This window comes from Microbispora hainanensis, from assembly GCF_006874475.1.
GTDB classification, from domain to species: Bacteria; Actinomycetota; Actinomycetes; order Streptosporangiales; family Streptosporangiaceae; genus Microbispora; species Microbispora hainanensis.
In genome coordinates, this window is the sequence record NZ_VIRM01000014.1 from 55,735 (window position 1) to 113,405 (window position 57,671).

Here is a 57,671-nt window from a genome sequence, read left to right on the forward strand (position 1 = left end):
AGCTCGAACGGCTCGCCAGCCGGGGCGGCTCCCACCATCCGGCGGTCGAGGTGGAGATATCGGGTGACCTGGACGGCCTGTCGCCGTCGGTCGAGTCCGCCGTCTACCGCATCGCGCAGGAGGCGGTGACCAACGCCGTACGGCACGCGCGCCGCGCCACCCGGGTCGAGGTGCGCGTCGCCGTGGATGAGACGGCGGTGCGCCTGTGCGTGCGCGACGACGGCGACGGGGGCACCGCGCGCCCGGCCGCGCCGCCGGGATACGGGATCATCGGCATGAGCGAGCGCGCGAACCTGCTCGGCGGCACGTGCGTGGCCGGCCCGGACCGCGATCGGGGGTGGACGGTGACCGCGGTGCTTCCCCGGGCCGGCGTCACGACATGAGCGAGCGAAGCGAGCGAGCTGATGGGCGCAGCGTCCGGGTGCTGATCGCCGACGACCAGGAGATCGTCCGCACCGGGCTCTCGATGATCCTCGACGCCCAGCAGGACATCGAGGTCGTCGGCACCGCCGCCGATGGTCGGCGGGCCGTCGAGCTGGCCCGGCGCCTGCGGCCCGACGTGTGCCTGTTCGACATCCGCATGCCCGGCACCGACGGCATCGAGGCGACCCGGTCCCTGGCCGGTCCTGACGTCGCCGATCCCCTCGCGGTCGTCGTGATCACCACGTTCGACCTCGACGAGTACGTCTACGCCGCGCTGCGGGCGGGGGCCCGGGGGTTCCTGCTGAAGAACGCCGGCGCCGACATGCTCGCGCAGGCCGTGCACGCCGCCGCCGGCGGCGACGCGCTCATCGCCCCCAGCGTCACCGCGCGGCTGCTCGGGACCTTCGCCCGCACCGGTCCCGCCGCGTCGCCCGCGCAGCCCATCGAGGCGCTCACCTACCGGGAGGAGCAGATCCTCGCCGCCGTGGCGCGCGGCCGGACCAACGGCGAGATCTCCGCCGAGCTGCACATCTCGCTCAGCACGGTGAAGACGCACGTCGCCAGCCTGATGGCGAAGCTGGGCGCCCGCAACCGGGTGGAGATCGCCATCTGGGCGTACGAGACCGGCCGCGTCGGAAGCTGACCGGACCCTGGCTGTGGGGGGCCTTCAGCGGGGGATCGCCCAGTGGGGTGTCCAGGTCCCGGCCGCGTCCTGCCCGGTCCCGGCGGCGGCGAGGTGGGCGCGGAGGGTCGCCAGCGCGGGGTGAGGGTTGTCGCGGCGCCACAGAAGCGCGTGCGGATAGACGGGCGCGGGGTCGGTCACCGGGATGCGGCGCAGGCCGTGGCCGGCGGGCCAGACGAGGCGGGTGTGCCCGCCCATGAAGGTGGCCAGGGCCGGGGTGTCGGCGATGGTGTCGAGGAGCGCGTCGGAGCCGAAGTTGGGGCCGGTCGCCTCGATCGTGAGGCCGAACTCGGCGACGAGGTCGTCGTAGTAGGCGGCCCACTCGGTGCCGGGGACGATGCCGGGCATCCAGATCCGGTGCCCGGCGAGCTGGGCGACCGTCACCGACCGGGCGCCCGCCAGCGCGTGGGCGGGGCCGGTGAGGAGCTGCAGCGGCTCGTCGATCACCCGGACGGCCTCGATGTCCTCGGGCAGGGGGCGGCCGGGCATGGCGACGGCGCGGAAGGACGCGTCGATCGCGCCGGACCGGATGGCGGCGACGGCCTTCTCGATATCGAACAGCATCACCACGTCGAGGTCGATCTCGGGGTGCGCGCGGTGGAAGCCGCGCAGCAGGGCCGAGGCCGCGCTGCGCGAGGCGATCATGTCGACGCGCAGCGGACGGCGGCCGGCGCGCACGGACGTGACCGCGCGTTCGGCGGCGCGCAGCAGCCCGCGGGCGTGAGGCAGGAACGCCTGCCCGTCGATGGTGAGCTCGGCGCCGCGCGGCGTGCGGAGGAACAGCCGCACGCCGAGGTGGCGCTCCAGGGCGGCGATGCGCTTGGAGACGGCCTGCTGGGTGACCGCCAGGTCGGCGGCGGCCTCCTGGAACTGCCCCGCTTCGGCGGCGGCCACGAAGGTCCGGACGGCGTCGAGGTCCATTCGGACACCTTAGGTCGTTGCCGACAGCGTGGCCTCACCCATGCTCACGACGGGCGGCATTCGTCCGGCACTCCCTGGGCGTACAACCGGTGGTTGTCATGGGAGGGCCTAGCGGTTGTTTGATCCCTGGTCATCGGGCTCGCTTTGATGCTTCGGGTCGCGGATCGGTTGTGCGGCATCGGTTGTGCGGGCGAGTGACGAGAGGCGTCGGACATGCGGAACGGGCACGGGCTGGGGCGGCGGTTCGGATGGCTCTGGGCGGCGTACGGCACCAGCGCGCTCGGCACGTGGCTCGCCTTCGGCGCGTTCCCGCTGATCGCGATCCAGGTGCTGCACGCCGGCCCGGTGGAGGTCGCGGCGTTGTCCGCCGTGGGGGCCGCGGTGGGCGCGGCCGTGGCGGTGCCGCTGGGCCCGTGGGTGGAGTTCCGCCGCAAGCGGCCGGTGCTGATCGGGACGGACCTGGTGCGGTGTGCGGCTCTGCTGACGATCCCCGCCGCGTTCGCGCTCGGCGTGCTCTCCTTCGTCCAGCTCCTGCTGGTGTCGGTCGTCGTCGCCGCGGCCGACATCACCTTCCGCGCGGCCTCCGGCGCGTACCTGAAGACGCTGGTGCCCGCCGGGGACCTGCTCGTCGCCAACGCCCGGTTCGAGTCCACGGCCTGGACGACCACGATCGTCGGACCGCCGCTTGGCGGCGCCCTGATCGGGCTCCTCGGCCCGGTGGCGACGGTGGTGGCCGACGCGGTCAGCTACCTGCTCTCGGCTCTGGGCATCCGTGCGATCGGCGGCGGGGAGCCGCGCCCCGAGCGCAGGGAGGCCGCTCGCATGCGCATCGGGGACCTGCTCGACGGCTGGCGCTACATCCTCGCCGACGCGACGCTGCGTCCGCTGTTCTTCAACGCCGCCGTGTTCAACGGCCTGGTGATGGCCGCCGACGCGCTGCTGGCCGTCCTGATGCTCGGCCCGCTCGGGTTCGCGCCCTGGCAGTACGGCCTCGCCTTCGCCGCGCCCTCGATCGGCGGGCTGCTCGGCTCGCGGCTGGCCCGGCCGCTCGTCACCCGGTTCGGGCAGCACCGGGTGCTGGTCGCGAGCGGGGCGCTGCGCGCGCTCTGGCTCGTGGGCCTGGCCTTCGTGGGGCCGGGCACCGGAGGGCTGCTGCTGGTGATGGGCCTCGAACTCGGGCTCATCTTCTGCTGCGGGGTCTTCAACCCCGTCTGCGCGACCTACCGGCTCGAACGCACCGCACCCGGCCGGATCGCCCGCATGCTGTCGGCCTGGACGGTGACCACCAAGGCGTCGACCGCGCTGCTGACGGCCGTCTGGGGCGTGCTGGGCGGCCTGCTCGGCCCGCGCACGGCCATCGGCCTGGCCGGCGTGCTCCTGCTGGCGACCCCGCTGCTGCTTCCCCGCCGCGCCGAGACGAGCCCCACCAAGCCCCCTGCTGATCCCCCTGCCGAACCGCCTGCCGAACCGCCTGCCGAACCGCCCGCCGGGCCGCCCGCCGGGCCGGAGCCCGCGCCGAGCCGCGCCTGACGGACCGCCATGGCGGGCACGGCCTCCACCGCGACCTCATTACACGGCAGCGCCTCCTGCACCACGCGGACCCCGCGACAGACATCCACCATCGGCTCGCTCCCGAGCCCGGCGACATCGTCGTACGCAAGACCCGCTACGGCGCGCTGTCCACGACGGACCTGGACCGGCGGCTGCGGGATCGCGGAATCACCACCCTGGTCATCGCCGGCATCACCACCAGCGGCGTCGTGCTGTCCACCCTCACCGACGCCGCCGACCGCGACTACCGGCTCTACGTCCTGTCCGACGGCGTCGCCGACCTGGACCCGCACGCCCACCAGGCCCTGATGACGGGCATCTTCCCGAGGCTGGCCCACATCGTCGACACCGCCGAACTGCGCTCGCTCCTGCGGGAGAGCCGGCCCGATCGGGCATGAGCCGCCTACCTCGCCCTTCGGGACGGGAGCCGGGAGCCTCTGCGTACGGCCCACTCCGCGACGGCGAGGTTGATCACCCATCCCGCGCCCATCAGCAGCGCCCGGGGGAGCGGGCCGGGCTCGCCGGCCAGCGCCATCCAGGGACCGACGGTCAGCAGTTGGGTGCCCGCGCCCATGCCGATCGCGTAGCCCCGCGTCATCCAGGCGCGGTGGCGGGTGACGTCCCGCCGCCGGATCGCCGCGAAGCCGAGGACGAGGGACACGATCATGAGGGTGCCGAACGCCAGCCGCAGGCCGACGAGGAGGGCGCTGTCGTTCTGCAACGGGGGATAGAACAACGTCATCCACAGCCCCGAGACCGCGCTGACGAGCCCGGACGGCACCACGAGCCGCCCGGCGGCGCGGTGCCAGGCGGGCCTGCGGCGGCGCAGTCCGTGGGCGAACTGGAGCGCTCCCAGGATGCTGAAGACCGTGACGGAGACGATGTGCGCGACGACGGGCGCGGGCGTCGCGAAATAGCGGACGCTGTCGTGGGTGATCGGCCCGCCGCCGGCCAGTTGCCCCAGCCGGGTGGAGCCGGCGATCACCGGGACGGCGCTGAGCGCGATCAGCGCGGCGGGCACGAGCCATCCCGTCCTGCGATTCCTGCCTGCTGAGGTGCCCCGGGCGAGTGCGGGCCGTTCCATCGATTCGGTCATGCGCCGATCGTCGTCCCCGCGAGGGTGCCGTTTCATCGGCGGAACGGCCGGATTCGCACCACCCGATCGGCTGCCGATCGGGCGTACTTTCGGCCGATACGCCCCGCGTGTGGCGCTTCTTACGCTGGCACTCCCCACCGCCGAGGTGATGAGGAGAATCCCATGAAGGCCTACGTCCTGCGCTCGTACGGTCCGCCCGACGTCCTGGAGCTCATCGACGTGGACACACCCGTGCCCGGCCCCGGTGAGGTGCTGGTGCGGGTGCGAGCCACCTCCGTCCAGCCGTACGACTGGCACCACATGCGAGGCGAGCCGTACGCCGCGCGGCTGATGGGCGGCACGCTCGGCCCGCGCGGGCCGCGCATCGGCATCCTGGGCGCCGACGTGGCAGGACACGTCGAGGCGGTCGGGGCCGGCGTCACGGGGTTCGCCCCAGGCGACGAGGTGTTCGCGCTGCTCACCCAGGGCGGCTTCGCCGAGTACGTGTGCGTGCCGGAGAGCGCACTGGCCCGCAAGCCGGAGACCCTGTCGTTCGAGCAGGCGGCCGCGGTGCCGCTGGCGGCCGTCACCGCGCTGATGGCACTCGACCAGGGAGGGGTCCAGGCGGGTCACGCCGTTCTCGTGAACGGGGCCTCGGGCGGCGTCGGGACGTTCGCCGTGCAGCTCGCCAAGGCGTTCGGGGCCGAGGTCACCGGTGTGTGCAGCGGGCGGAACGCCGACCTGGTGCGTTCGATCGGCGCGGACGAGGTGGTCGACTACACGAAGGAGGACTTCACCCGGCGCGGGCCGCGCCACGACGTGCTGCTCGACATCGCGGGCACCCGCTCGCTGCGGGCCTGCGCGCGGGTGCTGAAGCCCCGGGGGACGCACGTCGTCGTCGGCGGGCCGGCCGGACGGTGGCTGCAACCCGTCGGCCACACTCTCGCGACGCTCGCGGTGTCGCCGTTCGTGTCCCAGCGCGTGGTCATGACCCAGGTGATCGGCGCCGGGAACATCCGGGGCGACCTGATGCGGCTGACCGACCTCATCGAGGACGGCAAAGTCACCCCCGTCATCGGCCGCACCTACGCGTTCGGCGAGATCCCCACGGCCGTCGCCTACGTGGAGCAGGGCCACGCCGCCGGCAAGGTCGTCGTCACGATCTGACCTCTCCGGAGTCCGCCACAGCCGCCTGCAGCCGGTCGGACAGATCGCGCAGCACCGGGATCAGCTCGGGGGGGTCCAGCACCCGGAACGGAAACCCCTTGGCCGCGACGTGCAGGGCCAGCGTCTCCAGGGAGTCGGAGCCCGTGTGGAACAAACAGGCGTCGGCGCCGTGCGCCTCCAGCCGGCCGGCGGTGGGGGAGGAGCGCCGGGCCACCGCCTCGATCGGGGCCCCGAACAGGATCCGGGCGCGATAGCGGTAGGGTGCCGACGAGATCGCGTCGGAGACGTACGCCGCCACGTCGCCGGAGGGAGGCGTACGCGGGGTGAATCGGGCGCCGGGCGGTTCCACCGGCCCCTGGATCCGGTCGGCCCGGAAGGTCCGCCAGTCGTCGCGGTCCACGTCCCACGCCAGCAGATACCACCGCCGGTGCGTGTGGGCCAGCCGGTGGGGCTCGACGGTGCGGACCGGCACTCCGTTCCGTCCCGGATAGCGCAGCCGCAGCCGCCGGTGGTCGCGGCAGGCCGCCGCGAGCGCGGTCAGCAAACCCGGGTCGACCGCCTCGGCGGCCGGCGCCGGCCCGGTCAGCGGTACGGCCGCCGCGCGGAACGCGGTCACCCGGTGCCGGAGACGGGCCGGGAGCATCTGTTCCAGCTTGGCCAGCGCCCGCACCGAGCTCTCCTCCAGCCCGGCGACACTGCCGGTCGCCGCCGTGTGCAGCCCGATCGCGACCGCCACCGCCTCCTCGTCGTCGAGCAGCAGCGGCGGCAGCGCCGTGCCGGCTCCGAGCCGATAACCGCCCGCGACTCCCGGCGTCGCGTCCACCGGATAACCGAGGTCGCGCAGCCGATCGATGTCGCGCCGCACCGTACGCAGGCCCACGCCGAGCCGTTCGGCCAGGTCGGCGCCCCGCCAGTCGCCGCGCGACTGGAGCAGGGACAGCAGCCGGAGCAGTCGCGCCGAGGTTTCCAGCATGAGGGAAATTGTGCCCGCTATTGGTGACCGAACCTGACACCGATTGTTCCTACGGTGATCCGCATGACGAACACCGAAATCCGTCCGTTCCGCATCCAGGTCCCCCAGGCCGGCATCGACGACCTGCGCGACCGGCTCGCCCGCACCCGCTGGGCTCCCCAGTTGCCGGACACCGGCTGGGAGCGCGGCGTGCCGACCGGCTACCTGCGCGATCTGGCGGCGTACTGGGCGGAGAAGTACGACTGGCGGGCGCACGAGGCCGCGATCAACGCCCATCCGCAGTTCACGACCACGATCGACGGCATCGACCTGCACTTCCTGCACGTCCGCTCGGCGGAGGCGGGCGCCACACCGTTGCTGCTGCTCCACGGCTGGCCCGGTTCGATCGTGGAGTTCCTCGACGTGATCGGCCCGCTCACCGACCCTGCGGCGTACGGCGGGGACCCCGCCGACGCCTTCCACGTGGTGATCCCGTCGCTTCCCGGGTATGGCTTCTCCGGCCCGCTGCCCGCCGCCGGCTGGACCGACGGACGTGCCGCCGCTGCGCTGGCGGAGCTGATGGACCGGCTCGGCTACGACCGGTACGGCGTGCAGGGCGGCGACGTGGGCGCCTTCGTCGCCCCGCTGGTCGGCCGGGCGGCGCCCGACCGGGTCATCGGGGTCCACCTCAACGCGCTGGTCACCTTCCCGACGGGGGACCCGGCCGACATGGCCGCGCTCACCGAGGCCGAACGGGAGCGGCTGAACCGGATGAAGGACTGGCAGGACCGGTCGAGCGCGTACATGCAGATCCAGGGCACCAAGCCGCAGACGATCGGGCACGCCCTGCATGACTCCCCGGCCGGCCAGCTCGCCTGGATCGTGGAGAAGTTCCAGGAGTGGACCGACCCGGCCGCCGCTCTGCCCGAAGACGCCGTGGACCGCGACCGGATCCTCACCGACGTCAGCCTCTACTGGCACACCGGCACCGCGGGCTCGGCCGCGCACACTTACTTCGAGCGGTTCAACGACCCGTCCATGTGGGCACCGCGCGAGCGGTCGGGCGTGCCCACGGCCGTGGCGGTCTTCCCCACGGACTTCGCCGTCCGCGGGTTCGCCGAGAAGGTGCACACCATCGCGCGCTGGACCGAGTTCGACCGGGGTGGCCACTTCCCCGCCCTGGAGGCGCCCGGTCTGCTCGTGGAGGACCTGCGGGAGTTCTTCGGCGGGCGCGCCTGACCTGCTCCGCCCGGTTTTCCGGGGTCCGTGCAGCGATCCCCGGCCGGCGGGGCTCAGGACTCGGCGACCAGGCCCTCGGGCTCGGTGTCCGTCTCCTCTGCGACCGTCTCGGCGCGCTCGTCCATCTCCGGGCTCACGGCCGTCGGGCTCTCCACCGGGCGCAGCCACACGACGCCGAGCGGCGGCACGCGCAGCCGGGTCGAGCAGGGCAGCCCGTGCCGCGGCGTCTCCACCGACTCGACCGAGCCCATGTTGCCGACGCCGCTCCCGGCGTACTCGTACGCGTCGGTGTTGAGGACCTCCTCCCACCGCCCGGGAGTGGGCAGGCCGAGGTGGTAGTCCTCGTGCGGGGCGCCGGAGAAGTTGGCGACGCAGGCCAGCACCGAGCCGTCCGCGCCGTAGCGCAGGAACGACAGCACGTTGCCCGAGGCGTCGTCGGCGTCGATCCAGCGGAAGCCCTCGTGGGTGTGGTCGCGCGTGTACAGCGCGGGCGACTCCCGGTAGAGGCGGTTGAGGTCTTTCACCAGGCGGCGTACGCCCTGGTGGTAGTCGAAGTCGAGCACCCACCAGTCGAGGCCGTTGGCCTCCGACCACTCGGCCCCCTGGCCGAACTCGCCGCCCATGAACAGCAGCTGCTTGCCGGGGTGGGCCCACATGAAGCCGTACAGCGCGCGGAGGTTGGCGAAGCGCTGCCACTCGTCGCCCGGCATCTTGCCCAGCAGCGACCCCTTGAGGTGGACGACCTCGTCGTGCGACAGCGGCAGCACGAAGTTCTCGGAGAAGGCGTACATCAGGGAGAACGTCATCTGGTGGTGGTGATACTGCCGATAGATCGGCTCGCGGGACATGTAGCTGAGCGAGTCGTGCATCCAGCCCATGTTCCACTTGAAGCCGAAGCCGAGCCCGCCGAGGTGGACGGGCCGCGATACACCGGGCCAGGCGGTCGACTCCTCCGCGATCGTCACGATTCCCGGCTCTTCGCGGTAGACGACGGAGTTCATCTCCTTGAGGAACTCGATCGCGTCGAGGTTCTCCCTGCCTCCGTACACGTTGGGCGTCCACTCGCCCTCGCGCCGGGAGTAGTCGAGGTAGAGCATCGAGGCCACGGCGTCCACCCGCAGGCCGTCGACGTGAAACTCCTTGAGCCAGTAGAGCGCGTTGGCCACGAGGAAGTTGCGCACCTCGTTGCGGCCGAAGTCGAAGACGTACGTGCCCCAGTCGGGGTGGGTGCCGCGGCCGGGGTCGGCGTGCTCGTAGAGCGGCGTGCCGTCGAAGCGGGCCAGCGCCCACTCGTCCATGGGGAAGTGCGCGGGCACCCAGTCGACGATCACGCCGACGCCGGCCCGGTGCAGCTCGTCCACGAGGTGGCGGAAGTCGTCGGGGGAGCCGAACCGTGAGGTGGGGGCGTAGTAGGAGGTCACCTGGTATCCCCACGAGCCGCCGAACGGATGCTCGGCGACCGGCAGGAACTCCACGTGGGTGAATCCCATGTCCGTGACATACTCGACCAGCTCGCGGGCGAGGTCGCGGTAGGACAGGCCGGGCCGCCAGGAGCCCAGGTGCACTTCGTAGACGCTCATCGGCTCGGCGAGGGCGTCGCGCGACGACCGCGCGGCCATCCACTCCTCGTCGCGCCACTCATAGTCGGAACTCTCGACGATGCTGGCCGTCGCCGGGGGCACCTCGGTGCGGCGGGCCATCGGGTCGGCCTTCTCCCGCCAGATCCCGTCGAGGCCGAGGATCTGGAACTTGTACCGCGTGCCCTCGCCGATCTCCGGGAGGAACAGCTCCCACACGCCGGAACGGCCGAGGGAGCGCATGGGGTGGGCGGCGCCGTTCCAGTGGTTGAAGTCGCCGATCACCCGCACACCCTGCGCGTTGGGCGCCCAGACCGAGAAGGCCGTCCCGTCCACGTCCTCGTGACGCATCACGCGCGCCCCGAGCACCTCCCACAGCCGCTCGTGCCGGCCCTCGCCGATCAGGTGGAGGTCCAGTTCGCCCAGCGTCGGCCAGTGCCGATAGGGATCGTCCGTCTCGTACGGCGGAGCGTCGGGATAGGTGATGCGCAGGCGATAGTCGGGGACCTTGTCGACGCCGGGCAGCGTCACCTCGAACACCCCGAACGCGCGATGGCTCATCTCGTGCGCCGACCCGTCGGCCAGCACCTCGACCTTCTCCGCGAAGGGGCGCAGGGCCCTGATCGTGACGCCTTCGGGCCCGGGATGGGCCCCCAAGATCGAGTGGGGGTCGTGATGCGCGCCCCCGGCCAGCCGGTCCAAGTCCATGTCGCCCAACCTGCCCTAGATATGCCCCTCCGAACACCCCGATCTTGTCAGCGAAAGGCCGCGAGCGGGATGGGCAGCCACGAGGGCCGGTTGCGCGCCTCGTAGACGACCTCGTAGACCGCCTTGCTCAGTTCGAGCGCGCGCAGCAGCACCGCGTCGTCGCCGCGGATGCGCCCGCCGCCCTCGGAGTAGCCGGCCAGGAAGGCGGCCCGGTTGCGCTCGGACCACTCCCTGGCCCGGCACTCCAGCGCCTCGGCGTTGGGATGCCCGGCCAGCAGGTGCCGCGCGGCGTATTCGAAGGAGCGCAGCATGCCCGCCACGTCGCGCAGCGGCGAGTCGAGCGCCCGCCGCTCGGCCAGCGGCTGGCCCGGCTCGCCCTCGAAGTCGAGCACCACCCAGTCGGTCATCGTGCGCATGACCTGGCCGAGGTGATAGTCGCCGTGCACGCGCTGCACCGTGATCTCGTGACCGAGGTCGGCCAGCCGGTCGAACGCCTCGGCGGCCACGGCGGCGTGCTCGCCGAGGGGCGGCACCTCGGCCACCGCCTTGTCGAGGCGGCGGCGGAACCGCTCGGTCATCCGCTTGATCTCGGTCGGCTCGATCGTTCCCGTGGGGAAGGCGCGCGCGAGCTCGCGGTGCACCTGCGCGGTGGCCACCCCGAGCCGCCGCGCCTCGGCGGCGAAGTCGCCTCCGGCGTCCTCCGCCGGCATGCCCTCGGGGCACGCGTAGAAGTCGCGCACGCTGGTCAGCGCCATCGACCAGCCCTCGTTGGCGTTCTGCAGATACTCCTGCATGATCGCCAGGGTGGTGGGCTCGCCCTGGAGCTCGGTCTCGATCCAGCCGTACGGCTTGGCCACGTGGGCCGAGCCCGCGTCCGCGAGCGCCGTGATGATCTCCAGCTCGGGGTTGACTCCCGGGTTGAGCTGGCGGAACAGCTTGAGGATGTACGTGTCGCCGTACACCAGCGAGGTGTTCGACTGCTCGGCGGTCAGCACGAGGCTGCGCTGCGAGGTGTCGATCTCCACTCCGTGCGCCGGGTGGAAGCCGAGGCCGTCGAACCGGCGGTCGCCGGCCATCCCCTCCAGCAGGTGCCCCATCAGGGCGGAGTCGTGCAGCGCGTCGTACACCTCGACCTCGCGGCCGTCGCCCCGGCGGCAGGTGCCGATCCGGACGTGACCGAGCCGGTCGGGCAGGTGCTCGCGCAGCCCGACCGGGATCTGGTAGCGCGTGCGGCGCTCCCCCTGCCGCACGCACACGATCAGGTGGACCAGCGCCGGGTCGCCGGAGGCGATCTCGATCTCGGAGTCGATGGACAGGTCGTCGATGGCGCGCCCCTTGCCGGCGAACCACCGTTGTCCGGTGATCCAGCCGGCCAGGAGTCCCTGAAGTGAAGTCGTCACTCCTCCTTCGTGCCGGCCGCCCTGTTCGTGACGGGCAGTGTGAACCAATAGAACCCATGCCCAGGGAGCGTCAAAAGATACGGAAGCTCGCCGATCGGGGGAAACGGAACTCCGCCCATGCACTCGACCGGCGTGGACCCCTCGAACCTGCGCAGGTCGAGCTCGACCGGCTGGGGGAAGCGCGACAGGTTGTTGACGCACAGCACCCGGTCGTCGCCCAGCTCCCGCACGAACGCGAGCACGCTGGGGTTGGACGAGTTCAGCTCGGTGAACTCACCGAGGCCGAACACCGGGTGACGCTTGCGGATCTCGATCATCCGCTTGGTGAAGTGGAGCAGCGAGCTGGCGCTCTTCTGCTGCGCCTCGACGTTGATCGCCTGATATCCGTAGATCGGATCCATGATCACCGGCAGGTAGAGCCGGCCGGGGTCGCAGCTGGAGAATCCCGCGTTGCGGTCGGGCGTCCACTGCATGGGCGTGCGGACGCCGTCCCGGTCGCCGAGCCAGATGTTGTCGCCCATGCCGATCTCGTCGCCGTAGTACATGACCGGCGAGCCGGGCAGGCTGAGCAGCAGCGCGGTGAACAGCTCGATCTGGTTGCGGTCGTTGTCCAGCAGCGTCGCCAGCCGGCGGCGGATGCCGACGTTGGCCCGCATGCGGGGGTCCTTGGCGTACTCGGAGTACATGTAGTCGCGCTCTTCGTCGGTGACCATCTCGAGCGTGAGCTCGTCGTGGTTGCGCAGGAAGATGCCCCACTGGCAGTTCTCGGGGATCTTCGGCGTCTGAGCCAGGATCTCCGAGATGGGGTAGCGCGACTCCCGCCGCACCGCCATGAAGATGCGCGGCATCAGCGGGAAGTGGAAGGCCATGTGGCACTCGTCGCCGCCGGTGACCGGGTCGCCGAAATACTCCACCACGTCGGCAGGCCACTGGTTGGCCTCGGCCAGCAGCACCCGGTCGGGGTAGAGGCGGTCGACCTCGGCCCGCACGCGCTTGAGGTACGCGTGGGTCGCCGGCAGGTTCTCGCAGTTGGTGTCCTCCTGCTCGAACAGGTAGGGGATCGCGTCGAGCCGGAACCCGTCGATGCCGAGGTCGAGCCAGAAGCGGATGACCTCCAGCATCGCGTCCTGCACGTCCGGGTTCTCGAAGTTGAGGTCCGGCTGGTGGTGGAAGAACCGGTGCCAGTAGTACTGCCCGCGGACCGGGTCGTAGGTCCAGTTGGACGCCTCGGAGTCGATGAAGATGATCCGGGCGTCCTTGTACTTCTCGTCCGTGTCGCTCCAGACGTAGAAGTCGCCGTACGGACCCTCGGGGTCGGTGCGGGACGCCTGGAACCAGGGGTGCTGGTCGCTGGTGTGGTTCATGACCAGGTCGGCGATGACCCGGATGCCGCGCTTGTGCGCCTCGTCCACGAGCCTGACGAAGTCCCCCAGATCGCCGAAGTCCGGGAGGATCTTCATGTAGTCCGAGATGTCATACCCGCCGTCCTTGAGGGGGGACTCGTACAGCGGGAGCAGCCAGAGACAGTCGATGCCGAGCCACTGGAGATAGTCCAGCTTCTCGATGAGGCCACGGATGTCGCCGGTGCCGTCGCCGTTCGAGTCGGCGAAGCCCCGGATCAGCACCTCGTAGAAGACAGCCCGCTTGTACCAGTACTTGTCCCGCGGCTCCTCCTCGGTGAAGGTGTTGGGGACCGGCTGCGTGTGGCTGGGCTGGGTGTGACTGGGCTGAGGTGTCGTCGAGCTCACCTTTTGACTCCCCGGATGTGCCGAGCTGCGCTCACGGGCGGTGCGCTGACCCGTGGCGGAGCGTGAGAATGTGTGCGGGATGGACGTGCGGGTCGAGGCGCACGTAGTTCGCCTGCCCCCAGCGGTACGACTCGCCCGACAGTTGGTCGTCCACGACGAACTCGGCATGCCAGTCGAGACCGAGGGCCGGCATGTCGAGCCAGACCGTCGCCTCGTGTGTGTTGTGTGGATCCAGATTGACGACGGCCAGCACGACATCGCCTAGTCCGTGCCGTCGTGAGGCCGTGTCATAGGCGCCGGGCAGCCGCTTGGAGAAGCAGATCACGTCCGGCTGGTCGACGTTGTGAAACCGTAGGTTACGCAATTCCTGGAGTGCCGGGTGCGCTCTTCTCAACAAATTGAGCTGGGTAATGAGCGGGGCAAGGCTGCGGCCCTCACGCTCCGCTTCGGCCCAGTCACGCGGCCTGTACTGGTATTTCTCGCTGTCCAGGTACTCCTCGCTGCCGGGACGCACCGGGACGTTCTCGGCCAGCTCATACCCGGAGTACACACCCCACGTAGGAGCCATCAACGCGGCCAGAATGGCCCGGATCTTGAACGCCGGGACGCCGCCGTGCTGGAGATACTCGTGCAGGATGTCGGGCGTGTTGACGAACAGGTTCGGCCGCAGGTAGTGCGAGGTCTCGTGGGACAGCTCCCGCAGGTACTCCTCCAACTCGGGCTTGGAGTTGCGCCAGGTGAAGTAGGTGTACGACTGGTGGAACCCGACCTTGGCGAGCGTGCGCAGCATGGCAGGGCGGGTGAACGCCTCGGCGAGGAACAGCACGTCGGGGTCGGTCGTGTTGATGTCGGAAATCAGCCGCTCCCAGAACCGGACCGGCTTGGTGTGCGGGTTGTCCACCCGGAAGATCCGCACGCCGTGGTCCATCCAGTGCCGGACCACCCGCTTGACCTCCGCGTAGATCCCCTCGGGGTCCTTGTCGAAGTTCAGCGGGTAGATGTCCTGGTATTTCTTCGGCGGGTTCTCGGCGTACGCGATCGAGCCGTCGGCCCGGATGTTGAACCACTCCGGGTGCTCCTTGACCCACGGGTGGTCGGGGGAGCACTGGAGCGCGAGGTCGAGGGCGACCTCCATGCCCAGTTCGCGCGCCTTGGCGACGAACGCGTCGAAGTCCTCGATCGTGCCCAGATCGGGGTGGATCGCGTCGTGCCCGCCCTCCTGTGAGCCGATGGCCCAGGGCGACCCGGGGTCGTACTGGTCGGGGGTCAGGGTGTTGTTGCGGCCCTTGCGGAACTGCGTCCCGATCGGGTGGATCGGCGGCAGGTAGACCACGTCGAAGCCCATCTGGGCGATCGCCGGGAGCCGCCTGGCCGCCGTACGGAACGTGCCCGACTTGGGCGCCACGCCCTCCTGCCCCACCACGGCGCCCTCCGAGCGGGGGAAGAACTCATACCAGGAGCCGAACAGCGCCCGCCGCCGGTCCACCCGCACCCGGTTGCGGCCCGACCGGGTGAGCAGGTCGCGCAGGGGGTGCGCGGCGATCAGCGCGGCCGTCTCGGGCAGCTGGGTCACCGCGAAGCGCGCCCTGGGGTCCACCGCGTCGTCGCGCAGCCGGGCCGCGAGGGCCAGCAGAGCGGCCCGGTGCCCGCAGGTGCCGCCCGCCTCCGCCGCCGTGCAGTCCGCCGCCCGCACGCCCTTGGCCGCCCGCTCGAACAGCCGGGCGCCCTCCTCGCACATGAGGTCGGCGTCCAGGTCGCGCGGGATCTTGATGCCCGCGTCGTGCATCCACGTGGCGATCGGATCACTCCACGCCTCCACCCGGAACTGCCACAGGCCCTCGGCGGGCAGCGTGACCTCCACGCTCCACCGGTCGGTGCCGGGGGCGACCTCGCGCATGGGCAGCATCCGGCCCGGCGTGCCGCTCGGGTCGGTCAGCACCACGCCGGCGGCGACCGCGTCGTGTCCTTCGCGGAACACCGTCGCACTGATCTCGAAGGTCTCTCCCGCGGCGGCCTTGGCGGGCCACTGGCCGCAGTCGACGACGGGCTGGATGTCCTGGATGGGAATGCGTCCGATCATCGTCACTTCGTACTCGGGGGCGGCACACCGGGTGCCGCCGGGGTTTGCGGGGCAGGAACAGCTGTGGTCAGGCGGCAGCACGAGACACGGGATCCGCTGGCCGCGGTCCTTCTCGTCATACAGGGGTTGCCCTAATAGTCCACTCTTACCCCTGCGGAACGAAAGACCGCTCGCGTGTTTGGGATGACGCCCCCGGGAGATCGATCATTGCGTGCCGGCCTCCGCGGTCCGGCACCCACATCACCAGGTCAAGGGTACTTTGGTGAGGTTTGAACCGGTCTGATGGTGGTGAGAGCGTTCGAGAGCTGGCTTCGCAGTACGGCAAGGTTGATTCGGTCGCGCGTCGTGGCGCTGAGTAACTAGGGTCTGGCCCCGTGAGAGCTATCCGCAGGTTCACTGTCCGAACGGTTCTTCCCTCACAGCTCGCACCTCTGGGCGAGTTGGTCCAAAACCTCCGATGGTCGTGGCACCCCGAGACCATGGACCTGTTCGCCGAGGTGGATCCCGAGGTCTGGGAGCGTGTCGATCACGACCCCGTCGCGCTGCTCGGTGCGGTCGAGGCCGAAAGGCTGCGTGAGCTCGCCCAGGACCGGCGCTTCCTGCGCCGCCTCGCCGACGCCGCCGACGACCTGCGCGAGTACATGACCGCCCCCCGGTGGTACCAGTCGCTGGAGGACGCGCCGAAGGCGATCGGCTACTTCTCGCCCGAATACGGCATCTCCGCCGCCCTGCCGCAGTATTCGGGCGGCCTCGGCATCCTCGCCGGCGACCACCTGAAGGCCGCCAGCGACCTCGGCGTCCCGATCCTCGGCGTCGGCCTGCTCTACCGGCACGGCTACTTCACCCAGTCCCTTTCGGCGGAGGGCTGGCAGCTTGAGCACTACCCGTCCCTCGACCCCGGCGGCCTGCCGCTCACCCTGCTCAAGGAGGAGGACGGCGCCCCGGCCCGCATCAAGATCGGCCTCCCCGAGGGGCGCGTCCTGCACGCCCAGATCTGGGTGGCCCAGGTCGGCCGCGTGCCGCTGCTCCTGCTCGACTCCGACGTCGCCGAGAACGACACGGTCGCCAGGGACGTGACCGACCGCCTGTACGGCGGGGGCGGCGACCACCGCCTGATGCAGGAGCTGCTGCTCGGCATCGGCGGCGTGCGGGCCATCCGGGCCTACTGCCGGATCACCGGCCACCCCGACCCCGAGGTGTTCCACACCAACGAGGGCCACGCGGGCTTTCTCGGCCTCGAGCGCATCCGCGAGCTGACCGAGGCCCGGCTGTCGTTCGAGGAGGCCCTCGAGGCCGTACGCGCCGGGACCGTGTTCACCACCCACACGCCGGTCCCCGCGGGCATCGACCGGTTCCCGGCCGAGATGATCGCCCGGCAGTTCGGAGGGTCGAACGCCTGGCCGACGGTGTCGGTCGACCGCATCCTGGAGCTCGGCGCCGAGCCCGACGGTCCCGATGCCGACAAGTCGGTCTTCAACATGGCCGTCATGGGCATGCGGCTGGCCCAGCGGGTCAACGGGGTGTCCAAGCTGCACGGCCGCGTCAGCCGGGAGATGTTCAAGGGGCTGTGGCCGGGCTTCGACGTTGACGAGGTGCCGATCGGCTATATCACCAACGGTGTCCACGCCCCGACCTGGGTCGGCCGGGAGATGATGGAGCTCGCCGGCGAGGAGCTGCCCTCGCTGATCGACATCGAGCAGGGCTGGGAGGGGGCGCGCAAGCTCTCCGAGGCCGACATCTGGGGCATCAGAGGCACGCTGCGCGCCCGCCTGGTCGGGGAGGCGCGGCGGCGGCTGCGCAAGTCGTGGCGCCAGCGCGGCGCCAGCGAGGCCGAGCTGGGCTGGGTGGACGAGGCGCTCGACCCGAACGTGCTGACGATCGGCTTCGCCCGGCGGGTGCCCTCCTACAAGCGGCTGACCCTCATGCTCAGGCAGCCCGACCGGCTCCGCAGGCTGCTGCTCGATCCGGACAAGCCGGTGCAGATCGTGATCGCCGGCAAGGCGCACCCGGCCGACGAGGGCGGCAAGAAGCTGATCCAGCAGATCGTCCGCTTCTCCGACTCCGAGGACGTGCGGCACCGCATCGTCTTCCTGCCCGACTACGACATGGCGCTCGCCCAGCTCATGGTGACCGGCTCCGACGTGTGGATGAACAACCCGCTGCGCCCCCTGGAGGCGTGCGGCACGTCCGGCATGAAGGCGGCGCTCAACGGCGGCCTCAACCTGTCCGTCCGCGACGGATGGTGGGACGAGTGGTACGACGGCAACAACGGCTGGGCGATCCCCAGCGCCGACGGCGTGGACGACCCCGAGCGCCGCGACGAGCTGGAGGCCACGGCGCTGTACGACCTCATCGAGCGCGAGGTCGCCGACCGCTTCTACGACCGGGCCGCCGACGGCCTGCCCCGGCGCTGGCTGGAGATGGTCAAGCACACGCTCATCTCGCTCGGGCCGAAGGTGCTGGCCGGGCGGATGCTGCGCGACTACGTCGTCGACCTGTACACCCCGGCGGCCGTCTCCGCCCGGACGCTCGCGGCCGACGACTACCGCAACGCCCGGCAGTTCGCGGCCTGGAAGCTGCGCGTGGCCAAGGCGTGGCCGGGCGTACGCGTCGAGCACGTCGAGGCGACCGGCGTGGGGGACACCCCCGAGCTGGGGGCCCGGCTGGAGCTGCGGGCCACGATCGCCCTCGGCGAGCTGTCGCCGGAGGACGTCCAGGTCCAGGCCGCCTACGGCCGGGTGGGCGCGCACGACGAGCTGATCTCGCCGAGCTACGTCACGCTGAAGGTCGACTCGGTGGGCGACGACGGCCGGGCGCACTACAGCGGCGTCGTGCCGCTCGACCGCACCGGCGCGTTCGGCTACAGCGTGCGCGTGGTCCCGTTCCACCCGCTGATGGCGTCGGTGGCCGAGCTCGGCCTCGTCGCCGTCCCGGAGGAGCCGGTCGGCATGACCAACGGCACCCTGCGCTGACGAATGCCGGTCACCCTCCCGCCTGCTTCCTTCCCAGGTGGGAGGGGTAGACCAGCACCATGGCACAGGCCCTGCACATCGGGATGATCGCCCCGCCGTGGTATGACGTGCCGCCTCGCGCGTACGGCGGCATCGAGGCGGTGACCGCCACGCTGGTCCGCGGACTGCGGGCGAGCGGGCACCGGGTCACCGTGATCGGAGCCGGCCGCGACGTGGATCTGCGGACCTACGACGAGCCGCCCTCGGACCGGATCGGCGAGCCCTTCCCCGAGGTGGTGCACGCGGCCGAGGCGGCCCGCCTCCTGCGCGGCCTGGAGGTGGACATCGTCCACGACCACTCGCTGGCCGGGCCGCTCACCGCCGCGGGGCGGCTCGTGCCGACGGTCGTCACCTGCCACAGCGACGTGAGCGGGGAGCTGGGCGACTACTACCGGAGCCTCGGCGCGGACGTGGCCCTGGTGGCCATCTCCTCGTCCCAGCGCGCCCACGCGCCCGGCCTCAACTGGGTGGGGCGGGTGCACAACGCGGTGGACGTCGCGGCGTGGCCGTTCCGGGAGCGCAAGGACGACTGGGTGCTGTGGCTGGGGCGGTTCAACCCGGACAAGGGCGCGCACCTCGCGATCGAGGCCGCGCGGGCGGCGGGCCGCCGCATCCTGCTGGTCGGCAGGCTCGCCGAGCGGGCGGAGTGGGCCTACTTCCGCGAACGGATCGAGCCGCTGCTCGGGCCCGGCGCCGAATACCTCGGCGAGGCGGACGAGCGGTTCAAGAGCGACCTGTTCTCCCGGGCCCGGTGCCTGGTGCTCCCGCTGCTCTGGGACGAGCCCTTCGGCATGGTCATGATCGAGGCGATGGCCTGCGGCACGCCGGTGGTGGCGCTGCGGCGGGGCGCGGTGCCCGAGATCGTGGTGGACGGGGTGACCGGCTACATCCGCGACACGCCCGAGGAGCTGCCGGCCGCGATCGAGGCGGTCTCCGCGCTGGACCCGCACGCGGTGCGCGACAGCGTGGTCCGGCATTTCGACGTGCCCGTGATGATCAGGGGTTACGAGCGCGTCTACCACGAGGTCACGGCCGCGTCGGCGGAGGCGCCCCGGCGGCCCCTCCCGCTCGGCCACTGATCTCCCCTTTATCGTGGAGCCATGGGTGAATTCGTCAGGGTGGAGATCTCCGAGCACGTCGCCACGATCCGGCTCGACCGGCCGAAGATGAACGCGCTGAACCGGCAGGTCCAGGAGGAGATCGCGGAGGCCGCGGGCCTCGTGGACGCCGATCCGAACACGCACGCGGTCATCCTCTACGGCGGCGAACGGGTCTTCGCGGCCGGCGCCGACATCAAGGAGATGGCGGTCATGTCCTACGCCGACATGGCCGTGCACTCGCGCACTCTGCAGGACTGCTTCACCGCGGTCGCGCGGATCGGCAAGCCGGTCATCGCCGCGATCACCGGCTATGCCCTGGGCGGCGGCTGCGAGCTCGCGCTGTGCGCCGACTTCCGGGTGGCCGGGCAGAGCGCGAAGCTCGGCCAGCCGGAGATCACCCTGGGGATCATCCCCGGCGCGGGCGGCACCCAGCGCCTGCCCCGGCTCGTCGGGCCCGCCCGGGCCAAGGACCTGATCTTCACCGGGCGGCACGTGGACGCCGCCGAGGCGCTCGCCATCGGCCTGGTCGACCGGGTGGTGCCCGACGGCGAGGTCTACACCGCGGCGCTCGAACTCGCCGCGACCTTCGCCCAGGGGCCGGTCGTCGCGGTGCGGGCGGCCAAGCTCGCGATCGACCACGGCCTCGAGACCGACCTCGACACCGGCCTGGAGATCGAGCGCCTCCAGTTCTCCGGCCTGTTCGCGACCCAGGACGCCCGGGAGGGCATGACGGCCTTCGCCGAGAAGCGCCGCCCCAAGTTCACCGGGAAGTGAGCTCACCGGCCGCCGTGTGGGCGAGGACGGCGCCGGCCAGTTCGGCGTGGACCTCGGGCGGCAGGGTGTGGCCCATTCCCTTGACGGTCATCAGCCGGGCGCCGGGGATCCGCTCGGCGACGAGGGCGCCGTGGCCCGGCTTGGCGGGCTCGTGCGTGCCCTCGACGACCAGGGTGGGCGCCGTGATCCGGTGCAGGACGCCCACCGGCTCGAAGCCGGGCTCGGCCGCCGCCGCAAGCCGGTGGTTGGCCGCCGCGTCCAGGTTCCGCGCCCGGTCGTACACGCGTTCGGCCAGCCTGCGCGAGGCGTCCTCGTCGAACGGCAGCCCGGTGCCGTGCAGCACGCGGTCCTCCGCGATCATGCGCTCGATCCGCTCCCGCCGGTCGCGCGGCGGCGGGGCGGCGATCACCTCGCGGTAGAACGCGACGAACTCCGGCGTGGGCTCGGGCAGACTGCCCTCGGGCTGCGGCTCGCCCGTCAGCGCCCGCATGAGCACCGCGCCCTCACCGCCGCCGAGCGGCGACGAGGCGATGACGGTGAGCGTCCGCACGCGCTCCGGCCGCTCCACCGCGATCAGCTGCCCGAGCAGCCCGCCCGCCGAGTGGCCGACCAGATGCGCGCTGTCCAGCCCGTGCGCGTCCATCACCCGCAGCACGTCGTCCTTGATGTCGTCCCATGTGTACGGATCCTTCGCGAAGTCGGCGACGCCGGACATCCCGGTGTCGCGGTGGTCGTAGCGGATCACGCGCCGGCCGCCCGTGACGAGCCGGCCCACGAACGCGTCGGGCCACAGGATCCCCTGCGACATCGCCCCCATCACCAGCACGATCGGCGCGTCGGCCGCGGCCCCGAACTCTTCACTCCAGATGTTTGGCATGGGCTAAAGCATGCTGTGCGGGGCCGCCGGCGCCTTCCGTAGAACTACCAGCCGCGCCAGTTCCGTACGTGAGGTGATGCCGAGCTTCGGATAGATCTTGTACAGGTGATATTCGACCGTGCGCGGGCTGAGGAACAGCCGGGCGGCGATCTCCTTGCTGGTCGCGCCGTCCGCCACCAGCGTGGCGATGCGCAGCTCCTGCGGGGTGAGCGCGTCGAGCGCCGTCCCCCGCACGTCCGGCACCGCCACGGGCGTCGCCGGCCCGTCCTCCTCCGGCCGGACGCTCTCGCCCGCCGCGCGCAATTCGCCGTACGCGCGGCGCGCCCACGGATCGGCTCCCGCGCGCCGGAACGTCTCGAACGCCGCGCGCAGGTGCGCCCTGGCCTCTCCGGGCCGGTGCGTACGGCGCAGCCGCTCGCCCAGCAGCAGTCCCGTCCTGGCCGCCTCGAACGGGTTGGCGTGCAGTCGCGACGCGTCGCCGAGCGCATCGACCGCCTGGCCGTCCGGCAGGACCAGGCCGCGGCACCGGGCGAGCAGCGCCCGCGACTCGGCCGTCCCCGCGTGGGCCGACCAGCGTTCGTACGCCTCCAGTGCCGCCCGGGCGGCGTCGGCGTCGCCCGCGCCGACGGCGGCCTCGATCCGGTCGGGCGTGCTCCGCCAGACCACGGTCGGATGACCGGCTCCCCGGCCCGCGGCGGCGAGCGCGGTGAACCGGTCGTGCGCGGCGGCGAACCGGCCGAGGCACAGGTCGAGCATGGCCAGGGCGTACGCCGCGAGCCCGGCGCGCAGGCCCACCCGGTGGGGGACGGCGATGGCGAGCGCCTCCCCGGCATGCCGGGCGCAGGCCTCCTCCTCGCCGCGCAGGGCCGCCACGGCCGCGAGGTTGGCCAGGTGGGCCGCCACGGTGTTGGCATATCCGGCCTCGCGCGCCAGCTCCAGGCCCTCCTCCGAGACGGCCCGGCTCTCGGCGAGGCGTCCGGCGAGCCGCTCCGCGGTGGCGACGAACTCCAGCACCACGGGAAGCTGACCGGCCATCCCGGAGACCCTGGCCACGCGCCCGGCCCGCTCGGCCAGCTCGGCGGACAGGTCGACCTCGCCCAGATAGCCGGCCGCCGCCGTCGCCCACAGGAAATCGGCCGCCTCGCGCAGCTCGCCCGTACGGCCGAGCGCCCGCCTGAGCAGGTCGTGCCCGCCGTCGCCCGCGAGCGTCGCGCCGATGCCGGCGACCACGTCGCGCAGGAACCCTTCGGGGAAGGCCGCCGCCCGCCGCCCGATCTCGACCATGGCCGCCGTGTCGCCGGCGTACGACGCCGCCTCCGAGGCGTCGGCGAGCATGTCCAGGGTGTCGCCCGCCGCGAGGATCCGTACGGCCTCGGCGGCGTTGCCGGAGTTGAGCTCGAACCGTCCGCGGAGCCGGGCGATCTCCATGGTCAGCGTGGTGTCCGCCCCGGCGAGCTCGCGCGCCTCGGCCAGCAGCGACTCCGCCTGGCCGGGACGGCCCCCGAGCCACGCGGCCGCGGCGGCGTCCGTGAGCCGCCGGGCGCGCACGAGCGGCGCGGGGGTGAGCTCGGCGGCCCTGGTCAGGGCTGCCGCGGCGGCGCCGTAGCCGCCCCGGTCCCGGGCCTGCTCCGCGGCCCGCGCGAGCGCCGCGGCGACCGATTCGTCCTGGCCGAGCGCGGCCCCGGCCAGATGCCAGGCCCGCCGGTCCCCCTCGGACATCTCGGACGCATCCGACACCTCGGCCAGCGCCCCGTGCGCCTCCCGGCGTGCGGCGGGGGAGACCGCCTCGTACACCGCCGACCGGATCAGCGGATGGCGGAACCGCACGCGCGTCCCGGACACGCCCGCGAGCCCGGCCGACTCCAGCTCGGGCAGCGCCGCCTCGCCCGCGCCCAGCCGCTCGGCGGCCCGCAGCACCAGGCCGAGATCGCTTTCGACGGCCGCCAGCAGGGCGGTCAGCCGCGCCCCCGCGGACAACGCGGCCACCCGGTCGCCGAAGAGCCGGCTTCCGCCGGGCAGGGGGTCGGGGAGCGGTTCCCGCCCGGCCCGCTGGGCGTCCGTGAGCAGCCGCGCCGTCTCGCGCAGCGCCAGCGGGTTGCCTCCGGTCAGCGCCACGAGCTCGCGCCTGACCGGCGCCGCGAGCGTGAAACCGGCGTCGAGCAGCTCGGCGGCCGCCGGTTCGGCCAGCCCGGCGATCTCCAGCGAGGGCAGGCCCGGCACCGGCATGTCGCCGCGTACGGCCAGCGGCATCGCGATCGGCTCGGTGCGCAGCCGCCTGGCGGCGAACAGCAGGGCGTCGGCCGACGGCCGGTCCACCCACTGGAAGTCGTCCACGACGCAGATCAGCCCGTTGGGCGCGGCGGCCTCGGCCAGCAGCGACAGCACCCCCGCCGCCAGCAGGAACCGGTCGCCGGAACCGGCGGGGGCCAGCCCGAGCGCGCCGCGTACGGCCTCGGCCTGCGGGTCCGGCAGCGCGTCGAGCAGCCCGGTCACCGGCAGCAGCAACTGGTGCAGGGCGGCGAACGCCAGATCGGCCTCCGCCTCGACCCCCGTGGTCCGCAGCACGCGCACGGGCCCGCCGCGGGAGGCCGCCAGGTCGAGCAGCGCGGTCTTGCCCGCGCCGCCCTCGCCGCGCAGCACGAGCGCGCCGCCCTGCCCCTTCCCGGCCCGAGCGATGAGGTCGTCTATCGCGGCCGTCTCCGCCGATCTGCCGTAAAGCACAACCGCAGACTGTATTGCGCGGTGAGAGGCGAGGCCGGCGCTCCCCGCCCCGGGAACCGGTCATATGCGGCTTCCCAGGGTCCTTTGAGCAACTTCAAATTTTGCGTCAAGAACCGCTTCAAAATGCCACTATCGTGGCGGTCCATGATGCGGTTGCGAGTGCTGGGCCTGTCACGGCTGCGCCGGGCGCTGCTGTCCCGGCTCGACTCTCGATACGTCACCAAGCCCGATCACCGGCAGGACCTGAAGGACGCCCTCTGGGAGGTCCAGATGCTCCGCCGCGAGGTCGTGGGGCTGCGCGACGAGGTCGACCGGCTGCGGCGGGTCGCCACGGCGCCCGTGAAGCAGGCCGCGGCCCCCACCCCTGCCCCCGATCCCAAGGCGGCCGAGGCCCACCGGCTGGCCACCGAGACCGCCGAGGCGGTGGACACGCTGTTGCAGAACGAGATGCGCATCTGGCAGGCGATCGACGACCTGTCGGCACGGGTGGGCGCTCCCGGGCGGGCGGGGTGACCGGTCGTGCGGGTGCGATGGACGCGTGACACGGACGTCTGGCGGCTGGTCTTCCTGCTCGACCCGGAGGACGAGACGACGGGGGCCTGCACCGACGGCCACCCCGTCGAGCTGCGGACCAACTCCTGCCACGTCCGGATCGGGGACGCCGGTGCGTCCCCCCATCCCGACCTGCTGGCCGTCGCGGCGTGGACCGTCGTCGCGCCGTGGACCAGGCGCCGGGTGACCTTCGACCGGCCGATCTCCGCCGGGCTCGCCGAGGCGTTCCGTACGGCGTGGGGCGTGGACGCCGGGCCGGTCGGGGCGGACGCCAGGCGCGGCACCCGCCTCGCGATCTCCTACAGCGGGGGCGCCGACTCGATGGCGGTGGCCGCGATGTTCCCCGACGCGCCGTTCGTGCACTTCCAGCGGGTCGGCCACCCCCGGGTGCCCAACCGGTGGACGCACTACCGCTCGGATGTGCTGGCCAAGCTCGCCCGGCAGACCGGCCGCGAACTCCACATCGCCCAGTCTGATCTGGAGTTCCTGCTGAGCCGTCCCCGGCCCGGCTTCCCCGAGCACCACGCCGTCACGGTGGGGGCGCTGCTCCTCGCCGACGATCTCGACCTCGGCGGCGTCGCGCTGGGCTACGAGATCGGGTCGCGCTGGCTCGGTGGCGACCGGTACGTCCTCCGCTACACACCGGACAATCCAATGTGGGCGCAGGAGGGGAAGTGGGGACGGGTGTTCACCGCTGCTGGACTGCCGATGGTGCTTCCCGTGGGCGGCGTGAGCGAGGCCGTGACGATGCGGCTCGCTCTGGAGTCGGATCTGCGTGAGCACGTTCGCTGGTGCCTGCGCGGCTCGGACGACGGGCCCTGCGGGCTGTGCGGCAAATGCCTGTACAAGGAGCTGATCCAGGCCGCGATCGAGGGCCGTTCGATGCGCACCACCCTCACCGCCGAGAGCGCTCCTGCTCGTTCCTGGCAGAAGCCGCCGCCGTACGGCGGGCAGGAGATGATCGAGTACGGGTGTGCCAGGGTGCCGAACGTCGAGGAGACGCCGTTCGCGAGGGCGGCGGAGCACCTCCAGGCGACCAAGGAGTCCACCCGCTGGTTGGAGCACTGCTACCGGCCGGCCGTCGACGAGGTCCCCGAACCGTGGCGCAAGCAGGTCGACACCTTCGTCGGTGAAAACATCGGGCTGATGACCGAGGACGAGGCGCTCCGCGTGGAGACATGGGGGGAAAGATGAAGATCTACCTGTCGGTGGACATGGAGGGGGTCACCGGGCTCACCGACCCCGAGGAGATGCACCACGGGGGCCGCGGGTACGAGCGCGGCTGCGAGCTGATGACCGGGGACGCCAACGCCGTGATCCAAGGGGCTTTTGACGCCGGTGCCGCATCCGTGCTGGTGAACGACGCCCACGGCTCCACCAAGAACCTCAGGATCGACCTGCTGGACGAGCGCGCCACGCTGATCAGGGGTCCGGGCAAGCCGCACCGCATGGGTCAGGGCCTCGTCGCCGGCATGGACGCCGCCTGCTTCGCGGGCTACCACGCGCGCGCGGGCGTGCCGCACGGGGTGCTCAACCACACGTGGATGGGCAAGGAGATCCAGAACGTCTACCTGAACGGCGAGGTCTGCGGCGAGACCCGGATCGTGGCCGGCTTCGCGGGCTCGCTGGGCGTGCCGGTCGCGCTCGTCACCGGTGACGAGGCGGTGTGCGAGGAGGCCAGGGAACTGCTCGGCGACGTCGAGACGGTCGCCGTGAAGAAGGGCATCGACAAGTTCTCCGCCGAGCTGCTACCCCCCGCCGTCGCCTGGCGGCGCATCCGCGAGGCCGCGGCCCGTGCCCTGGGCAGGCTGTCCGATTTCCGGCCCTACGTGGTCGAGCCGCCGTACACGCTGGGCGTGGAGTGGAACTCCACCGCCATCGCCGCGGCCTGCTCGATCGTGCCCGGCGTACGGCTCGCCGGCTCCCGGCACACCGAGTTCACCACGGACGACTACCACGAGATCATGGCGGTGTTCGGGCTCTTCTCCATGATCGGCGGCCAGGTCGCCTGCGGCAGCGGCCGGTACGGCTGACGCCGTTCTTCCCCCCAGCACGGCTGACGCCGGTCACCCCGATCACGGCCGAAGCCGGTTCCCCCAACGACGAAGGCAGGCAGGGTGGCTAGCAGTGACCGCGGGACGCGGGAGCGTACGGGGGCGCTGACGCGGCGCGCCTTTCTGGTGGGCGTCGGCGCGGCCGGAGGCGCCGGAGCGATGTACGCGGCGATGGGGGCGCTCGGGCTCGCACCGGATGACCAGGAGAAGGACTACACGCCGCCAAGCCGTTCCGACTTCGCGCTCAGCGGGAGGGGCGCCGGCTCCGTGGTGATCCTCGGTGCGGGCATCGCGGGCCTGGCCGCGGCGTACGAACTGAGCAAGGCGGGCTACGACTGCACCATCCTGGAGGCCCGCGACCGGGTCGGCGGGCGCAACCTCACGCTGCGCGGGGGCGACCGGCTGCCCGAGCTTTCGGGTGCGACGCAGGAGGCACGGTTCGGAGAGGGCGTCTACTTCAACGCCGGCCCGGCCCGCATCGCCCAGTGGATGGTAACTCTCGATTACTGCCGGGAGCTCGGCGTCCCGATCGAATTGTTCGTCAACGACAACTCCAGCGCGTACGTCTACAACAGGGGCATGAAGGCACCAGTCCGCGCGCGCACCGCCCGCGCCGACACCTACGGCTACATCAGCGAGCTGCTGGCGAAGGCCACGAACGCGGGCGCGCTGAACCGGCGGCTGACGGCGGGCGACAAGGACCGCCTGCTCCACTTCCTGTCGGAGTTCGGCGACATCGGCAAGACCTACACCTACACCGGTTCGGAGCGCAGGGGGTTCTCCGAAAACCCGGGCACGGCCGAGGGCGTGGCGCTTGGTCCGCCACCGCCTCTGTCGGAGGTGCTCGGCTACGGGCTCGGCCGGTCCATCACGTTTCCCTTCGGCTACGAGATGGCCATGCCGATGTTCCAGCCGGTCGGCGGCATGGACGCCATCGCCGTCGCGCTGGCCGACGCCGTGGGGCGCGACCGCATCCGCACTTCGGTCGAGGTCAAGAAGATCATTAATCTGCCCGACGGTGTGGAGGTCGAGCACACGGGCGGCTCGACCAGGGCGGACTTCTGCATCGCGGCTCTGCCGCCGCACGTGCTCGCCCGGATCCCCGGCAACCTGGACGCGCGGGTCGTCGCGGCCCTGAGGACGCCCACTCCGGTGTCGGCCGGGAAGATCGGGTTAGAGTATCGTCGCCGCTGGTGGGAGACCGACGAACGGATCTACGGCGGCATCACCGAGACCGATCTGGACATCGCGCACATCTGGTATCCGTCCTACGGTTTCCACGGCACACGGGGGCTGGTGGTCGGCTACTACAACCTCGACGAGGACGCCGAGGCGTACGGCCGCCTCACCCACGCGGAGCGGCAGCGGCGGGCGCTCACCCAGGGCAAGAAGATCCACGGCGAGAAGTACCGGTCCGAACTGCTGTCCAGCGTCTCGATCGCCTGGCAGCGGCAGCCTTTCATCGAGGGCGCGTGGGTCGCCTGGCCCTCCTATGAGGGGGCCTTCACGCTCCTGCAGCGACCGGCCGGCCGGGTGTACTTCGCGGGCGACTGGCTCACGCACCTCATCGCCTGGCAGGCGGGGGCGCTGGAGTCGGCCCGTAAGGTGGTCACCCAACTGCACGAGCGCGCCGTCAAGGAGGGCTGAATGCCGCTCGAATGGGTTCCCGCGTCCGACCGGCCGGACCTGCTCGCCGATCCCGTCGCCAAGGCCGTGGCCTCGCTCGACGTCACGGTGAAGGTCGCCGAGATCGATCCCGCGCTGTCCGACACCGCCGCGTTCTGCGAGCGGTACGGCGTGGCGATGGAGGACTCGGCCAACTGCGTCGTCGTCGCCGCCAAGCGGGGCGGGGAGACGCGGTATGCCGCCGTCATGGTTCTCGCCACCGATCGGGCCGACGTCAACGGAATCGTGCGCCGCCGTCTGGACGCGCGGAAGGCGTCCTTCGCCCCGCAGGCGGAGGCCGTCGAACTGACCGCTATGGAGTATGGAGGGATCACTCCGATCGGCCTTCCCGAGGGCTGGCCGGTGCTTGTTGACGAAAACGTGACCCGGCGGCCTTTCGTGGTGATCGGCAGCGGCGTCCGCCGCTCCAAGCTGGCGCTTTCCGGCGAGGCGCTGGTCGCGGCGACGCGGGGGGAGGTCCTCGCGCTCACCATTTGACCGTTTGCCGGGAAACCGCTGGCGTCTTTTCTCCGTTGTGCTGAGCAGAGATGTGGCGCGATGGTTCACTCATGGGCGTTCTTTTAGTCGGTATGGTGCTTAGGCAATGAATCAGGACGACCGACTGGGCCCGTACCGGCTGCTGAGGCGGCTCGGTGAGGGCGGCATGGGCGTGGTTCACCTCGCCCTCGACCCGCAGGGCAGACAGGTGGCCGTCAAGGTCCTGCGTTCGGAGGTCGCGGGCGACGACGTCGCGCGCAGACGCCTGTCGCGCGAGGTCGAGACCATGCGCCGGGTCCGCGGGCCGAACATCGCGGAGGTCGTCGACGCCGATGTCACCGGGCGCAGGCCGTACATCGTCACCCGCTACGTGCCGGGACGGCCGCTCGACGAGATCGTCAAGAACGACGGCCCGCTGCCCCTCGACGCCCTGCTCAAGGTCGCCGTCGGGGTCGCCGAGGCCCTCGCCGCCGTGCACGCGGCCGGGGTCATCCACCGCGACCTCAAGCCCGGCAACGTGCTGATGCTGGACGGCCAGCCGGTGCTGATCGACTTCGGCATCGCCCAGGCGGTCGACGCCACCCGGCTCACCCAGACCGGCATGTTCATCGGCACGCCCGGCTATCTCGCCCCGGAGATCATCGAGGGGCACGAGGCCGGGCCGCAGGTGGACGTGCACGCCTGGGCCGGCACCGTGCTCTACGCCGCCACCGGCCAGCCGCCGTTCGGCAAGGGCACGCTGGAAATGATCTTCTTCAACATCACCTCCGGCCGGGCCAACGTCGAGGCCGCTCCCGGGCCGATCCAGCCGATGCTGCGCGCCGCGTTCCACCGCGACCCGGCCCGGCGGCCGACCGCGGCCGAGCTCGTACGGCAGCTCGCGCGGCTCCTGCCCCAGTCGCCGGGTGGCAGGCCACGCGTGCCCGACGAGATCACGACGGTGCCCAACGTGGACGACACCGGCGGTCAGCAGGCCGCAGGGCCCGGCCGTCCGGGCGGGTCGCCGGTGCCGCCGGTCAGCCCGCCTGTCGCGCCCGTGGCGACGCCGCCGGTCACGCCGTCGCAGCCGGGCGGCCGGGCCGAGGAGTTCGTCTCGCTGCTGCGCGAGACGCCGGCGGCGGGCCAGGGCGGCGACCCCTTCCCGACCGTGCGCGTGACCGGAGAGGACCTGCGCCGGGCGGGCCTCGGGCCGGGCGGCCCGGGGACCGGTCCGGCGAACAGCCCGAACGGCCCGAACGGCCCGGCGAACAGTCCGGTGGAGAACCGGGGCCCGGCGGAGGGCGACATCCCCACCCGGATGGCCCCGCCCCGCCCCTCGCCGACCGGACCACCCGGCCCGACCGGCCCGACCGGACCGTCCGGCTCCTCCGGTCTGTCCGGCCCGCCCGCGTTCCCGGGCACGCCCGTGGCGGGCCCAGGGGCCGCGACCGGTGGGCCGTCCGCGCCGCCGCATGGCCGGCCGGCGGACGAGTGGCCCACGCCGATGCTGCGTCCCGAGGGCGACATCCCGACCCGGCGGGTGACCTCCGAGGAGGTGCGCCAGGCCGTCGCCGGCGACCCCACGGGAGCACGGGCGGCGTCCCCCGGGTCCGCTTCTCCGGGCTCGGCACCCGGATCCGGGCGGCACGGGGCCGCCCAGCACGGGTCCGCCCAGCACGGGTCCTACGAGCAGGGGGACATGGCGGCGCGCGATCACGCGCTCTTCGGGCACGCGCCCGAGATCTACGAGCGGACCCCGCAGGTCCACCAGCCGAACCCCACGCCGTTCATGCCGACGGTGCGGGTGCCGCCCCCGCCGCCCATGCCGTTCTCGTCCGGGGGGTTGTTCCAGCGCTCCAAGACGTACGGGGTCGCGAGCGCGCTGCTGCTCGTCGTGATGACGTCGCTCGCGGTCGTGGCGCCGCTGCTGGTGTGCCTGGTGGCCGTGCCGGCCGTGGTGCTGCTGCGGGCCGCCGACCTGGCCCAGCCGCACCTCAACTCCCGTCGTCCCGCGGGCGCCGCGGCGGCCGACGTGCTGCGGGTGCTGAGCCGTCCGGCGGAGCTCGTGAAGTCGATCGGCATCACGATCGCGCTCGTGCCGTACGCGCTGATCCTGGGGCTGCCGGTGACGCTGCTGCTCACCATCCTCGTCGGCGACACGCACGCGCTCCGGCTCGCGGCGCTGAGCTGGGGGGTCGCGACGGCGCTGTGGACGATCTGCGCGGGGCCCGGAGTGGTCGGCCCGGGCAGGCAGATGCGGCGGACCCTGGCCTCCCTGGTGCCGGGAGAGGGAGCGGCGAAGGGGCTCGCCTGGGGGATCGGCGCCCTCGCGGTGCTGACGGCGGCGGTCGCACTCTCCAGCCTTCTGGGTAATCAGACAGCAGGGCACTTCTGGGGCCCAATCGACGTTTATTCACTAGTGCAACGACTGGAAGACCTGCGTAACCAGGCGGGGAACGGGTGACGGGGGACGACATGTCGGCTACTGAGGCTCCGGAGAGGATCGGGCCCTACCGGCTGCTGCGGCAGCTCGGTGAGGGCGGCATGGGGGTGGTCCATCTCGGCCTGGACGCGGAGGGGCGCGAGGTCGCGGTCAAGGTGCTGCATCCGCACGTCGCCACCGACCTCAAGGCGCGCGACCGGCTCACCCGCGAGGTCGAGACCATGCGGCGGGTGCGCAGCAGGCGGGTCGCCGAGGTCCTCGACGCCGACCTGACCGGCGCCGCGCCCTACATCGTGACGCGGTACGCCCCCGGGCGGACCTTAGAGCAGACGGTCCTGGAGGACGGGCCGCTCGCCGACGACGGCGTGATCCGGCTCGCGGTGGGCCTGTGTGAGGCCCTGGTCGCCATCCACGCGGCCGACGTCATCCACCGCGACCTCAAGCCGGCCAACGTGATGCTCGTGGACGGCGAGCCGCTCGTGATCGACTTCGGCATCGCCCACCTGGTCAACGCCACCCGGCTGACCCAGACGGGGATGTTCGTCGGCACGCCCGGCTATCTCGCCCCGGAGATCATCCGGGATACCGAGATCACCCAGGCCGCCGACGTGCACGCGCTGGCGGCCACGGTCTTCTTCGCGGCCACGGGGAAGGCGCCGTTCGGCTCGGGCACGTTCGAGTCGATCTGTTACAACATCCTTGAGGGCAAGGCGCAGGTGGACCTCGCGCCGGCCTGGATGGGGAACTGGCTCCGCCTCGCGCTGGCGTCCGAGGCGACGTCGCGCCCAACCGCCGCGTCGCTGCTCAGGCTCACCCGTCAGCTCGACCCCTCGGTCACCGTGCTCAGGGAGACCGCCCACGAGTCGCCGCGCGACGGCGGGACGCGGATCCTGGACGGCACGCGCGTGCTCGACGACGTGGCGCGGAGGGACGCGGGCGGCCCCGTGAACGGGACCGGCCCGGTCAACGGGGGCGCGCTGAACGGCGCCGGCGGGAGCCGCACCGGCATGCTGCCGGCCGACGACGACAGCTACTCCGACCTGCTGCCGCCGGTGAACTACGTGGAGCCGGAGCGGCCCCGCCGGGAGCCCAGGGAGTCCCGGGGGCCCAGGCAGCGCCGCCCCGAGTCCGCGCCGCCTCCGGCGCACCCGCAGGCCCTGCCGTACGGGCAGGCGCCTCCGCCGCCCTATCAGCCGCCGGTCTACCAGCCGTACACCGACCAGCGGGTGGCGGGCTATCCGGAGCCCCCGGTCGCGCCGCCGCAGGCCCCCGCCGCGCCCTACCAGCCCGAGCCGAGGCGGGCCCCCTACCGGGCCCCGCATCCCGTGCTCGCGGCCCTGCTGCTGGCCACGATCGTGGCGCTGGCCTGCCTGCTGCCGGTCGTGGTGAGCCTGTTCGCCGTCGTGGCGGCGCTGTGCCTGCGGGTGGGGCAGTATCTGCTCGGCGACCTCGCCGACCGCCGGGCCGCGCGGGGCAGCAGCGGGGCCGACCCGCTCCTCGCGGTGCTCGGCACGCCGTGGGCCCTGATCAAGGCCGGGCTGGCGACGGTGGTGCAGGTGCCGCTGGCCCTGATGTTCGCGATGTGCGTATGGGGCGGGTTCTACTACCTCGGCGGGGTCAGGCCCGACCCCGCCGCGGCGTACGCCGCGGGCGCCTTCGTGGCCGGGCTGTTCGTCCTGCCCGGCGGGAAGGCCCCCCGCAAGGCGGTGTCCCGGACGCTGAGCGCGGTGATCCGGAGCCCCGGAGCGGGAATGATCGTGACGATCGCGGTCGGCACGGTCGCGCTGTTCGCGGTCATGACGGCGCTGTCCGCGGACGCCTCGTGGATCCCCTGGCGGCCGCCGTCGGTGGCGGTGGACCACATCGTCGCCGACCTCAAACAGAAGGGTCAGGACACCGTCGTCAACCTGATCGGCGGCGTGATCGGCGACATCATGGACAGGATCGGCCTGGGCTTCCTGACCTTCTGGACCTGACCGGCCTGACAGTGAACCGCCAGGCACCGAGCGCGCCGGTGGGGCGCGCCGGTGCCCGGACCGAGGAGCGAGTGGAGCGAGGGGCGAGCGACTCCGAGCGGCGAGGGAAGTGTTCGGCGCGCGCCTCCGGCGCGACCATCGGATGAGAGCGTCCCGACGAGCGAAGCGGGAGACACAGTTTGGGCACGCCGGAACAGCTTGGTCCCTATCGTCTGGTCTCCGCCCTCGGCTCCGGGGGGTTCGGTGAGGTCCACCTCGCGCTGGACCCCGACGGGCGCACGGTGGCGGTGAAGGTCCTGCATCCCCACGTCGCCTCCGACGGGTTCGCCATCACCCGCCTCGCCCGCGAGGTGGAGACCATGCGCCGGGTGCGCGGGGCCCACGTCGCCGAGGTGCTGGACGCCTCCCTGTCGGGGGAGCGGCCCTACATCGTCACGCGGTACGTCCAGGGCAGGCCGCTCAGCACGGTCGTGGCCAACGACGGGCCGGTCGCCGGGGCCGACCTGCTGCGGCTCGCCCTGGGGCTGGCGGAGGCGCTGGAGTCCGTCCACGCGGCCGGGGTCGTCCACCGCGACCTCAAGCCGGCCAACGTGATCGTCTCCGAGCGCGAGCCGTACGTGATCGACTTCGGCATCGCGTGCGCACTGGAGTCGGCCTCGGTCACCGCCTCGGGCGCGGTCGTCGGCACGCCCGGCTACCTGGCCCCCGAGGTGCTGGAAGGCCGGGAGGCCGGGCCGGAGGCCGACGTGTTCGCCTGGGGGGCGACGCTGGCCTACGCCGCCTCGGGGCGGCAGCCGTACGGGACCGGGCCGGCCGCGGCGATCGCCTACCGGGTCGTCCACCGCGAGCCCGACCTGACGGGCGTGCCGTCCTGGCTCGTCCCGATCGTGGAGCGGTGCCTGAGCACCGGCCCGGCGGACCGCCCGGCGACGGCCGAGCTGGCCGGGCTCCTCAAGGAGGCCGCGCCCGTGCTGGACGGGATCGAGCCGGCGCGGCCCGCGCTGTCGGAGGCGCCCACCCAGCAATGGCGGCCCGGCGACCGCCGGGAGCGCCGGCCCGCGCGCGGAAGCCGCCGCGGAGAGGTGGACGACCCGCGCGCCGCGCACCGGGAGAAGCTGCACCGCCGCTGGGTGATCGGCTCCGCGGTGGTGGTCGGCCTGTTCGCCGCCGCGGCGCGGGCCGACCTGCCCGAGGTGTCGCTTCTGCTGCTGGTGCTCTATGGCATCGCGCTGCTCGTGGACGCGGGGTTCGGGCTGCTGGGGAAGTCGCGGCGGCGGCTCGTGGTGGATCTCGCGGGCGGCGTCGGGGCCGTCGCGGTGTGGGCGCTGCTGAGCACGCTGTTCAGCACGGTGACGCTCCTCATGGCCGTCGGCACGGTCGTGTTCCTGCTCGTCATGCTCGTGATCGCCAGTTAGGAGAACCAGTCGGCGCCGACCTCCTGGATGGTGTGGCCGCCCTGGGGCACCACCAGCGCCTCGCTCAGCACCTGGTTGACGTGCTTCGGGTTGTTGACCATGCCGAACAGGAAGAACGAGCCGCCGTCCGCCGTACGGAAGCCGAAGACCGACCCGTGCCCCTCGAAGGCGACGTACGCGCCCTTGTTCACGGCCGGGAACGCCTTGCGGCTGTAGCTGTCCTTGGCCAGGCGATAGCCGGAGGCGCCCTCCTTCTTCTCGTTGTTCCAGAAGTTCAGGTATTCCTGGGCCACGGCGCGGGCCACATCGGAGTCCATGTCGGTGATGTAGCCGTCGGCGTCGACCCGCGGCTTCGGCATCCGCCGGCCCCAGTGGAGCGGGGTCGCGACGGCCAGCTTGAACGGCTGCCCGGGGGAGCGGAAGAACGCGAGCACGTGGGGGCGCGCGTGGCCCTCGGTGTCCTTGTAGGTCGCCTGCGCGATGAACCAGTCGCCGATCGACGGCTGCCGCTCCGGCCGGGGCAGGTAGATCGTCGGAGTGCCGATCACGTGGATCGGCTTGTGCCCCGGCTTCGACCCGAAGATCTCATGGTTGCGCTCGATCACGCCCTCGTGCAGCGCGGCCTCGACGAACAGCGCGTCGAGCAGGTCGTTCCGGTTCCACCACTTGCGCTTGCGCAGCGTCGCGTTGTATTCGCCCACCCACTTCTGCATGGCCTGCCTCGCCCCGGTGAGCGTCGGCCCCGTCCCGGTGGGAGCAGGGGTGGCGGCGGTGGGAGCAGGGGTGGCGGAGGGAGTGGGGCCGGTGGAGGGAGTGCGGGCGGTGCTCGACATCGGCCGTGGTGACGTGGCCGGGCTGGGCGCGTCGGCGCGGTGCGCCACCACATCGGTGAACGCGCCGCAGCCGGACAGGCTCACGACCAGGGCCACGATCAGCGATGTCCTGCGCACCGGCGGCACCCCCAAGATCGACCAGAAATGCCAACATATCGGACACCGGAGCGCGGGTGAGCCCCGGCCGCGGGGCCTCCCCGATGCTTCTGGAACATAGTTCGGTAGGGTGGCAGTGGGCGTGACCGGGTTCTGGGTAATTCCTCAGCCGAAGGACGCGGCCGTAAAAACCTGGAGGTTTGCACCTAAGCTACCGATGGGTAACATACGCCTGGGGGGACCAGGGTCAGCTCGACACCCGGGCCACCTGCACAGGCGCGCCCGCTAGCACCTGGCAGTCTTGCATCACGTGCGCGTACCCCGCGCCACGTACCGAGAACCGCGGCGTCAGCCGTACGGAAAGGGGAGGTCGGCCACCGGCCATGAACATCGTCGTCTGCGTGAAGCAGGTCCCCGACACGGCGACCGAGCGCAAGCTGAGGTCCGATGACAAGACGCTCGACCGCGACGCCGCCGACGGCGTCGTGAACGAGCTCGACGAGTACGCGGTCGAGGAGGCGCTGCGGCTCAAGGAGGCCCATGGAGGCGAGGTCACCGTCCTCAGCATGGGCCCCGCCAAGGCGACCGAGACCATCCGCAAGGCCCTGGCGATGGGCGCCGACAAGGCGGTGCACCTGCACGACGACGCGCTGCACGGGTCGGACGCCCTCGGCACCTCCTACGCCATCTCCCAGGCCCTGAAGAAGATCGGCTTCGACCTGGTGATCCTCGGCTCGGAGTCGACCGACGCCCGCACCGGCATGCTCGCCGCGATGCTGGCCGAGCGGCTCGGCGCGCCGCAGCTCACGCTCGCCCGCAAGGTCGAGGTCGAGGGCACGTCCATCCGGGTCGAGCGGATCACCGACTACGGCTACGACAAGGTCGAGGCGTCGCTGCCGGCCGTCGTGTCGGTGGTCGAGAAAATCAACGAGCCGCGCTACCCGTCGTTCAAGGGCATCATGGCCGCCAAGAAGAAGCCGGTCGAGACCCTCGGGGTCGCCGACGCGGAGATCGCGGGCGACCAGGTGGGCCTGGCGAACTCCTGGAGCGAGGTCGTGGACTTCGCCGCCGCCCCGCCGCGTGCCGCGGGCACCGTGATCAAGGATGAGGGCGACGGCGGAGCCAAGGCCGCCGAGTTCCTCGCGTCGAAGAAGTTCATCTGAGGGGCCCCGTGATGAGTGAGATTCTGGTTCTCGTCGAGCACGTCGACGGTGACGTCAAGAAGGTCACCCTCGAACTGCTGACCCTGGCCCGGTCGCTGGGCACCCCGGCCGCCGTGTGGGCGGGCCCCGGCTACTCCGACGCGGGGAAGGCCAGGCTCGCCGAGTATGGCGCCGAGAAGATCTACGTGGCGAACGCCGACGAGATCGGCGACTACGTGGCGGCCCCCAAGGCCGAGGTGCTGGCGCACCTGGTGACCGAGCGGTCCCCGGCCGCCGTCTTCGTCGCCGCGACCGGCGAGGGCAAGGAGATCGCCGGCCGCCTCGCGATCAAGACGGACTCCGGCGTGATCTCCGACGCGGTGGGCGTCGGCGAGGGCTTCGTCGCCGAGCAGTCCATCTTCGGCGGCGGCGTCAACGTGCACAGCCGCGTGACCAAGGGCACCCCGATCATCACGGTCCGCCCGAACAGCACCGCCCCCGTCGCCGCCCCCGCGGCCGGCGCCGAGGAGAAGGTGGAGGTCGCGCTGTCGGACGCCGCCCGCGCGGCCAGGATCGTCGAGCGGGTCGTCCAGGAGAAGGGCGCCCGCCCGGAGCTGACCGAGGCCGCGATCGTGGTCTCCGGCGGCCGGGGCGTGGGCTCGGGCGAGAACTTCGCGATCATCGAGAAGCTCGCCGACGCTCTCGGCGCGGCCGTGGGCGCCTCGCGGGCCGCGACCGACGCCGGCTGGTATCCGCACCAGTTCCAGGTCGGGCAGACGGGCAAGACGGTCTCCCCGCAGCTCTACATCGCGGCCGGCATCTCCGGCGCCATCCAGCACCGGGCCGGCATGCAGACCTCGAAGACCATCGTCGTGATCAACAAGGACGCCGAGGCGCCCCTGTTCGAGATCGCCGACTTCGGTGTCGTGGGCGACCTGTTCCAGGTCGTCCCGCAGCTCACCGAGGAGATCGAGAAGCGCAAGTGACGCGCCCGGCCCGTGCCGCGTGAACGCGCGGCACGGGCCGGACGCCCACCATTACGGCCTTGCCGGGGCCCTGGCCGCCCGTCCAGGTAAAACCACTGGTGGGATGCGGAGCCCGCGGGCCTCAGGCCGCCGCGCGGAGGTGCACCTCCTCGTCCTCCTCCTCGCCCGCCGACCGCACCGGCAGCGGGATGATCTCCGTACGCGACGCGGGCAGCAGCCGCGCGGCCACGGCGATGACGACGCCGAGGACGACCGCCACGCCCATCGCGACCCGCAGTGAGGCCGCGGCGGACAGGAAGCCGATGACCACGGGCCCGAGCAGCAGGCCCGCGTAGCCCATCGCGCTCGCCTGCGCGATCGCCGGACCGGGCTCGCGCGTCGCGGTCCCGGCCAGGGACAGCGCCATGGGCGAGATGGTCGCCACCGACAGCCCGATGAAGAACAGCCCGGCCACGGCGGCCACGGTGACCGGCGCGGCGATGACCGCGAGGAACGCGAGCGCGGTGGCGGCGCCGGAGAACATGATCAGCCCGCGGGCGCCGTAGCGGCCGCGCAGCCGGTCGCCGGCCAGCCGTGCGAGCAGCATGCCCGCCTCGAACACCGGGTAGCCGAGGGCGGCGACCGCCTCGGAGGCGTGCAGCGTGCCCATCAGATAAAGGCCGTTCCAGTCGGCGACGACGCCCTCGACCATGAACCCGGCGAAGGTGACCGCGCCGAGCAGATAGACGACGCCGGGCAGCCTGCGCCTGGCCCGGGCCGAGGCCCGGCCCGCCTCGTACGCCTCGGGCGCCGGGTCGGGCAGGTGCATGCGGCTGAGGGCCAGCGCCGCCGGCACCGAAAGCAGGGCGACGACCAGGATGTGGGCGGTGAGGGACAGGCCCAGGGCGATGGCCGCCGTGCCGGCCAGGCCCGCCGAGATCGCGCCGACGCACCATCCCGCGTGCATGCCGCTCATGACGGGCCGGCCGTACGCGCGCTCGACGGCCGAGCCCTGGGCGTTCATGCCGACGTCGACCGCGCCGAACGCCATGCCGAACAGCGCGGCGGCCACGGCCAGCACAGGAAAGGACGGCGCGAACGCGACGAGGACCAGTGACGCCGCGCACAGGGGAGCGGCCGCGCGCAGGACGCCACGGCTGCCGATCCTGGCCAGCACGACGCGCATGAGCTGCATGGTGAGCAGCGCGCCGATCCCCCAGCTCAGCAGGGTGAGCCCGACGGCCGACTCCGGCAGGTGGAGCCGGTCGGCCAGGGCGGGGAGGCGCACGGTGAAGGTTCCGCACATGAGGCCGGCCAGGACGAAGGTGAGGACTGCCCCGTGACGGGCCTTCCTCAAAGCGCGGGTCATCACAGCTTCCTTTCCAGGTGAGTCAAGTGGGTTTCCGAACCCGGATTTACGGGCAGACACCAGCAGGTCGCCCTTTCACGGCAGAGCCGGAAGGAAGGGCGACCACCAGGTGAAGGTCAGAGGGCTGCAAACGCCGGGCTACAACAGGGCGAGCAGCCTGGCCCGGATCGCGGCGTAGTCGATGATCCCCGCGCAGTGCGTGGCGACCTCCCAGACGCCCTCACAGGCCAGCCGTACGACCTGAGAGGTCAGGGGGTCGGGCTCGTCGTCCAGGCCCTGCCGCATCCAGCGGTCCATCGCCTCGCGCAGCGGCGCGAGCAGTTCGGGGTCGCCGGCCGCACCCGTCACCACGGCCCATCGTCGCAGCCGGCCGGTCTCCACGGCCTCGAACGTCGCGGCGACGTACGCCCGGGTGTAGGTGCTCTCCGACTGCGCCTCGATCAGCGCGTCGAAGTCGGCGATCAGGCGCTCGATCATGCCTTTGACGAGCGCGTCCTTGCTCGCGAAGTGATAGAGGAGACCGCCCTTGCTGACACCGGCGCGCTCGGCCACCGCCGCCAGGGTCAGGGCCTGGGCGCCCTGATCCTGCAGCAGGCCCTCGGCCGCGTCCAGCAGTTCGTCTCTCCTCATGACGTCTACTGTACCGTCTGGACGGTTAAGTTGCGACTCGTGCCCGTGTTCTCCATCGGCCCGGATACGCTTGGTGGGCTGAATCACGTTTCTGGGAGGGGCCGTGGGAGCTGCTTATCTGGACCATGCCTCGACCACGCCGATGCTGCCCGAGGCGATCGAGGCGATGACCGCCCAGCTCGGTCAGGTCGGCAACCCATCGTCCCTGCATGCGGCGGGCCGCCGGGCCCGCCGGGTAGTCGAGGAGTCGCGTGAGACGATCGCGTGCGCGCTCGGCGCCCGCCCCAGCGAGGTCGTGTTCACGGCCGGTGGCACCGAGGCCGACAACCTCGCGATCAAGGGCCTGTTCTGGGCGAGGAAGCGGTCCAGGATCCTGATCAGCTCCGTCGAGCACCACGCCGCCCTCGACCCCGCCCACTGGCTCGGCGACAACCACGGCGCCCGGGTCGAGCTGCTGAAGGTGGACGAGCGGGGCCGGGTGCATCCGGAGACGCTGCGCGAGGCCATCGCCCGCGACCCGGACGACGTGGCCCTGGTGAGCGTCATGTGGGCCAACAACGAGGTGGGCACCGTGCAGCCGGTGCACGTGCTGGCCGGCATCGCCCACGAATACGGCATCCCCTTCCACACCGACGCGGTGCAGGCGGTCGGTCAGCTCCCGGTGTCGTTCGCCGAGTCCGGCGTGGACGCCATGACCGTCTCCGGCCACAAGGTCGGCGGTCCCGTGGGCGTCGGGGCGCTGCTGCTGGCCCGGGGCGTCGATCCGGTGCCCGTCCTGCACGGCGGCGGGCAGGAGCGCGACATCCGCTCCGGCACCCTGGACGCGCCGGCCATCGCCGGGTTCGCCATGGCGGTCGAGACGGCCGTCGCGCGGCAGCCCGCCACGGCCAAGCGGCTGTCGGCGCTGCGTGACGACCTGATCGAGCGCGTACGGCTGGCCGTGCCCGACGTCGTGCTGAACGGCGACCCGGTGAACCGGCTGCCCGGCAACGCCCACTTCTCGTTCCCCGGCTGCGAGGGGGACGCCCTGCTCATGCTGCTCGACGCCAAGGGCGTGGAGTGCTCCACGGGCTCGGCCTGCTCGGCCGGGGTCGCCCAGCCGTCCCACGTGCTGCTCGCCATGGGCCAGGACGGCGCGCGCGCCCGCGGCTCGCTGCGGTTCTCCCTCGGCCACACCTCGGTGGAGGAGGACGTCGACAGGGTCGCGGGGGTCATCGGGCACGTGGTCGAGCGCGCCCGCCGCGCCGGCCTGTCATAACCTCACCTGATCGTCCCCTGATGCCCGTGTCTCGATGACTTCCCGGTCTTCTGTGGCTTTCCGGTCTTCCGGGGGGACCAGGCCGGAGACGCCCGGGCCCGGTGCGTCGGGGAGCCCCGCCTATCGGGCCGTACGGCGCAGCAGCGCCCGCTGCAGGCGGAGGAACGCGCGGATGCGCTGTGACGAGCGCAGTTGCTCCAGGCGGGTCTGGAGGCGGTCGCCCACGTCGACGAGCAGGTCCGCGTCCGCGAAGCGCTCGACCTCCGGGAACATCTCGAGTTCCTCGTCCAGGTGGGCGTGTGACACCAGCACGTCGTGCAGCACGCCCAGCTCCCGGTCGAACCGCTCGCGGCTCGGGTCGGCGCGCACGAACGCCGCGAGCTGGTCGGTGAGCTGGCGGTGCTCGGACCAGGCCGCCGCGATGGCCGGAGTGATGTCGCGCACGGCGGGATAGAAGATGTCCTCCTCGATCCGTTCGTGCATCCACAGCTCGTCGAACAGCTCGTCGGCGAGCGCCTGCCGCCGTCCGGGCTCCGAGCGCGGCGTCTCCGTCAGCTTCCGCAGGAGACCCCGCAGCACCTCGTGGTGCTCCACGAGCACCCGCGTCGCCGTCTTCCGCTCCTGCCGGGCGGGCGCCTCCCGCACCTCCGTGAGCGCCGATGACCTTCTCCTCACGGCTGCACCTCCTGCTGGTGGACCAGCGCGCTGCCGGGAGGCGCGGTGGCCGCGACCGGCGCTCGGCGCACCTCGATCCACCCGTCGCGTATGCGGGTCTGGAAGCACGGCGCCGGTGCGGTGGCCGGGCCGTTCAGGCTCTCCCCGCTGGACAGCTCGAACTGGGAGCCGTGCCAGGGGCAGGTGAGGGCGCCGTCCCGGAGCCAGCCGTCCGACAGCGGGCCGCGCAGGTGCGGGCAGGCGTTCTCCAGAGCGTGGACGCGGCCGTCCGCGCGGACCAGGACGACCTCCACGTCGCCCGCCCGCACCCGGCGGGGGCTGCCGTCGGTCAGGTCGCGCTCGGCCAGCACGCGGGTGAAATGGCGCGGGTCGAGCCGCCTGACGGTCTGGTCGACCCCGATCTGGTGGCGGAAGACGAGCGTGCCGCCCAGGAACCCGCTGACCATGATCAGGGGATAGCCGAGCAGGGCGGCGAGCCGTCCCCGAAGGTCGTGTCCCCGGCCCCGCTGCAGCCACGACCAGCCGTACAGGCCGAGGGCGAGCGTGTTGAGCGCGCCGTGGACCATGCCGATGCGCCGGGCGTTGTCGTGCGTGTACTGCCAGTCGTGCAGGCCGGTCGCCATCGCGGCCAGCGCACCCGCGATGCCGACTCCCACGGCCGTGCGCGCCGCCCGCTTCTGACCGGTGAGGTCCAGGACCAGCGCGGTCGTCCAGGACCCGATCGGGATGTCGGTGAGCGTCGGGTGGAGCGGGTGCCCCAGCCAGACGCCGTGCAGGAGGCCTCGGGCGCGGCCTTGGGTGACCCCGAGAAGGTTCTCGGCGAAGGCGAGGCCGTGTTCGAGCCGATGACCGGGCCGGTCGAGCCGGCCGTCGCCTTCGATCGCGTTCAGCATCCGGTCCAGTGTGCGCTGAGCCATGCCCGACCCCAGTCCCGTCGCCGGATCGGCCCCGCAGCCTGCGGGAACGGGTGGAACGCGGGCGCTCGCCCGCGCATCGCGTCTTATCGCGGGGTGCCCGCCCGTCATGGCGTGAAACGCGCTCTATTCCCAGCTCAGGTCAGGAAGTGGGCCACCGCGCTCCAGGAGGGGTCCTCGGCCACGTCGACGCGGGCGCGCCCCTCCTTCCACCCGGCGGCGACCTCCTCGACCACGGGCGGCACGGCCGCCGCGGGGTCGGCGTAGACGTGCATCACCCGGCTGCGGTCGGCGCTCAGGTGGGCCACCAGGACGGCCGAGCCGAGCGCGGCCAGCCGTTCGTTCAGCCGCTCCTCGAACTCGCGCAGCGCGTCCAGGGAGGCCCCTGCGGGCAGCCCGTCGCCGTCGGCCTCCCGGTAGGGCAGGGTGACGGTGATGTGCTGGTCGAACAGCGGGAAGTCGACCGGCCTGAGGGGATAGCGAGCGGCGGCGGTCAGCCGGCCGCCGGTGGCGGTGTGGCCTTCGAGGAGCGCCCACTGCTCCTCCTTGAACTCCTCCGCCACCTCGGCGACGACCGAGGGCAGGTGGATCGCGGGGAGCGCGTCGATCGGCTCGAACTCGGCGGCCACGATCTCGCCGACCCAGCGGGCCACCTCGTCCTCGCCCAGCAGCCAGTCGAGCGCGAGGAAGGCCGCCTCGGTGCGGGTGTCGTCGTCGACGTCGGGGAAGATCGGGTGGAAGGCGGTGACGTCCACGCGCGGCGAGCCGGGCGGCACGCGCAACGCCACCACCAGCCGGTCGAGCCCGAACTCCCGCCCGCCGACGTCGACCGTCAGATCGGCGGCCTGCGGGTTCGCCTGCCGCGACGGATAGAACTCCCACATCGCGTCCGCGGGAGGCGCGGCCAGGGCCCACCGGTGGGCGAACGGCCGCAGCTCCGGGTCGTTCGACGCGCTGACGACCAGGGCGTTCACCGCCATGCGGCCGGGGGCGATCTCCCAGACGAGGGACGGATGAAGGGCGGTGACGGCGGGGCCGATCATCTCGAACAGGGCCTCGGGGTCCTCCGCCTCGACGTGCGCGTCGATCTGGGGACGTGCCTCGTCCCACCAGGCCCAGAAGGCCGCGATGGCCTCGGCGGGGTCGGCGGACTCGCTCTTGCGCCCGAACAGTCGCATGACCCCGCATCCTCCCAGCCCGCCCGCCCCGATGCCAACGCGGGCGCGGCACGGCGGGCGGTAACCTCGAAGTGTTATGGGTTCCACACGAAAGCTTCGCGTCCTCGCGGCCATGTCCGGCGGGGTCGACTCCGCGGTGGCCGCCGCCCGTATCGCCGAGGCGGGGCACGACGTGACCGGCGTCCATCTGGCGCTGTCGTCCAACCCGCAGTCCTACCGCACCGGCGCGCGCGGGTGCTGCACGCTGGAGGACGCCCGCGACGCCCGCCGGGCGGCCGACGTCATCGGCATCCCCTTCTACGTGTGGGACATGGCGGAACGGTTCCACCGCGACGTGGTCGACGACTTCGTCAGCGAGTACGCCGCCGGGCGCACCCCCAACCCCTGCCTGCGCTGCAACGAGAAGATCAAATTCGAGGCGGTGCTCGACCGGGCGCTCGCGCTCGGCTTCGACGCCGTCGCCACCGGCCACCACGCGCGGCTGGAAGACGGTGTGCTCCGGCGCAGCGTCGACGACGCCAAGGACCAGTCGTACGTGCTGGGCGTGCTCACCCGTGAGCAGCTCGCGCACGCGATCTTCCCGCTGGGCGGCTCGACCAAGGCGCAGGTGCGCGAGGAGGCCGCGCGGCGCGGGCTGACCGTCGCCGACAAGCCCGACAGCCACGACATCTGCTTCATCGCCGACGGCGACACCCGGGCGTTCCTCGCCGAGCGGCTCGGCGCGGCCGAGGGGCCGATCGTCGACGCGCTCACCGGCCGGGTGGTCGGCAGCCACCAGGGGGCGTACGGCTTCACGGTCGGGCAGCGCAAGGGCCTGCACATCGACCGTCCGGCCGCCGACGGCAGGCCGCGCTATGTGCTGTCGATCGAGCCGGTGTCCAACACGGTCACGGTCGGGCCGCGCTCCTCCCTGGAGGTGACCTCCATCGCGGCGGAGCGGCCGGTGTGGAACGGGCCGCTGCCGGAGCCGTACGAGCCGATCACCTGCACGGTGCAGCTGCGGGCGCACGGCGAGGTGTACGGCTGCCGCGCCCAGGTGTCCGGCGGCGAGCTGCACATCCAGCTCGACCGCCCGGCGACCGGCGTCGCGGCGGGTCAGGGGGCCGTCCTGTACGACGGGGACGTCGTCATCGGCTCCGCCACGATCGCCTCGGCCGTCTGAACTACGACAGTTCGACGGAGTCCCCGACCGGGATCCGGCGGAAGTCGGCCTTCTGCTTCCCGGCCTCCATGCCGAGCCAGTTGTCGATCAGCGTCGCGCCGATGTCGTTGACGAGCCCGTCATGCGTGGAGTAGGCCCGCGCCGGACGGAGATAGCGCAGATACATGATCATCTCCGCCCCCTTGAGCCACGGTGCGTTGGTCGGCACGAGCAGCGTGGGCACGTCCGTGCCCGGCGGCGTGAGGGCGTCACCGGGATAGAACACCTCGTCGTCCATGAAGAAACCGACGTTCTGCACGGGCAGGACGTCGGGCAGGTTGATCGCGTGCCACTCGCCGACCGCACGCACCCGGAAGCCCGCCGTGTCGAAGGCGTCCCCGTGGGTGACCACCTGGACCTTCGCCGGGATCTGGCCGAGCTGGTCGGCGACGGCCTGGCAGGTGTACACCTCCAGGTTCGGGCTCGCGTCCTTGAACAGGTTCACGTCGACGTGGTCGAAGTGCTCGTGCGTGATCAGCACGGCGTCCGCGCCGTCGAGAAGCCCTTGACCGCTGAACGCGCCGGGGTCGATGACGAGGGTCCGCCCGTCCTTCTCCAGCCGCCAGCACGCGTGACCGAGTTTGGTGAGTTTCATAATCCCTAAGCTAGTCACCGTGAGCGAGTATCCGTGGAGCGAGGCCACGGCCACAGGGGTGGGGTCCTATCCGGGCGAGGATCATCTGGAGGCGGTCAGAACCGCCTTCGGTGAGCTGCCCATGCCCTACCTGCCCGAGCTGCCCGCCCGCGGCGTCGGCGCCGACATGATCGGCCGTACGGCGTCGCTGCTGGTCGAGCTGCCGGTCGAGGTGCAGCCGTCCGGCTGGCGGCTCGCCGACCGGCCGGGGCGGGATTTCAAGCGGGCCAGAGACCATCTCGTGCGCGACCTCGACGGGCTGGAGGAGGTCTCCCAGGGCTACGAGGGGCCGTTCAAGATCCAGGCGTGCGGGCCGTTGACGCTGGCCGGGGCGATCGAGCTCAGGCACGGCGACAAGGTGCTCGCCGACGCGGGAGCCGTACGCGACCTGACCGAGTCGCTGGCCGAGGGGCTGGCGCAGCACGTGGCGGACGTGCGGCGGCGGATTCCGGGGGCCGACCTCGTCGTCCAGATCGACGAGCCGGGGCTGCCCGGGGTGCTCGCGGGCACGGTGCCGACCGCGTCGGGCTTCGGGCGGCTGCCCGCCGTCGAGTCACCCGTCGCGGCCGAACGGCTGAAGGCCGTGCTGTCCGCGCTGGCGCCCGCCTTTCCCGTCGTGCACTGCTGCGCGCCGGACGTGCCGTACGAGGTCATCCGTACGGCGGGGGCGCGGGGCGTGTCGGTGGACGCCGCGCTGCTGCGCCGCCGGGACGAGGACCAGATCGGGGAGACGATCGAGAAGGGACTCGCGGTGTTCCTCGGCGTCGTGCCGGGCACCGACACCCGGCTCGCCGACGTCGGGGGGGTGGCCAAGCCGGCGGTCGAGCTGTGGCGCCGGCTCGGGTTCCCGCCCGCCCGGCTCGCCGAGCAGGTCGTGCTCACCCCCGCCTGCGGCCTGGCCGGGGCCTCGCCCGCGTACGCCAAGGCGGCGCTGGCCCGGTGCCGGGAGGCGGCCCGGGTGCTCCGGGAGGACCCCGGCGAGTGACGGCGCTCAGTGACGGCGCTGAGTGACGGCGACCGGCCCGAGCACAGGCGGACAAAAGGGAATGAAAGTGGGCTGCAAGCGGTCTACCGTAATTCTCGATCGCTCCTGCAGCGAGGGGCCGCGCGGTCTGGAGCGGCCCTGTCGCCGAGCGGTCCGGCGGGAGTCGCCCACGTCCTCGGTGCGGCTCCCGCCCCCGTCCATCGCGAACTGTCGGTCGCCGGAGATACGGTTGCCCTGGGTGTCTGACGAGGGGAGACGTGCGACGTGACCGACAGGGCTGACGAGGCTGGCGGGTTCGACGGCGTCGCGCCCGGGGACGCGTCCGGGGACACGTCCGGGGACACGTCCGGGGACACGGCGAACGGGCACGCGGAGGCCGCGCGCGAGGTCGATCGCGTGACGAATGCCGCTGGGAGCGCCACCGGGGAAGCCGCCACCGCCGAGGCACAGAGCGCCAGCGGGGGGACACAGAGCGCCAGCGGCGGGGCACAGAGCGGCAGCGGGGGGACACAGAGCGCCAGCGGGGGGACACAGGGCGCGCCCGCCGAGGCGCGGGAGCGGCACGCCGAGCTCGCGGAGCTGATCGAGGAAGCCAACTGGCGCTACTACGTGCTCGACTCGCCGACGGTGAGCGACGCCGAGTACGACGCCTGGATGCGGGAGATCCGGGCGCTGGAGGAGGCCTATCCCGACCTGCGCACGCCCGACTCGCCCACCCAGAAGGTGGGGGCGCAGATCTCCACCGATTTCGCCCCCGTCACCCATCTCACCCGCATGGAGAGCCTCGACAACGCCTTCAACGACGCCGACCTCGCCGCCTGGCAGGCCAGGGCGGAGCGGCTGATCGAGGCCGACCCGGGCCCCTACCTGTGCGAGCTGAAGATCGACGGCCTGGCCGTGGCTCTCGTGTACGAGAAAGGCCGCCTGGTGCGGGGGGCGACGCGGGGCGACGGGCGCACCGGCGAGGACGTCACCCCCAACATCCGGACGATCGGCGACGTGCCGCATCGGCTGCGCGGAGACGACGTGCCCGACCTGCTGGAGGTGCGCGGCGAGGTCTTCCTGCCGGTCGAGGGGTTCAAGAAGCTCAACGAGCAGCTCATGGACGCGGGCAAGCCGCCGTTCGCCAACCCGCGCAACTCCGCGGCCGGATCGCTGCGGCAGAAGGACCCGCGGATCACCGCGCAGCGCCCGCTGCGGATGATCGTGCACGGCGTCGGCAAGTGGGAGGGCGACGGTCCCCTGCCCGCCACCCAGTCGGCCGTCTACGAGCGGCTGCGCGAGTTCGGGCTTCCCGTCAGCGACCGCTACAAGGTGGTCCGGAGCCTCGACGAGATCCGCGAGTTCATCGCCTACTACGACGAGCACCGCCACGATCCGGAATACGAGATCGACGGCGTGGTGGTCAAGATCGACCGCATTGCCGTTCAGCGGCAGCTCGGGTCCACCAGCCGGGCCCCGCGCTGGGCGATCGCGTTCAAATACCCGCCCGAGGAGGTCACCACCAAGCTCCTCGACATCCAGGTCGGCGTGGGCCGGACGGGCCGGGTCACGCCGTTCGGCGTGATGAAGCCGGTGGTGGTGGCCGGGTCCACCGTGGAGCGCGCGACGCTGCACAACGCCTCGGAGGTGGCGCGCAAGGGCGTGCTGATCGGCGACACCGTGGTGCTGCGCAAAGCGGGCGACGTCATCCCCGAGATCGTCGGGCCCGTCGTCGAACTGCGGCAGGGCAACGAGCGGGAGTTCGTGATGCCCACGCACTGCCCCGAGTGCGGCACCGAGCTGGCCCGCGAGCGCGAGGGCGACGCCGACCTGCGCTGCCCGAACGCCCGCTCCTGCCCCGCGCAGCTTCGTGAGCGGGTCTACTTCGCGGCCGGGCGCAACGCGTTCGACATCGAAGGGCTGGGCTACGTCGCGGCGACCGCGCTGACCCAGCCGCTGCCGCCGCAGGAGCCGCCGCTCCGCACGGAGGCCGACCTGTTCGACCTGACCATCGAGAAGATGCTGCCGATCAGGACGGTGGTTCGCGACCCCGACACGGGCCTGCCGAAGATCGATCCGGAGACCGGCGAGCCGAAGGTCGTCTCGCTCTTCGCCACCGTCTCGGGAGAGCCGAGCAAGAACGCCGAGCAGATCCTCCAGCAACTGCAGGAGAAGAAGAACCAGCCGTTGTGGCGGGTGCTCGTGGCGCTGTCGATCCGGCACGTCGGCCCGCCCACCGCCCGCGCGCTCGCCGCGGAGTTCCGCTCGATCGACGCCATCGCCAACGCGTCCGAGGAGGAGCTGGCGGCGGTGGAGGGCATCGGCCCGAGGGTCGCCGCGACCATCAAGGAGTGGTTCGCGGTCGACTGGCACCAGGAGATCATCGAGAAGTGGCGGGCCGCCGGGGTCCGGATGGCCGACGAGTCGCCCGAGGAGGAGGGTCCGCGTCCGCTGGAGGGGCTCACCTTCGTGGTGACCGGGACCCTGTCGGACTTCAGCCGCGACGAGGCGAGCGAGGCCATCGTCGCCAGGGGCGGCAAGGTCACCTCGTCGGTGTCGAAGAAGACGAGCTTCCTGGTGGTGGGGGACAACCCCGGCTCGAAGTACGACAAGGCGGTCAAGGCCGGCGTCCCGATCCTCAACGAGGAAGGGTTCCACGTCCTCCTCGACAAGGGCCCCGACGCCGCCCGCGCCGTCGCCCTCACCCCCGAGGAGTGAGCCGCACCTCCCAAAACCGCCGAGGCAGCGCCGGCGGGATCCGGGGCGCCATGAGACCCTGTCTCTTGGCACCGAGTTCACGGGCGGTTTCACGGGCGGTGCCCCTTACCGCCAGGCGGCGAGCAACTCCTCGGGGCCTCGATGCGCGACGCTCGGCAGGCCGTTCTCGGCCGTCGGCTCGTTCTTACGTAGATGCGATCTAACGTAGACGTGATCTTACATTGTCAAGGCGTCTGCGGCTTGGACGCGGGGGAATGCTCGACGCCGCCGGTCTGGACGACGCGGACATGCTCGCCGTCGCCGCCGAGGTGGGTCACCCGGAGACGGCCTTTCTGAGCGAGGCTCCCGCAGGTCTCACCGACGCCGGTCGGACGTTCACCATCCGCTATTTCAGCCCGAAGCGGGAGGTGCCGTTCTGCGGGCACGCCACGGTGGCGTCCGCGGTCGCGCTCGCCGAGCGGATCGGCCCAGGTGGCCTGGTCTTCGAGACGAAGGCGGGAACCGTACCCGTCGACGTGGCGGCGGACGACGACGGCGTGCTGTGGGCGACGCTGACCAGTGTGGATCCGTACGTCGAGCCGGTCGGAGAGCTCGACGTGGCGCAGGCGCTCGACGCGCTGAGGTGGCGGATCCGGCCACCGGGGCCGCCGCGGCCGCTTTCGGCGCGTACCTGCGGGAGCTCGGCAAGGCCGGTCCCGCTGCCGTGCTGACCCTGCACCAGGGCGTCGACATGGGACGGCCCGGCCTGCTGCGGGTGGAGCTGCGGGACGGGGACACCAGGGTCCGGGTGTCCGGCGCCGCGGTGCCCGTTGCGTCCGAAGGCTGATCAAGCTCGCCCGCGAGCGCCTCACGAAGGACGACCCGCCTGCTTCACGTCCAAGGCCGAGGCGGCGATGCGCCGGTGATCGACTTGGCCGCTTTCGGCCTCGTGGAGATTCCGTCCTGACATGCCGAAGGCGTGCCGTACGGGTGGGGAGTCCGTACGGCACGCCTGGACTATGCGGCGGGGATCAGGTCGTGGTGCAGACCAGCGGAGACGGGGTGGACGGGGTCCCGCTGGAGTTGCCGAGGAAGCCGAACGCGGTGCTCGCGCCGGGGGCGAGGTTGCCGTTCCAGCTCAGGTTCGAGGCCGTGACGCTGGTGCTGCCGGTCAGGTTGGCGTTCCACGACTGGGTGATGGACTGCCCGCCGGGCATCGTCCAGCTCACGGTCCAGTTGTTGATCGCCGAAGATCCCGCGTTGGTCACGGTGATCTCACCCTGGAAGCCGCCCTGCCACGAGCTGACGACCTTGTAGGTCGCCGTGCAGCCGCTGTTGCCGGGGAAGGTCGGCGAGGCCGACGGGGACGGCGACGGCGACGGGGATCGGGTCGGCGACGGCGAGGGGGACGGAGACGGAGACGGAGACGGCGAGGGCGAGGGCGAGGGCGAGGGCGACGGGGACCGGGTCGGCGACGGCGACGGCGAGGGGGTGTACGGGGCGGCGATGGCCAGGTCGTAGGCCCGCTGCGGCACGAACTGTCCCGCGGGGGCGATGCAGCCGTCGGACTCGCCCGGAGGCTTGACCCACAGGAATGCCGCGATCGCCGAGTCGCCGGTGTTCGTGGTGCTCCAGGCGCCGGTGGCGCGGCCGGCCGGGTCGCACCACTCGCTGCCGACCGGGCCGTTGCCGTTGCGGCTGGTGTCGATCACGGCCTTCAGCCAGGACAGGCCGGTGGCCGCGATGACGTTCTTGGCGTAGGAGACCGTGGCGGTGGTGAACCGGTAGTTGGAGACGTTGAGCGCGATGCCGTCCGCGCTGTTGGCGATGTCGGCGCCGCGCAGCCGGTTGGCCATGTCGGAGGCGCCCACCCAGGCCTCGTTGCCCGCGTCGAAGAAGACCTTGACGTTCGAGGAGGTGGCCTTGAACTTCTTCCCGGCGTACGCCATGGAGGCCTGGACCTCGGCCTGCTGGGAGGAGTTCATGCAGTTCGGCATGATCGACAGGGCGTCGGGCTCCAGGATGATGTAGGCCGGCCGCCCGCCGAGGCCCGCGGCGACCTGGTCGATCCAGGCACGGTACGACGAGTGGTCGGGCGCGCCGCCCGCGCTCGCGCCGCCGCAGTCGCGGTTCGGCATCTCGTACACGACCATGATCGGGATCTTGCCGGCGGAGGCGGCGGCTCCGACGTACGCGTCGACCTGGCTGCGCACGGTCGAGGGGTTGTAGCTGGCGAACCACCGGCCCTGCGGGACGGCGGCGATGCGGTCCCGGATCACCGGGGTGCGGCTGTCGCCGGGGTTGGCGGCCACCCACTGGGCCGCGTTGGTCGTCGGGTCGACGTAGAAGGCGGAGTCGGCGGCTTGCGCGGCGGGGGAGGTGAGCACGGACGCTCCCACCGCGGCCGTGGCGACCGCTGTCAGTACAGCTGCCGTCAATCTGCGAGACATGGAAATACTCCGTCCGGTAGAGTGGGAGCGCTCCCACACCTCTGGATGGTAGGGAGCCAACAGCGGGTCCAAGAAGGGTCGCTCAGGTTTTGTTTGGACGGCCAACCTAATAGGCGCAGGCGGGCGGGGGATCGGACCTGTGGAGCACTTGAAACTTTCACCCCAACTCCGGTCAGACCGTGATATCTCCAGAAATCATGGTGACGGAGTGTGCCCAAGCGGTTTCGCGAAGTGGCCCAGAGGTCGTACCCTCCCATAGTGACCTCTTGGGGGGTTTCTTACCGATGACGCTTTCACGCGGTCTTATGCCGCTTGCCGGGGTGCCACGTGTCCTCCTGCCCGCCGTCGACCTGGGCGAAATGTCCACGCCCGTCGACACCCGGGACACCGGACCGCGCCCGGGCTCGCCCCTGTGGGCCTACCTGACGGCGGTCACCGCCGTCGGCGTCACCGCGCTGGTGATCGCGCAGGTGCGGCTCGGCTTCGGCGAACTGGGCGAGGTGGCCCGCACTCCGCTGTTCTGGATGCTGACGGTCCTGGTCGTGCTGGGCGAGCTGCGCCCGGTCATGTTCAGCTCCTCGACGCTCGTCGGGGGGACGCCGGCCTCCACGATGTTCACCTTCGCCGTGCTGATGTACCAGGGCCTGCCGACCGCTGCGCTGATGCAGGCGGTCGCCGTGGTGGTCAGCGGACTGGTGCACCGCAGGGCCTGGCACCGGGTGCTGTTCAACCTCGCCCAGGTGACCCTGGCCTGCGTGGCGGCCGCGGGGGCCTTCGCCGCGTTCGGCGCGCATGCGGCGCCTCTCACGCCCCGGACGCCCGACGGCGCGGACATCCCGGCCATCGCGGTGGCCGCGTCGGCGTACTTCGCGGTCCGCGCGATCCTGGTCTGCCAGGCGGTCGCGCTGCACGAGCGCCGGCCGCTGGCCCGGGTGATGAAGGCGTCGATCGGCCCGCAGGCCCTCGTCTACGGGGCGCTGCTCGGGCTCGCGCCGCTCGTCGTGGTCGTGATGGCGCACTCCACGGCCCTGGTGCCCCTCTTCGTCGCGCCGCTGGCCGCGGTCTACTTCACCGCGACGCTCTCGCTGCGCCGCGACCACCAGGCCACCCACGACGGGCTCACCGGCCTGCCGAACCGCAAGATGCTCATCCTGCGCACCGAGGAGGCCCTGGCCGAGGCGCGCGAGCACGAGCGGGTGGGGCTGCTCCTGCTCGACCTCGACCGCTTCAAGGAGGTCAACGACACGCTGGGCCACCCGGTCGGCGACCGGCTGCTGCAGATCGTGGCCCACCGGCTCACCCACAGCGTGCGGCCGGGCGACGTGGTCGCCCGGCTCGGCGGCGACGAGTTCGCGGTGCTGCTGCCGTCGATCAGGGACGCCCACGCGGCCAGGGAGGTCGCCTCGCGGCTGCGGGTCGCGCTGACCGAGCCGGTACGCCTTGAGGGGATGACCTTCGATCTCGACGCGTCGATCGGCATCGCGCTCTATCCCGACCACGCGCCGGACTTCGAACTGCTCATGCAGCGCTCCGACGTGGCGATGTACCTCGCCAAGGAGGGCCGTACGGGCGTCGAGTTCTACCTGCCGGGCAAGGACCGCAACTCGCCGGAACGGCTCAGCCTGCTCGGCGACCTGCGCCGGGCGATCGACGCCGACGAGCTGGAGCTCCACTATCAGCCCAAGGTGAGCCTGGAGGACGGCAGGGTCGAGAGCATCGAGGCGCTGCTGCGCTGGTGGCACCCGGTGCGCGGGCCCATCTCACCCGCCGAGTTCATCCCGCTGGCCGAGCAGTCCTACCTGATGCGCGAGCTCACCCAGCACGTCATCGGCCACGCGCTGCAGCAGGCGGCCCGCTGGTGGCACGCGGGAATCGACGTGCCGGTCTCGGTCAACGTGTCGGCCCGCGACCTCCTGGATTCGAGCCTGCCCGAGCAACTGGAGTCCGGGCTGGAGAAGCTGGACCTGCCTCCCGAGGCCATCCGTCTGGAGGTCACCGAGCGCATCCTGATGACCGATCAGGCCTACAGCGCCGAGACGATCCGCACCCTGGCCGGTCTCGGCATCCAGCTCGCCCTGGACGACTTCGGCACCGGCTACTCCTCGCTGGTACGGCTCCAGCGGCTCCCGGTCTCCGAGGTCAAGATCGACGCGTCGTTCGTACGGCGGCTCGGGGAGTCGCCGGACGACGAGCGGATCGTCCGTTCGATCATCGACCTCGTGCGGTCCCTCGGGCTGAGGTCGGTGGCCGAGGGGGTCGAGTCGCCGGAGGTCGCGACGCTGCTGCGCGAGATGGGCTGCCAGGCGGGTCAGGGCTGGTGGCTGGCCAAGCCCATGCCCGCGAGCGAGGCGACCACGTGGCTGCGCGGCCGGCTCAGTGCGGCCTTCCGCGACCGCGAGACCGGCGGCGCCCGGCTCGCGCCGCACTGAGCAGGCCGCACTGGGAGTCCGCACTGGGCAGGCCGCACTGGTGAGTCCGCACTGGGCAGTCCGCGCTGGGCAGTCCGCGCTGGGCAGTCCGCGCTGAGGGGCGCGGCAGGGCGCCGGCCACGATGCGGGAGTCGCGTTAAGACGATGTGACGCGCCGTCGTCGGTTCGGCCGCGCTCGGCGACGAGCCCTAGGATGGGTAGGTCCAATCTCCATCATGAAACGGGTTCGACGACTCATGTCCGCCATAACCCGCGATGAGGTCGCTCACCTCGCCCGGCTGTCCCGGCTGGCACTGGCCGACGACGAGCTCGACCACTTCGCCGCCCAGCTCGACCAGATCGTCGGCGCCGTCGCCCGTGTCGCGGAGGTGGCGGCCGACGACATTCCGCCGTCCTCGCACGCGCTTCCGCTGACCAACGTGTTCCGGCCCGACGTCGTACGGCCCGGCCTCACGCCGGAGGGCGCCCTGTCCGGCGCGCCCGCGGTGGAGGACGACCGATTCCGCGTGCCGCGGATCCTCGGGGAGGAAGAATGAGCTTGATTCGCAAGACCGCCGCCGAGCTCGGCGCGCTGGTCGCCTCCCGAGAGGTCACCGCCGTCGAGGTCACCCAGGCCCATCTCGACCGGATCGCCGAGGTCGACGGCCGGGTCAACGCCTTCCTGCACGTGGACGCCGAGTCCGCGCTGGCGCAGGCGCGCTCGATCGACGAGCGCATCGCCGCCGGTGAGACGCTCGGGCCGCTGGCCGGGGTGCCGATCGCGCACAAGGACGTGTTCACCACGACCGGCATGCCGACGACCGCCGGCTCGAAGATCCTCGAAGGCTGGCGCCCGCCGTACGACGCGACCGTGACCCGCCGCCTGCGCGAGGCCGGTCTGGTGATCCTCGGCAAGACCAACCTGGACGAGTTCGCCATGGGGTCGTCCACGGAGAACTCGGCGTACGGCCCGACGCACAACCCCTGGGACCTGTCCCGGATCCCCGGCGGTTCTTCCGGAGGTTCGTCGGCCGCGGTGTCCGCCTACGAGGCGCCGCTGTCCACCGGCACCGACACCGGCGGCTCGATCCGCCAGCCCGCCGCGGTGACCGGCATCGTCGGCATGAAGCCGACGTACGGCGGCTCGTCCCGCTATGGGGTGATCGCGTTCGCGTCCTCGCTCGACACGCCCGGGCCGTTCGCCCGCAACGTGCTCGACGCGGCGCTGCTGCACGAGGCGTTCTCCGGCCACGACCCGCTCGACTCGACCTCGATCGACGCGCCGGTCCCGCCGGTCGTCGAGGCCGCGCGGCACGCCGACGTGGCGGGCATGCGGGTCGGTGTGGTCAAGGAGTTCGGCGGGGAGGGCTACCAGCCCGGCGTCCTCGCCCGGTTCAACGAGGCCGTCGAACTGCTGGAGTCCCTCGGGGCCAAGGTCGTCGAGGTCTCCTGCCCGACCTTCTCCTACGCGCTGCCCGCGTACTACCTGATCGCGCCGTCGGAGTGCTCGTCCAACCTGGCCCGCTTCGACGCCATGCGATACGGCCTGCGCGTCGGCGACGACGGCACCCGCAGCGCGGAGGAGGTCATGGCCCTGACCCGGGCGGCCGGTTTCGGGCCCGAGGTCAAGCGGCGCATCATGCTCGGCACCTACGCCCTGTCGTCCGGCTACTACGACGCCTACTACGGGCAGGCGCAGAAGGTCCGCACGCTGATCATGCGGGACTTCGAGGCGGCCTTCCAGCAGGTGGACGTGCTGGTCTCGCCGACCACGCCGACCACTGCGTTCCCGATCGGGGAGCGGGCCGACGACCCGATGGCGATGTACCTCGCCGACCTGTGCACCATCCCGACCAACCTGGCCGGCAACGCGGCGATCTCGGTGCCGTGCGGCCTGGCCGACGAGGACGGCCTGCCGGTCGGACTGCAGGTCATGGCCCCGGTCCTGGCCGACGACCGCTGCTACCGGGTCGGCGCCGCCGTGGAGAAGGCCTTCGAGAGCCGGTGGGGCGGCCCGCTGCTGTCCCGCGCGCCCGCGCTCTAGTCGCCGAGAGGAGGGGAACGGCGGCATGATCACCCGCATCGAGATCGACGGCTTCAAGTCCTTCGAGAACTTCGCGCTCGATTTGCCGCCTTTCCTCGTGCTCATCGGCACCAACGCCAGCGGCAAGTCGAACCTCCTCGATGCGCTGACGTTCGTCGCGACGGCAGGGACCCGCGGCGTGGACGCCGCAGTGTCGGAAGTACGGGGCGACGCGCGGGGACTTTTCCGCAAGCGTGGCGACGGCAGCCGCGTCGACCGGATGCGTTTCGCGCTGGAACTCCTTCTCCCGGCGCGAGGCTCTTCGCTGAGCAGCCGCTGGCGTTGGGAGGTGTGCTTCGCGTGGGCGGTGCCCGAAGGGGAGCTCGAAGGGATCACGATCGAGACGCAGCGACTCGTCTCCTTGTCGTCACCCGGACGGGTCATCCCCTCGATGGAGCACGAGTGGGTCGTATCGGGCAGAAGATCCGCACTGCAGTACTTTCCCAGCTCTCCGAAGGCGGACTGGCAGGTCGTCAGCGATATCGAGCACGAGTTGGCGCAGGTCAGATCCCTGCATTTGGAAGCGGGCTCCCTACGTGGGGCGAGTGAGCTCGGCGGACCCCGTCGTATGGACTCCACTGGCCGGAACCTGCCGAACTACCTGAGATTTCTGGCGCGTGAGACGGCTTCGGAGAACAGGCCGCTCGGCGTGGTCGGCGAGATCAAGATGCACCTCGTCGGACTGGTGAGAGAGATCAGCGATTTCGAGATCGTCGAGGACAAGCGCCGCAGGGACGTCAGGCTCGAGTTCGCCTCGCCCTACGACCGGGGGTTGGACGCAGAGTTCGCGTCCGACGGAACGCTGCGCATGCTGGCGATCCTGGCCGCGTTGCACGACGACGGAACCGCGGTGATCGAGGAGCCGGAGAACGGCGTCTTCCCGGAGAGACTCCGTCAGTTGCTCGGTCTCGCCCGGGAGCTGGTCACGGGCGAAGACGAAGCCGTGACGTCCGGCCCGGGCCGGCCTCTGCAACGGCAGGCCCTGTTCACCAGTCACTCTCCGGTGGTGCTTGACGCGGTACCGCGGGAGAACATCGCCTTCCTCGACATGACGACCATCCTGGAGGGCGCTGTCGCCAGCCGTGTAAGCCGGGTGCGACGGCTGCGCGAAGATGACGGCGCGGTACGCGGGGACGGCGAGCGATGGCCGCGGGTCACGGACTCCGAGCTCGACAGGTTCCGGGCCGGGGTGGAGGAACCGGTCTGATGCGGAGCCTCAGCTGCGTCCTGATCAGGGAGGGACCGTCGGACGACTGGTTCCTGCCGATCCTGCTGCGCCGGGCCCTGGAGGACCTCGTGATCGAGTCCTTCCCGGCCTGCAGGGAGGTGCAGGAGGTACGCAGCCTGCCGAAGGCGGGCAACCAAAGTCTGAGCCGGTGCTCAGAGCCCTGGATCGGGAACGGGGAACGTTCGACGTGGTCCTTTATCACCATGACGGAGCTCCACCGGCCAAGTCGGGTCCTGTGCTGGAACGCATGCGGCAGACTTGGCAGGCGAGTGACTTCGAGGAGCCGCTGGTGGCCGTTGTGCCGATGAGGGAGACGGAGGCCTGGGTGCTCGCCGACGCGGCGGCCCTCGTGAGG

The 57,671-nt window shown here is 71.9% G+C and carries 47 protein-coding genes (2 of these 47 only partly in view); 30 read left to right on the top strand and 17 right to left on the bottom strand.

The features are described from left to right. Positions 1-383, top strand: the 3' portion of a protein-coding gene (locus tag FLX08_RS13910; RefSeq protein WP_142619253.1) for a sensor histidine kinase. It extends 760 nt beyond the left edge of the window; 383 of the gene's 1,143 nt are visible here — the last part of the coding sequence; its start codon lies beyond the left edge, outside the window; the stop codon is at positions 381-383. After that, complete coding sequence (locus tag FLX08_RS13915) at positions 380-1,066, top strand: response regulator (RefSeq protein ID WP_142619254.1); 687 nt, start codon at positions 380-382, stop codon at positions 1,064-1,066. Before FLX08_RS13910 ends, FLX08_RS13915 begins: the two co-directional genes overlap by 4 nt. A 24-nt stretch (positions 1,067-1,090) precedes the next feature. Here the strand turns inward: FLX08_RS13915 and FLX08_RS13920 are convergent, their stop codons facing one another. After that, entirely contained in the window at positions 1,091-2,026 is a 936-nt protein-coding gene (locus tag FLX08_RS13920; protein ID WP_142619255.1) for a LysR family transcriptional regulator, read from the bottom strand. Positions 2,027-2,239: 213 nt separating this feature from the next. Between FLX08_RS13920 and FLX08_RS13925 the strand changes: the two genes are divergently transcribed. Both FLX08_RS13925 and FLX08_RS13930 read left to right on the top strand, forming a co-directional pair. Then, positions 2,240-3,556: an MFS transporter gene (locus tag FLX08_RS13925; RefSeq protein ID WP_142619256.1), complete on the top strand. Its 1,317-nt coding sequence runs from the start codon at positions 2,240-2,242 to the stop codon at positions 3,554-3,556. 38 nt (positions 3,557-3,594) lie between these two features. Then, entirely contained in the window at positions 3,595-3,975 is a 381-nt protein-coding gene (locus FLX08_RS13930) for a cysteine hydrolase family protein (protein ID WP_341874328.1), read from the top strand. Between the two features lie 5 nt (positions 3,976-3,980). Here the strand turns inward: FLX08_RS13930 and FLX08_RS13935 are convergent, their stop codons facing one another. Continuing rightward, a complete protein-coding gene (locus FLX08_RS13935; protein WP_244312625.1) occupies positions 3,981-4,673 on the bottom strand; it encodes a DUF2306 domain-containing protein in 693 nt (230 codons plus the stop codon). Positions 4,674-4,835: 162 nt separating this feature from the next. Here FLX08_RS13935 and FLX08_RS13940 point away from each other — a divergent pair, with 162 nt between their 5' ends. Then, the gene (locus FLX08_RS13940) at positions 4,836-5,819 is read left to right on the top strand and encodes an NAD(P)-dependent alcohol dehydrogenase (protein ID WP_142619258.1); all 984 of its coding nucleotides are present in this window, start codon (positions 4,836-4,838) and stop codon (positions 5,817-5,819) included. Here the strand turns inward: FLX08_RS13940 and FLX08_RS13945 are convergent. After that, positions 5,809-6,792, bottom strand: a complete 984-nt coding sequence (locus FLX08_RS13945) for a helix-turn-helix transcriptional regulator (RefSeq protein WP_142619259.1) — start codon at positions 6,790-6,792, stop codon at positions 5,809-5,811. The two genes, FLX08_RS13940 and FLX08_RS13945, sit on opposite strands and share 11 nt — an antisense overlap. 63 nt (positions 6,793-6,855) lie before the next feature. Here FLX08_RS13945 and FLX08_RS13950 point away from each other — a divergent pair, with 63 nt between their 5' ends. Further along, a complete protein-coding gene (locus tag FLX08_RS13950) occupies positions 6,856-8,010 on the top strand; it encodes an epoxide hydrolase family protein (RefSeq protein WP_142619260.1) in 1,155 nt (384 codons plus the stop codon). Between the two features lie 53 nt (positions 8,011-8,063). Here FLX08_RS13950 and glgB read toward each other — a convergent pair whose 3' ends face one another. Genes glgB through FLX08_RS13970 form a run of 4 tightly spaced genes read right to left on the bottom strand, consistent with a single transcriptional unit; the run spans position 8,064 to position 15,523 of the window. Then, entirely contained in the window at positions 8,064-10,295 is a 2,232-nt protein-coding gene (gene glgB / locus FLX08_RS13955) for a 1,4-alpha-glucan branching protein GlgB (protein WP_142619261.1), read from the bottom strand. A gap of 47 nt (positions 10,296-10,342) precedes the next feature. After that, entirely contained in the window at positions 10,343-11,695 is a 1,353-nt protein-coding gene (locus FLX08_RS13960; RefSeq protein ID WP_142619262.1) for a maltokinase N-terminal cap-like domain-containing protein, read from the bottom strand. Beyond that, positions 11,692-13,443, bottom strand: a complete 1,752-nt coding sequence (gene treS / locus FLX08_RS13965; RefSeq protein ID WP_142619263.1) for a maltose alpha-D-glucosyltransferase — start codon at positions 13,441-13,443, stop codon at positions 11,692-11,694. The genes FLX08_RS13960 and treS overlap by 4 nt, the downstream gene beginning before the upstream one ends. 31 nt (positions 13,444-13,474) lie before the next feature. Next, on the bottom strand, positions 13,475-15,523 hold the full coding sequence (locus FLX08_RS13970; RefSeq protein WP_142619264.1) for an alpha-1,4-glucan--maltose-1-phosphate maltosyltransferase: 2,049 nt from the start codon (positions 15,521-15,523) through the stop codon (positions 13,475-13,477). 374 nt (positions 15,524-15,897) lie between these two features. Here FLX08_RS13970 and glgP point away from each other — a divergent pair, with 374 nt between their 5' ends. From glgP to FLX08_RS13985, 3 genes are read left to right on the top strand one after another with little or no spacing between them, the layout of a single operon-like run. After that, the gene (gene glgP, locus FLX08_RS13975) at positions 15,898-18,495 is read left to right on the top strand and encodes an alpha-glucan family phosphorylase (protein ID WP_142619265.1); all 2,598 of its coding nucleotides are present in this window, start codon (positions 15,898-15,900) and stop codon (positions 18,493-18,495) included. Positions 18,496-18,554: 59 nt separating this feature from the next. After that, positions 18,555-19,613, top strand: coding sequence for a glycosyltransferase family 4 protein (locus tag FLX08_RS13980; RefSeq protein WP_142619266.1), 1,059 nt, complete (start codon positions 18,555-18,557; stop codon positions 19,611-19,613). A 21-nt stretch (positions 19,614-19,634) separates the two neighbouring features. After that, the gene (locus FLX08_RS13985; protein WP_142619267.1) at positions 19,635-20,408 is read left to right on the top strand and encodes an enoyl-CoA hydratase/isomerase family protein; all 774 of its coding nucleotides are present in this window, start codon (positions 19,635-19,637) and stop codon (positions 20,406-20,408) included. Here the strand turns inward: FLX08_RS13985 and FLX08_RS13990 are convergent. Beyond that, positions 20,395-21,285 carry an alpha/beta fold hydrolase gene (locus FLX08_RS13990; RefSeq protein WP_142619268.1) on the bottom strand — a complete coding sequence of 297 codons (891 nt, stop codon included), beginning with the start codon at positions 21,283-21,285 and terminating at the stop codon, positions 20,395-20,397. The two genes, FLX08_RS13985 and FLX08_RS13990, sit on opposite strands and share 14 nt — an antisense overlap. A 3-nt stretch (positions 21,286-21,288) precedes the next feature. Further along, positions 21,289-24,006 carry a helix-turn-helix transcriptional regulator gene (locus FLX08_RS13995; protein WP_142619269.1) on the bottom strand — a complete coding sequence of 906 codons (2,718 nt, stop codon included), beginning with the start codon at positions 24,004-24,006 and terminating at the stop codon, positions 21,289-21,291. Between the two features lie 144 nt (positions 24,007-24,150). Between FLX08_RS13995 and FLX08_RS14000 the strand changes: the two genes are divergently transcribed. From FLX08_RS14000 to FLX08_RS14035, 8 genes are all read left to right on the top strand, one after another. Next, positions 24,151-24,519 (top strand): hypothetical protein, encoded by a 369-nt coding sequence (locus FLX08_RS14000; RefSeq protein ID WP_244312626.1) that lies wholly within the window; start codon positions 24,151-24,153, stop codon positions 24,517-24,519. Positions 24,520-24,525: 6 nt separating this feature from the next. After that, a complete protein-coding gene (locus FLX08_RS14005) occupies positions 24,526-25,752 on the top strand; it encodes a DUF6395 domain-containing protein (protein WP_142619270.1) in 1,227 nt (408 codons plus the stop codon). Beyond that, the gene (locus FLX08_RS14010) at positions 25,749-26,591 is read left to right on the top strand and encodes a M55 family metallopeptidase (protein ID WP_142619271.1); all 843 of its coding nucleotides are present in this window, start codon (positions 25,749-25,751) and stop codon (positions 26,589-26,591) included. Before FLX08_RS14005 ends, FLX08_RS14010 begins: the two co-directional genes overlap by 4 nt. An 84-nt stretch (positions 26,592-26,675) precedes the next feature. Continuing rightward, entirely contained in the window at positions 26,676-28,259 is a 1,584-nt protein-coding gene (locus FLX08_RS14015) for a flavin monoamine oxidase family protein (RefSeq protein ID WP_341874327.1), read from the top strand. Further along, positions 28,260-28,775, top strand: coding sequence for a YbaK/EbsC family protein (locus FLX08_RS14020; RefSeq protein ID WP_142619272.1), 516 nt, complete (start codon positions 28,260-28,262; stop codon positions 28,773-28,775). 106 nt (positions 28,776-28,881) lie between these two features. Beyond that, a complete protein-coding gene (locus FLX08_RS42065; RefSeq protein ID WP_244312627.1) occupies positions 28,882-31,218 on the top strand; it encodes a serine/threonine-protein kinase in 2,337 nt (778 codons plus the stop codon). 11 nt (positions 31,219-31,229) lie between these two features. Beyond that, a complete protein-coding gene (locus FLX08_RS14030; RefSeq protein ID WP_142619273.1) occupies positions 31,230-33,173 on the top strand; it encodes a serine/threonine-protein kinase in 1,944 nt (647 codons plus the stop codon). 179 nt (positions 33,174-33,352) lie between these two features. After that, on the top strand, positions 33,353-34,588 hold the full coding sequence (locus tag FLX08_RS14035) for a serine/threonine-protein kinase (RefSeq protein WP_142619274.1): 1,236 nt from the start codon (positions 33,353-33,355) through the stop codon (positions 34,586-34,588). Here FLX08_RS14035 and FLX08_RS40585 read toward each other — a convergent pair. Then, positions 34,585-35,538, bottom strand: a complete 954-nt coding sequence (locus FLX08_RS40585) for a DUF8094 domain-containing protein (RefSeq protein WP_167530406.1) — start codon at positions 35,536-35,538, stop codon at positions 34,585-34,587. The genes FLX08_RS14035 and FLX08_RS40585 overlap by 4 nt on opposite strands. A gap of 362 nt (positions 35,539-35,900) precedes the next feature. Here FLX08_RS40585 and FLX08_RS14050 point away from each other — a divergent pair, with 362 nt between their 5' ends. Together FLX08_RS14050 and FLX08_RS14055 are read left to right on the top strand one after the other, a co-directional pair. Further along, a complete protein-coding gene (locus FLX08_RS14050) occupies positions 35,901-36,680 on the top strand; it encodes an electron transfer flavoprotein subunit beta/FixA family protein (protein ID WP_142619276.1) in 780 nt (259 codons plus the stop codon). A gap of 11 nt (positions 36,681-36,691) precedes the next feature. Continuing rightward, positions 36,692-37,645: an electron transfer flavoprotein subunit alpha/FixB family protein gene (locus FLX08_RS14055; protein WP_142619277.1), complete on the top strand. Its 954-nt coding sequence runs from the start codon at positions 36,692-36,694 to the stop codon at positions 37,643-37,645. 121 nt (positions 37,646-37,766) lie between these two features. Here FLX08_RS14055 and FLX08_RS14060 read toward each other — a convergent pair whose 3' ends face one another. Continuing rightward, positions 37,767-38,993: an MFS transporter gene (locus tag FLX08_RS14060; RefSeq protein WP_142619278.1), complete on the bottom strand. Its 1,227-nt coding sequence runs from the start codon at positions 38,991-38,993 to the stop codon at positions 37,767-37,769. Positions 38,994-39,131: 138 nt separating this feature from the next. After that, positions 39,132-39,623, bottom strand: coding sequence for a TetR/AcrR family transcriptional regulator (locus FLX08_RS14065; RefSeq protein ID WP_142619279.1), 492 nt, complete (start codon positions 39,621-39,623; stop codon positions 39,132-39,134). 103 nt (positions 39,624-39,726) lie between these two features. Here FLX08_RS14065 and FLX08_RS14070 point away from each other — a divergent pair, with 103 nt between their 5' ends. Next, the gene (locus tag FLX08_RS14070; protein ID WP_142619280.1) at positions 39,727-40,881 is read left to right on the top strand and encodes a cysteine desulfurase family protein; all 1,155 of its coding nucleotides are present in this window, start codon (positions 39,727-39,729) and stop codon (positions 40,879-40,881) included. Between the two features lie 120 nt (positions 40,882-41,001). Here the strand turns inward: FLX08_RS14070 and FLX08_RS14075 are convergent, their stop codons facing one another. From FLX08_RS14075 to FLX08_RS14085, 3 genes are all read right to left on the bottom strand, one after another. Continuing rightward, entirely contained in the window at positions 41,002-41,556 is a 555-nt protein-coding gene (locus FLX08_RS14075; RefSeq protein WP_167530407.1) for a hemerythrin domain-containing protein, read from the bottom strand. Beyond that, the gene (locus FLX08_RS14080; RefSeq protein WP_208761436.1) at positions 41,553-42,473 is read right to left on the bottom strand and encodes a Rieske (2Fe-2S) protein; all 921 of its coding nucleotides are present in this window, start codon (positions 42,471-42,473) and stop codon (positions 41,553-41,555) included. The genes FLX08_RS14075 and FLX08_RS14080 overlap by 4 nt, the downstream gene beginning before the upstream one ends. Positions 42,474-42,607: 134 nt before the next feature. Further along, positions 42,608-43,648: a DUF695 domain-containing protein gene (locus FLX08_RS14085; protein ID WP_142619281.1), complete on the bottom strand. Its 1,041-nt coding sequence runs from the start codon at positions 43,646-43,648 to the stop codon at positions 42,608-42,610. A gap of 76 nt (positions 43,649-43,724) precedes the next feature. Between FLX08_RS14085 and mnmA the strand changes: the two genes are divergently transcribed. Continuing rightward, positions 43,725-44,810: a tRNA 2-thiouridine(34) synthase MnmA gene (gene mnmA, locus FLX08_RS14090; protein WP_142619282.1), complete on the top strand. Its 1,086-nt coding sequence runs from the start codon at positions 43,725-43,727 to the stop codon at positions 44,808-44,810. 1 nt (position 44,811) lies between these two features. Here mnmA and FLX08_RS14095 read toward each other — a convergent pair whose 3' ends face one another. Next, a complete protein-coding gene (locus FLX08_RS14095) occupies positions 44,812-45,444 on the bottom strand; it encodes an MBL fold metallo-hydrolase (RefSeq protein WP_142619283.1) in 633 nt (210 codons plus the stop codon). Between the two features lie 19 nt (positions 45,445-45,463). Between FLX08_RS14095 and FLX08_RS14100 the strand changes: the two genes are divergently transcribed. The 4 genes from FLX08_RS14100 (at position 45,464) to FLX08_RS41355 (ending at position 49,994) form a co-directional block, all read left to right on the top strand. Continuing rightward, positions 45,464-46,468 carry a methionine synthase gene (locus FLX08_RS14100; protein ID WP_142619284.1) on the top strand — a complete coding sequence of 335 codons (1,005 nt, stop codon included), beginning with the start codon at positions 45,464-45,466 and terminating at the stop codon, positions 46,466-46,468. A gap of 264 nt (positions 46,469-46,732) precedes the next feature. Next, positions 46,733-49,168: an NAD-dependent DNA ligase LigA gene (ligA, locus tag FLX08_RS14105; protein ID WP_280117101.1), complete on the top strand. Its 2,436-nt coding sequence runs from the start codon at positions 46,733-46,735 to the stop codon at positions 49,166-49,168. A gap of 254 nt (positions 49,169-49,422) precedes the next feature. Continuing rightward, positions 49,423-49,878, top strand: coding sequence for a PhzF family phenazine biosynthesis protein (locus tag FLX08_RS14110; protein WP_208761437.1), 456 nt, complete (start codon positions 49,423-49,425; stop codon positions 49,876-49,878). Further along, a complete protein-coding gene (locus FLX08_RS41355) occupies positions 49,791-49,994 on the top strand; it encodes a PhzF family phenazine biosynthesis protein (protein WP_208761438.1) in 204 nt (67 codons plus the stop codon). The genes FLX08_RS14110 and FLX08_RS41355 overlap by 88 nt, the downstream gene beginning before the upstream one ends. A gap of 184 nt (positions 49,995-50,178) precedes the next feature. On the opposite strand, the gene FLX08_RS14115 is transcribed toward FLX08_RS41355, so the two are convergent. Beyond that, positions 50,179-51,597 (bottom strand): glycoside hydrolase family 6 protein, encoded by a 1,419-nt coding sequence (locus tag FLX08_RS14115; RefSeq protein ID WP_142619285.1) that lies wholly within the window; start codon positions 51,595-51,597, stop codon positions 50,179-50,181. A 359-nt stretch (positions 51,598-51,956) separates the two neighbouring features. On the opposite strand from FLX08_RS14115, the gene FLX08_RS14120 reads away from it, so the two are divergent. The 5 genes from FLX08_RS14120 to FLX08_RS40590 all read left to right on the top strand — a co-directional run. Beyond that, complete coding sequence (locus tag FLX08_RS14120) at positions 51,957-54,026, top strand: putative bifunctional diguanylate cyclase/phosphodiesterase (RefSeq protein ID WP_142619325.1); 2,070 nt, start codon at positions 51,957-51,959, stop codon at positions 54,024-54,026. Between the two features lie 236 nt (positions 54,027-54,262). Beyond that, positions 54,263-54,562 carry an Asp-tRNA(Asn)/Glu-tRNA(Gln) amidotransferase subunit GatC gene (gene gatC, locus FLX08_RS14125; protein ID WP_142619286.1) on the top strand — a complete coding sequence of 100 codons (300 nt, stop codon included), beginning with the start codon at positions 54,263-54,265 and terminating at the stop codon, positions 54,560-54,562. Beyond that, the gene (gatA, locus tag FLX08_RS14130) at positions 54,559-56,049 is read left to right on the top strand and encodes an Asp-tRNA(Asn)/Glu-tRNA(Gln) amidotransferase subunit GatA (RefSeq protein WP_142619287.1); all 1,491 of its coding nucleotides are present in this window, start codon (positions 54,559-54,561) and stop codon (positions 56,047-56,049) included. The genes gatC and gatA overlap by 4 nt, the downstream gene beginning before the upstream one ends. Positions 56,050-56,074: 25 nt before the next feature. Further along, on the top strand, positions 56,075-57,295 hold the full coding sequence (locus FLX08_RS14135; RefSeq protein ID WP_142619288.1) for an AAA family ATPase: 1,221 nt from the start codon (positions 56,075-56,077) through the stop codon (positions 57,293-57,295). Between the two features lie 169 nt (positions 57,296-57,464). After that, on the top strand, positions 57,465-57,671 hold the start of the coding sequence (locus FLX08_RS40590; protein ID WP_167530408.1) for a DUF4276 family protein. It continues 258 nt past the right edge of the window; 207 of the gene's 465 nt are visible here — the first part of the coding sequence; the start codon lies at positions 57,465-57,467; the stop codon falls past the right edge of the window.

Bases quoted from the DNA above. Each gene is read 5' to 3' on its own strand.
- FLX08_RS13920 (WP_142619255.1), bottom strand. From the start codon at position 2,026: ATGGACCTCGACGCCGTCCGGACCTTCGTGGCCGCCGCCGAAGCGGGG.
- FLX08_RS14085 (WP_142619281.1), bottom strand. From the start codon at position 43,648: ATGCGACTGTTCGGGCGCAAGAGCGAGTCCGCCGACCCCGCCGAGGCC.
- FLX08_RS14065 (WP_142619279.1), bottom strand. From the start codon at position 39,623: ATGAGGAGAGACGAACTGCTGGACGCGGCCGAGGGCCTGCTGCAGGAT.
- FLX08_RS14115 (WP_142619285.1), bottom strand. From the start codon at position 51,597: ATGTCTCGCAGATTGACGGCAGCTGTACTGACAGCGGTCGCCACGGCC.
- FLX08_RS13985 (WP_142619267.1), top strand. From the start codon at position 19,635: ATGGGTGAATTCGTCAGGGTGGAGATCTCCGAGCACGTCGCCACGATC.
- FLX08_RS14110 (WP_208761437.1), top strand. From the start codon at position 49,423: ATGCTCGACGCCGCCGGTCTGGACGACGCGGACATGCTCGCCGTCGCC.
- gatC (WP_142619286.1), top strand. From the start codon at position 54,263: ATGTCCGCCATAACCCGCGATGAGGTCGCTCACCTCGCCCGGCTGTCC.
- FLX08_RS14030 (WP_142619273.1), top strand. From the start codon at position 31,230: ATGTCGGCTACTGAGGCTCCGGAGAGGATCGGGCCCTACCGGCTGCTG.
- mnmA (WP_142619282.1), top strand. From the start codon at position 43,725: ATGGGTTCCACACGAAAGCTTCGCGTCCTCGCGGCCATGTCCGGCGGG.
- FLX08_RS42065 (WP_244312627.1), top strand. From the start codon at position 28,882: ATGAATCAGGACGACCGACTGGGCCCGTACCGGCTGCTGAGGCGGCTC.
- FLX08_RS13940 (WP_142619258.1), top strand. From the start codon at position 4,836: ATGAAGGCCTACGTCCTGCGCTCGTACGGTCCGCCCGACGTCCTGGAG.
- FLX08_RS13915 (WP_142619254.1), top strand. From the start codon at position 380: ATGAGCGAGCGAAGCGAGCGAGCTGATGGGCGCAGCGTCCGGGTGCTG.
- FLX08_RS14120 (WP_142619325.1), top strand. From the start codon at position 51,957: ATGTCCACGCCCGTCGACACCCGGGACACCGGACCGCGCCCGGGCTCG.
- FLX08_RS14055 (WP_142619277.1), top strand. From the start codon at position 36,692: ATGAGTGAGATTCTGGTTCTCGTCGAGCACGTCGACGGTGACGTCAAG.
- FLX08_RS13945 (WP_142619259.1), bottom strand. From the start codon at position 6,792: ATGCTGGAAACCTCGGCGCGACTGCTCCGGCTGCTGTCCCTGCTCCAG.
- FLX08_RS14095 (WP_142619283.1), bottom strand. From the start codon at position 45,444: ATGAAACTCACCAAACTCGGTCACGCGTGCTGGCGGCTGGAGAAGGAC.
- glgB (WP_142619261.1), bottom strand. From the start codon at position 10,295: ATGGACTTGGACCGGCTGGCCGGGGGCGCGCATCACGACCCCCACTCG.
- FLX08_RS14020 (WP_142619272.1), top strand. From the start codon at position 28,260: ATGCCGCTCGAATGGGTTCCCGCGTCCGACCGGCCGGACCTGCTCGCC.
- FLX08_RS14000 (WP_244312626.1), top strand. From the start codon at position 24,151: ATGATGCGGTTGCGAGTGCTGGGCCTGTCACGGCTGCGCCGGGCGCTG.
- FLX08_RS13935 (WP_244312625.1), bottom strand. From the start codon at position 4,673: ATGACCGAATCGATGGAACGGCCCGCACTCGCCCGGGGCACCTCAGCA.
- FLX08_RS14050 (WP_142619276.1), top strand. From the start codon at position 35,901: ATGAACATCGTCGTCTGCGTGAAGCAGGTCCCCGACACGGCGACCGAG.
- gatA (WP_142619287.1), top strand. From the start codon at position 54,559: ATGAGCTTGATTCGCAAGACCGCCGCCGAGCTCGGCGCGCTGGTCGCC.
- FLX08_RS13990 (WP_142619268.1), bottom strand. From the start codon at position 21,285: ATGCCAAACATCTGGAGTGAAGAGTTCGGGGCCGCGGCCGACGCGCCG.
- FLX08_RS14080 (WP_208761436.1), bottom strand. From the start codon at position 42,473: ATGGCTCAGCGCACACTGGACCGGATGCTGAACGCGATCGAAGGCGAC.
- FLX08_RS14010 (WP_142619271.1), top strand. From the start codon at position 25,749: ATGAAGATCTACCTGTCGGTGGACATGGAGGGGGTCACCGGGCTCACC.
- FLX08_RS13950 (WP_142619260.1), top strand. From the start codon at position 6,856: ATGACGAACACCGAAATCCGTCCGTTCCGCATCCAGGTCCCCCAGGCC.
- FLX08_RS13980 (WP_142619266.1), top strand. From the start codon at position 18,555: ATGGCACAGGCCCTGCACATCGGGATGATCGCCCCGCCGTGGTATGAC.
- FLX08_RS14135 (WP_142619288.1), top strand. From the start codon at position 56,075: ATGATCACCCGCATCGAGATCGACGGCTTCAAGTCCTTCGAGAACTTC.
- FLX08_RS14060 (WP_142619278.1), bottom strand. From the start codon at position 38,993: ATGACCCGCGCTTTGAGGAAGGCCCGTCACGGGGCAGTCCTCACCTTC.
- FLX08_RS13970 (WP_142619264.1), bottom strand. From the start codon at position 15,523: ATGATCGGACGCATTCCCATCCAGGACATCCAGCCCGTCGTCGACTGC.
- FLX08_RS13925 (WP_142619256.1), top strand. From the start codon at position 2,240: ATGCGGAACGGGCACGGGCTGGGGCGGCGGTTCGGATGGCTCTGGGCG.